The organism is Paenibacillus sp. UNC217MF, assembly GCF_000686865.1.
Taxonomy (GTDB): Bacteria; Bacillota; Bacilli; order Paenibacillales; family Paenibacillaceae; genus Paenibacillus_B; species Paenibacillus_B suaedae.
The window spans coordinates 492,207-549,877 of sequence record NZ_KK366029.1 but is presented as its reverse complement, the minus strand read 5'-3'; the positions used below and the strand labels follow the sequence as shown (position 1 = coordinate 549,877).

The 57,671-nt window shown below is 49.1% G+C and carries 47 protein-coding genes and 1 riboswitch (2 of these 48 cut by a window edge); of the genes, 12 read left to right on the top strand and 35 right to left on the bottom strand.

What is annotated here, in order from left to right:
• On the bottom strand, positions 1 to 695 hold the 5' portion of the coding sequence (locus BP95_RS0126740) for an ABC transporter substrate-binding protein (RefSeq protein ID WP_028533674.1). It extends 358 nt beyond the left edge of the window; only the first 695 of its 1,053 coding nucleotides appear in the window; its start codon is at positions 693 to 695; the stop codon falls past the left edge of the window.
• A gap of 216 nt (positions 696 to 911) precedes the next feature.
• Positions 912 to 2,306 carry an NCS2 family permease gene (locus tag BP95_RS0126735; RefSeq protein WP_021252211.1) on the bottom strand — a complete coding sequence of 465 codons (1,395 nt, stop codon included), beginning with the start codon at positions 2,304 to 2,306 and terminating at the stop codon, positions 912 to 914.
• Between the two features lie 248 nt (positions 2,307 to 2,554).
• Positions 2,555 to 2,655: riboswitch (purine riboswitch) on the bottom strand.
• 387 nt (positions 2,656 to 3,042) lie between these two features.
• Between BP95_RS0126735 and BP95_RS0126730 the strand changes: the two genes are divergently transcribed.
• A complete protein-coding gene (locus BP95_RS0126730) occupies positions 3,043 to 5,448 on the top strand; it encodes a S8 family serine peptidase (RefSeq protein WP_028533673.1) in 2,406 nt (801 codons plus the stop codon).
• A gap of 116 nt (positions 5,449 to 5,564) precedes the next feature.
• On the opposite strand, the gene guaA is transcribed toward BP95_RS0126730, so the two are convergent.
• Positions 5,565 to 7,106 (bottom strand): glutamine-hydrolyzing GMP synthase, encoded by a 1,542-nt coding sequence (gene guaA, locus BP95_RS0126725; protein WP_028533672.1) that lies wholly within the window; start codon positions 7,104 to 7,106, stop codon positions 5,565 to 5,567.
• A gap of 434 nt (positions 7,107 to 7,540) precedes the next feature.
• Here guaA and BP95_RS0126720 point away from each other — a divergent pair, with 434 nt between their 5' ends.
• On the top strand, positions 7,541 to 8,479 hold the full coding sequence (locus BP95_RS0126720) for a hypothetical protein (RefSeq protein ID WP_197035318.1): 939 nt from the start codon (positions 7,541 to 7,543) through the stop codon (positions 8,477 to 8,479).
• 304 nt (positions 8,480 to 8,783) lie between these two features.
• On the opposite strand, the gene BP95_RS0126715 is transcribed toward BP95_RS0126720, so the two are convergent.
• The 7 genes from BP95_RS0126715 to tdh all read right to left on the bottom strand — a co-directional run bounded on the left by BP95_RS0126715 (position 8,784) and on the right by tdh (position 17,422).
• Positions 8,784 to 9,749, bottom strand: coding sequence for an ABC transporter ATP-binding protein (locus BP95_RS0126715; protein WP_028533670.1), 966 nt, complete (start codon positions 9,747 to 9,749; stop codon positions 8,784 to 8,786).
• Positions 9,742 to 10,725, bottom strand: coding sequence for an ABC transporter ATP-binding protein (locus tag BP95_RS0126710; protein ID WP_028533669.1), 984 nt, complete (start codon positions 10,723 to 10,725; stop codon positions 9,742 to 9,744). The genes BP95_RS0126715 and BP95_RS0126710 overlap by 8 nt, the downstream gene beginning before the upstream one ends.
• Positions 10,726 to 10,739: 14 nt before the next feature.
• Positions 10,740 to 11,666 (bottom strand): oligopeptide ABC transporter permease, encoded by a 927-nt coding sequence (gene opp4C / locus BP95_RS0126705; RefSeq protein WP_028533668.1) that lies wholly within the window; start codon positions 11,664 to 11,666, stop codon positions 10,740 to 10,742.
• Between the two features lie 12 nt (positions 11,667 to 11,678).
• A complete protein-coding gene (locus tag BP95_RS0126700; protein WP_028533667.1) occupies positions 11,679 to 12,635 on the bottom strand; it encodes an ABC transporter permease in 957 nt (318 codons plus the stop codon).
• A 72-nt stretch (positions 12,636 to 12,707) separates the two neighbouring features.
• On the bottom strand, positions 12,708 to 14,447 hold the full coding sequence (locus tag BP95_RS0126695) for an ABC transporter substrate-binding protein (RefSeq protein ID WP_028533666.1): 1,740 nt from the start codon (positions 14,445 to 14,447) through the stop codon (positions 12,708 to 12,710).
• 677 nt (positions 14,448 to 15,124) lie between these two features.
• Complete coding sequence (locus BP95_RS0126690) at positions 15,125 to 16,303, bottom strand: glycine C-acetyltransferase (protein WP_028533665.1); 1,179 nt, start codon at positions 16,301 to 16,303, stop codon at positions 15,125 to 15,127.
• A gap of 60 nt (positions 16,304 to 16,363) precedes the next feature.
• Positions 16,364 to 17,422: an L-threonine 3-dehydrogenase gene (gene tdh, locus BP95_RS0126685; protein WP_028533664.1), complete on the bottom strand. Its 1,059-nt coding sequence runs from the start codon at positions 17,420 to 17,422 to the stop codon at positions 16,364 to 16,366.
• Positions 17,423 to 17,581: 159 nt separating this feature from the next.
• Here tdh and BP95_RS0126680 point away from each other — a divergent pair, with 159 nt between their 5' ends.
• Together BP95_RS0126680 and BP95_RS31480 are read left to right on the top strand one after the other, a co-directional pair.
• A complete protein-coding gene (locus tag BP95_RS0126680; RefSeq protein ID WP_021252225.1) occupies positions 17,582 to 18,148 on the top strand; it encodes a helix-turn-helix domain-containing protein in 567 nt (188 codons plus the stop codon).
• A 126-nt stretch (positions 18,149 to 18,274) separates the two neighbouring features.
• Complete coding sequence (locus BP95_RS31480; protein ID WP_021252226.1) at positions 18,275 to 19,357, top strand: ChbG/HpnK family deacetylase; 1,083 nt, start codon at positions 18,275 to 18,277, stop codon at positions 19,355 to 19,357.
• Positions 19,358 to 19,427: 70 nt separating this feature from the next.
• Here the strand turns inward: BP95_RS31480 and BP95_RS31475 are convergent, their stop codons facing one another.
• The 6 genes from BP95_RS31475 to BP95_RS0126645 all read right to left on the bottom strand — a co-directional run bounded on the left by BP95_RS31475 (position 19,428) and on the right by BP95_RS0126645 (position 28,496).
• Complete coding sequence (locus tag BP95_RS31475) at positions 19,428 to 22,121, bottom strand: transglutaminase-like domain-containing protein (protein WP_051614195.1); 2,694 nt, start codon at positions 22,119 to 22,121, stop codon at positions 19,428 to 19,430.
• Positions 22,084 to 23,595, bottom strand: a complete 1,512-nt coding sequence (locus BP95_RS0126665) for a DUF58 domain-containing protein (RefSeq protein ID WP_028533663.1) — start codon at positions 23,593 to 23,595, stop codon at positions 22,084 to 22,086. The genes BP95_RS31475 and BP95_RS0126665 overlap by 38 nt, the downstream gene beginning before the upstream one ends.
• Positions 23,592 to 24,785 carry an AAA family ATPase gene (locus BP95_RS31470; RefSeq protein WP_028533662.1) on the bottom strand — a complete coding sequence of 398 codons (1,194 nt, stop codon included), beginning with the start codon at positions 24,783 to 24,785 and terminating at the stop codon, positions 23,592 to 23,594. The genes BP95_RS0126665 and BP95_RS31470 overlap by 4 nt, the downstream gene beginning before the upstream one ends.
• Before the next feature lie 248 nt (positions 24,786 to 25,033).
• Positions 25,034 to 26,497, bottom strand: a complete 1,464-nt coding sequence (locus BP95_RS31465; protein WP_036667618.1) for a polysaccharide deacetylase family protein — start codon at positions 26,495 to 26,497, stop codon at positions 25,034 to 25,036.
• A gap of 308 nt (positions 26,498 to 26,805) precedes the next feature.
• The gene (locus tag BP95_RS0126650) at positions 26,806 to 28,161 is read right to left on the bottom strand and encodes an FtsW/RodA/SpoVE family cell cycle protein (RefSeq protein WP_028533661.1); all 1,356 of its coding nucleotides are present in this window, start codon (positions 28,159 to 28,161) and stop codon (positions 26,806 to 26,808) included.
• 2 nt (positions 28,162 to 28,163) lie between these two features.
• On the bottom strand, positions 28,164 to 28,496 hold the full coding sequence (locus BP95_RS0126645) for a PadR family transcriptional regulator (protein WP_021252232.1): 333 nt from the start codon (positions 28,494 to 28,496) through the stop codon (positions 28,164 to 28,166).
• A gap of 252 nt (positions 28,497 to 28,748) precedes the next feature.
• On the opposite strand from BP95_RS0126645, the gene BP95_RS0126640 reads away from it, so the two are divergent.
• The 3 genes from BP95_RS0126640 to BP95_RS0126630 all read left to right on the top strand — a co-directional run bounded on the left by BP95_RS0126640 (position 28,749) and on the right by BP95_RS0126630 (position 31,473).
• Positions 28,749 to 29,525 carry an ABC transporter permease gene (locus BP95_RS0126640; protein WP_028533660.1) on the top strand — a complete coding sequence of 259 codons (777 nt, stop codon included), beginning with the start codon at positions 28,749 to 28,751 and terminating at the stop codon, positions 29,523 to 29,525.
• A complete protein-coding gene (locus BP95_RS0126635) occupies positions 29,522 to 30,313 on the top strand; it encodes an ABC transporter permease (RefSeq protein WP_028533659.1) in 792 nt (263 codons plus the stop codon). Before BP95_RS0126640 ends, BP95_RS0126635 begins: the two co-directional genes overlap by 4 nt.
• Positions 30,314 to 30,495: 182 nt before the next feature.
• Positions 30,496 to 31,473, top strand: coding sequence for an ABC transporter ATP-binding protein (locus BP95_RS0126630; RefSeq protein WP_028533658.1), 978 nt, complete (start codon positions 30,496 to 30,498; stop codon positions 31,471 to 31,473).
• 203 nt (positions 31,474 to 31,676) lie between these two features.
• Here BP95_RS0126630 and bcp read toward each other — a convergent pair whose 3' ends face one another.
• From bcp to BP95_RS0126610, 4 genes are all read right to left on the bottom strand, one after another.
• Positions 31,677 to 32,156, bottom strand: coding sequence for a thioredoxin-dependent thiol peroxidase (bcp, locus tag BP95_RS0126625; RefSeq protein ID WP_028533657.1), 480 nt, complete (start codon positions 32,154 to 32,156; stop codon positions 31,677 to 31,679).
• 171 nt (positions 32,157 to 32,327) lie between these two features.
• Positions 32,328 to 33,113 carry an ABC transporter permease gene (locus tag BP95_RS0126620; RefSeq protein ID WP_021252237.1) on the bottom strand — a complete coding sequence of 262 codons (786 nt, stop codon included), beginning with the start codon at positions 33,111 to 33,113 and terminating at the stop codon, positions 32,328 to 32,330.
• Positions 33,114 to 33,118: 5 nt separating this feature from the next.
• The gene (locus BP95_RS0126615; RefSeq protein ID WP_028533656.1) at positions 33,119 to 33,913 is read right to left on the bottom strand and encodes an ABC transporter permease; all 795 of its coding nucleotides are present in this window, start codon (positions 33,911 to 33,913) and stop codon (positions 33,119 to 33,121) included.
• Complete coding sequence (locus BP95_RS0126610; protein WP_036667643.1) at positions 33,906 to 35,027, bottom strand: ABC transporter ATP-binding protein; 1,122 nt, start codon at positions 35,025 to 35,027, stop codon at positions 33,906 to 33,908. The genes BP95_RS0126615 and BP95_RS0126610 overlap by 8 nt, the downstream gene beginning before the upstream one ends.
• Positions 35,028 to 35,208: 181 nt before the next feature.
• On the opposite strand from BP95_RS0126610, the gene BP95_RS31460 reads away from it, so the two are divergent.
• Both BP95_RS31460 and BP95_RS0126600 read left to right on the top strand, forming a co-directional pair.
• Positions 35,209 to 36,243, top strand: a complete 1,035-nt coding sequence (locus tag BP95_RS31460) for an LCP family protein (RefSeq protein WP_072730527.1) — start codon at positions 35,209 to 35,211, stop codon at positions 36,241 to 36,243.
• 15 nt (positions 36,244 to 36,258) lie between these two features.
• Positions 36,259 to 37,575 carry a glutamate-1-semialdehyde 2,1-aminomutase gene (locus BP95_RS0126600; RefSeq protein ID WP_021252241.1) on the top strand — a complete coding sequence of 439 codons (1,317 nt, stop codon included), beginning with the start codon at positions 36,259 to 36,261 and terminating at the stop codon, positions 37,573 to 37,575.
• A gap of 108 nt (positions 37,576 to 37,683) precedes the next feature.
• Here the strand turns inward: BP95_RS0126600 and BP95_RS0126595 are convergent, their stop codons facing one another.
• From BP95_RS0126595 to BP95_RS0126555, 9 genes are all read right to left on the bottom strand, one after another.
• Positions 37,684 to 38,496, bottom strand: coding sequence for a J domain-containing protein (locus BP95_RS0126595; RefSeq protein ID WP_231515207.1), 813 nt, complete (start codon positions 38,494 to 38,496; stop codon positions 37,684 to 37,686).
• 45 nt (positions 38,497 to 38,541) lie between these two features.
• On the bottom strand, positions 38,542 to 39,240 hold the full coding sequence (locus tag BP95_RS0126590; RefSeq protein ID WP_021252243.1) for a helix-turn-helix transcriptional regulator: 699 nt from the start codon (positions 39,238 to 39,240) through the stop codon (positions 38,542 to 38,544).
• Positions 39,241 to 39,522: 282 nt separating this feature from the next.
• Positions 39,523 to 40,974, bottom strand: a complete 1,452-nt coding sequence (locus BP95_RS0126585) for a PTS transporter subunit EIIC (protein WP_021252244.1) — start codon at positions 40,972 to 40,974, stop codon at positions 39,523 to 39,525.
• A 208-nt stretch (positions 40,975 to 41,182) separates the two neighbouring features.
• Complete coding sequence (gene glcT / locus BP95_RS0126580; RefSeq protein WP_021252245.1) at positions 41,183 to 42,040, bottom strand: glucose PTS transporter transcription antiterminator GlcT; 858 nt, start codon at positions 42,038 to 42,040, stop codon at positions 41,183 to 41,185.
• Between the two features lie 250 nt (positions 42,041 to 42,290).
• Positions 42,291 to 44,024, bottom strand: coding sequence for a phosphoenolpyruvate--protein phosphotransferase (gene ptsP, locus BP95_RS0126575; protein WP_021252246.1), 1,734 nt, complete (start codon positions 44,022 to 44,024; stop codon positions 42,291 to 42,293).
• Positions 44,025 to 44,066: 42 nt separating this feature from the next.
• Complete coding sequence (locus tag BP95_RS0126570; protein WP_021252247.1) at positions 44,067 to 44,327, bottom strand: HPr family phosphocarrier protein; 261 nt, start codon at positions 44,325 to 44,327, stop codon at positions 44,067 to 44,069.
• 93 nt (positions 44,328 to 44,420) lie between these two features.
• A complete protein-coding gene (locus tag BP95_RS0126565; RefSeq protein ID WP_021252248.1) occupies positions 44,421 to 44,903 on the bottom strand; it encodes a PTS sugar transporter subunit IIA in 483 nt (160 codons plus the stop codon).
• Positions 44,904 to 45,416: 513 nt separating this feature from the next.
• Positions 45,417 to 46,208, bottom strand: a complete 792-nt coding sequence (locus BP95_RS0126560) for a DeoR/GlpR family DNA-binding transcription regulator (protein WP_021252249.1) — start codon at positions 46,206 to 46,208, stop codon at positions 45,417 to 45,419.
• A 141-nt stretch (positions 46,209 to 46,349) separates the two neighbouring features.
• Positions 46,350 to 47,408 (bottom strand): SIS domain-containing protein, encoded by a 1,059-nt coding sequence (locus tag BP95_RS0126555; protein ID WP_028533653.1) that lies wholly within the window; start codon positions 47,406 to 47,408, stop codon positions 46,350 to 46,352.
• A gap of 90 nt (positions 47,409 to 47,498) precedes the next feature.
• Between BP95_RS0126555 and BP95_RS0126550 the strand changes: the two genes are divergently transcribed.
• Both BP95_RS0126550 and pfkB read left to right on the top strand, forming a co-directional pair.
• Positions 47,499 to 48,368, top strand: a complete 870-nt coding sequence (locus BP95_RS0126550; protein ID WP_021252251.1) for a class II fructose-bisphosphate aldolase — start codon at positions 47,499 to 47,501, stop codon at positions 48,366 to 48,368.
• 20 nt (positions 48,369 to 48,388) lie between these two features.
• Positions 48,389 to 49,321, top strand: a complete 933-nt coding sequence (gene pfkB / locus BP95_RS0126545; RefSeq protein ID WP_028533652.1) for a 1-phosphofructokinase — start codon at positions 48,389 to 48,391, stop codon at positions 49,319 to 49,321.
• Positions 49,322 to 49,388: 67 nt separating this feature from the next.
• On the opposite strand, the gene BP95_RS0126540 is transcribed toward pfkB, so the two are convergent.
• From BP95_RS0126540 to ptsG, 6 genes are all read right to left on the bottom strand, one after another.
• Positions 49,389 to 50,447, bottom strand: coding sequence for a methyltransferase domain-containing protein (locus tag BP95_RS0126540; protein WP_028533651.1), 1,059 nt, complete (start codon positions 50,445 to 50,447; stop codon positions 49,389 to 49,391).
• Complete coding sequence (locus BP95_RS34145; protein ID WP_231515206.1) at positions 50,447 to 51,736, bottom strand: alpha/beta fold hydrolase; 1,290 nt, start codon at positions 51,734 to 51,736, stop codon at positions 50,447 to 50,449. The genes BP95_RS0126540 and BP95_RS34145 overlap by 1 nt, the downstream gene beginning before the upstream one ends.
• Before the next feature lie 237 nt (positions 51,737 to 51,973).
• A complete protein-coding gene (locus BP95_RS0126530; protein ID WP_231515205.1) occupies positions 51,974 to 53,212 on the bottom strand; it encodes an aminotransferase class I/II-fold pyridoxal phosphate-dependent enzyme in 1,239 nt (412 codons plus the stop codon).
• Positions 53,200 to 54,204 (bottom strand): biotin synthase BioB, encoded by a 1,005-nt coding sequence (gene bioB / locus BP95_RS0126525; RefSeq protein WP_021252256.1) that lies wholly within the window; start codon positions 54,202 to 54,204, stop codon positions 53,200 to 53,202. Before bioB ends, BP95_RS0126530 begins: the two co-directional genes overlap by 13 nt.
• Before the next feature lie 282 nt (positions 54,205 to 54,486).
• The gene (gene bioD / locus BP95_RS0126520; protein ID WP_051614194.1) at positions 54,487 to 55,266 is read right to left on the bottom strand and encodes a dethiobiotin synthase; all 780 of its coding nucleotides are present in this window, start codon (positions 55,264 to 55,266) and stop codon (positions 54,487 to 54,489) included.
• Positions 55,267 to 55,702: 436 nt separating this feature from the next.
• A complete protein-coding gene (ptsG, locus tag BP95_RS31450) occupies positions 55,703 to 57,337 on the bottom strand; it encodes a glucose-specific PTS transporter subunit IIBC (RefSeq protein WP_051614193.1) in 1,635 nt (544 codons plus the stop codon).
• 214 nt (positions 57,338 to 57,551) lie between these two features.
• On the opposite strand from ptsG, the gene BP95_RS32165 reads away from it, so the two are divergent.
• A protein-coding gene (locus BP95_RS32165) for a MerR family transcriptional regulator (protein WP_021252259.1) crosses the window boundary here: on the top strand, positions 57,552 to 57,671 show its start. The gene runs 663 nt beyond the window's last position; only the first 120 of its 783 coding nucleotides appear in the window; its start codon is at positions 57,552 to 57,554; its stop codon lies off the right edge, out of view.

The window sequence follows — 57,671 nt, the reverse complement described above, 5'->3', positions numbered from 1 at the left end:
GCAGCCACAACCTCACCTTGCGCGAACATATTAACCAAGTCAGCGGACTTGGAGTAATACTTCACGACGCCAGGATTGATTTCTTTCATCGCTTTGAAGGCCGCTTCCGTATCCATATCCTTGCTGCCCGCTACCTTCGCCGCAAAATCCATCATCATTGGCCCTGTTGTAATCGTAATGTTAGGCAGGGCAATTTTATTTTTCAATTCAGGCTTCCACAGGTCGCTCCATGATTCAATCGGCGTTTTTGCCTCATCGCTGTTCACCGCAAGTCCAAGCTGCGCTACCGTGTGCGCCGGGCCATAGTCTTCGCCGATCGGCGCCTTAGCGATATCATACAGCTGCTCGATGTTCGGAATGTTCTTGCGATCAATCTTCTCGAACAAGCCTTCTTCAGCACCCTGCAGTGCATAGTAGTCGGACAAGTAGATCAGGTCTACCTTCGAGCTGCCTTGACGGACTTTGTTCAAGCGATCCGTGTTGTTGCCGATCTCTGTCACGATCTTAACGTTATACTCTTTCTCGAACGGCTCGTACACGTTCTTCTTCATCGCATCCTCGGCAAAGCCCCAAGTCGAGATAACCAATTCTGTCGGTGCTTCCTTGCCGCCTTCAGCTGCCTTGTCCCCGCCGCAAGCTGCCAGCAGTGTGCCCATCGAAAGTACGAATGTAAGTGTTAACGCTAATTTTTTCATGAAGTCCCATCCCCCTGAAGCCATTCTAAGTTGTGTATCTCGTGTAGTAAGTGTTCAAAAGTTCGCTTTTCAGCACCGAGAAGGTTGCATGAACCCGAAGAAGGAGCAGCGGAATGTAGTCAGAACTACATGAGCAGCGGACTTCGAAGGGTGAACGCAAGATTCGATGCCGAGATACAATCAGTTCAACTTCGTGTTCAAAAGCGAATGCGAGCCCTAGTGGCCGCCCATTGCTACATAGCGGACAATAACCAGTACGAACAGCACCCACATAAGCCAGTGAATCTTATATTTCTCACCCTTGCCGAATACGTTCGCTACGAACGCCAGCAGGACATAACCAAGAATACCGAAGGAAATACCGTTCGCAATGCTGTACGTGAACGGCATGAATGCAATCGTCATAAATGCCGGAATCCCAATAACCAAGTCTTTGAAGTTGATTTCCGTAACGGCTTGCATCATCAATACACCAACGACGATAAGCGCTGCTGCTGTAGCTGGGCCTGGAATCAATGCAACTGCAGGAGCCAAGAACAGGGACAACAAGAAGCAAATCCCTGTGGTTACAGACGTAAGTCCTGTGCGTCCGCCTTCTGCTACACCCGCGGAGCTTTCTACGAATGCAGTCACGGTACTTGTACCAAGTGCCGCACCACCCGCTACCGCAACAGAGTCAACGAACATCGCTTTCCCTACACGCTTGTTGCCTTCTTCACGATTTTTCATGAAGCCAGCACGGTTGGCTGTACCAACCAATGTTCCGAATGTATCGAACAATTCAACGAATGTGAACGTTAGGATGATGGATACGATACCCACACCCATGATGCCAGCGAAATCGAACTCGAAGAAGCTCAATTTTGTCAAATCTGGAACCCAGTTTGCACCGTTCAACGAACTGAAATCGACGCGCCCCATCAAAATCGCAGCGACCGTCGTTCCCAAAATACCGAACAAAATCGCGCCGCGTACGTTCAAAATCATAAGAATCGAAATAAGTGCCAAGCCGATGATTGTAAGCAGTACATCAGGATTGGAGAAGCTGCCTAAGCCGAATACTGTTTCAAAACCTTGAAGCGGTGTGAATGTACCCTTAGGAATATCATTCACGGTCTCAACGGACACGGACAACATTCCGCTATTTTTCAAGCCGACAATCGTAATGAACAAGCCGATACCGACTGTAATCGCATGCTTCAGTGCATCAGGAACTGCTTCAAGCAGCATTTGACGTACATGTGTAATCGTAAGCAGGAAGAAGATAATCCCGGAAATAAATACTGCCGTCAGTGCCATTTGCCATGTGATCGGATGTTCCGAGCCAGCAGTCGATACGACGACTGTTGCAAAGTAAGCATTCAGCCCCATCCCTGGTGCCAAGGCAACCGGGAAATTAACGAAGATCCCCATCGCAATGGTGAAAATACCGCCTGCAATAGCTGTTGCAAGAAATACGGGATACCATTCCATGCCGGTCTTACCGAAGGCCGTTAGAATGTTCGGATTAACGGCCAAGATGTACGCCATCGCCATAAAGGTCGTAATACCCGCCATAATCTCCGTACTAATTGTCGAACCGTTCTCCTTGATTTTGAAGAAGCGCTCCATGTGTATAACATCCTCCCCATGACATCTCATGAATGTGTGTTTACTGCTGCTTCTGTTTCCCCCAGTAACCTGTCTAAGCACAAAAAAAGAACTCAGGTTGTTCTCCCGAGCTCTGGCGTGAAAAGAAGTGAGGCATTCCCTACTCGCACTGCCCGCTATATGAATGAATAGCAAGTTCCCATCCTGATATTGCACACAGATTATGGGCAGGCAGAGCGTATAAGACGAATCTTCTAGCTAGATTCATCCGGAAAGCCGTTCCTCTTCGTAGCCAGATCATTTACGGTGATCTCGTAGAAACTCTCAGGCCAATTCCCAAGATTATACGAAAAAGTTGCGTTATTAGGTTATCTACTCACATTGTATAGGTATTCGGCAGGGTTGTCAACGCCATTTCCGAACAATAAACAAAATATCTTATAACTCGTTCGTGTTTTGTGGCGAAAACAAATCAATTTCTCTATTACTGAAATCAACATTCTATGATGTCCCAGCATGCTAGAATTACAAAAAAAAATTTTCTGGAAAATCAAAGTAAAACTATTGAATTAATTCATTATTTTTTATAAAATGGGTTCATACATTTTTACCCAGTTCTGAAACTATTATGATTGCTTTTTACAAATGGTATTCGGGTAAACATGTAAATCTAGCATTTTGGAGGTGAGTTTATACGTTAAAAATGCCAGCTTTGTCAGACTAGACTATACTCTTTTATACCAAGGAGGAATAGCATTTGGCGAACAAAAACAACAAAAAAGTGCTTTCAATGATCATGTCGATTGCCATGGCAATCAGCCTGATGTCACCAGCGGTGTCAGCCTATGAAGGCCCCGCGAACAATTCAACCGAGAAGCTGCTCTATTTGCGAACAGGCACCGTCGATCTCCAGAATGAAAATGAACACTACGGACTGCAGCATGATGAAGAAAGCACGCAACGCCATTTGTACGTTGTTCAATTCAACGACGTCATCACAGATTCCTCCAAACAGCTCTTGCAACAGGCTGGAGCGGAACTCGGAGATTATCTCCCTGACTATGCTTATCTCGTACGCATGAGCCCGCAACAAGCCGGAAACCTCGCCACCAACGATCAGATTTACAGAGTCACCCTCTTTCAGCCAGAATGGAAGAACGGCAACCTCGCCACATCCGAAAACACTTCACCAAGCAACTATGTCATCTCAGTATTCAGGGGCAGTGAGGCAGAAGTTGCCCAATCACTTAAGCAGCAAGCCATCCCCGTTACCGATGTGCAAGAAGGCTACATCGAAGCTGTATTAAGCAACGAATCACTCCCGCTCGTTCTTAATCAACCAGATGTCACCTTCGTCGAATCTAAGCCTCAAGAAGAGATCCTCAACGACTTCGTCACGAATCAAGTTGGGGCTGCTACGTCGAATGGCGTATGGAGCAAGGGATTGACCGGAAAAGGTCAAGTGGTTACCGTAGCCGACAGCGGCTTGGATTCCGGTAATCTAAGCACACTCCATAAAGATTTCGAAGGTCAGCTGCATACGACTCCTGTTCCTAACCCCGAAGGAACATGGAAGGATACGATCGGTCATGGCACACATGTAGCCGGTACCGTGCTCGGCACAGGAGCAATGTCCAATGGGAAATATAAAGGCGTAGCCTATGGAGCCAAACTGTTCGCCCAAACAATTGGCTGTGGTGGTACTTCTATCTGCCCAGGCGACCTGCGCGACTTGTTCGGCTCTGCGAAGCAGCAAGGATCGTTCATCCATACCAACTCCTGGGGCGCCAGCAGCTACACCTACAATTCCAACTCTGCTCGCGCTGATGAATATACGTTCAACAATAAAGACTTCACCGTATTGTTCGCCGCAGGGAACGATGGCAGCGGGAACAACACCATCAATTCACCTGGCAATGCCAAAAACACCATTACGGTTGGTAATCTTCAAAAAACAAATTCGAATCAAATTGCCCCAACCTCCAGCAGAGGATATGCATCAGACGGAAGAGTTAAGCCTGACCTCGTCGTTACTGGTACCTCAATTATTTCTGCTCGTTCTTCAGCCTCAACTAGACCTGCAAATCCAAATCAGTACTACACCAACATGACCGGTACCTCCATGGCTACTCCAGCTGTCGCAGGATCGGCAGCCATCGTTCGACAATTTTATACCGAGAACAAGCACGTAACGCCTTCCTCGGCACTCATCAAAGCTACGCTCATTAATGGAGCTGAAGATGTAGGCTATGGATGGATGAGCAGAGAAACAGGATGGGGACGCGTTAACCTCGTGAATTCACTTACCCCTACTGACGGAAGAACCAATAGCTTCATCGACAACACCACAGGTATCAAAACAAACGATTCTATCTCCTACCGCGTCAAGGCCGAAGCCGGCAAACCTCTCAAGATATCTCTTGTCTGGAGCGATTACCAAGGTGCCGTTCAAGCTGGCAAGCAATTGGTCAATGACCTCGATCTTGAAGTAAAAACCCCAACTGGCGAACTCTACAAAGGCAACTGCTTCGTACAAAATACAGCTAGCACAAGCTGTTCCAATTATGACCACATCAACAACGTGGAAAATGCATATCTTTCAACTCCAACTACGGGCGAATATACGGTGACCATCAAAGGATACAATGTGCCACAAGGCCCTCAGCCATTTGCATTAGTTGTATCGGGCAATCATTCTTCTATTCTCGGTCAAGGCCCTGAACAACCAGAACCGGTTGTGCTGAAGGCACCTGAGCAGCTGGCTGTAACGGCAGTCACGTATAATTCAGTAAACCTGAGTTGGAGCGATCCGAACACAGGAATTCAAGGCCTTACGTACGAAATCTATCAACAACAGCAAAAAATCGGAACCAGCAGTCAAACCAATTATGCTGCAACCGGTCTGAGTCCAGGCAATACGTATACCTTTACGGTCAGGATCATTGACGGACAAGGCAATGTCTCCCCTCATAGTCAATCCGTAACGGCTAATCTCCCAAATCCGGAGGGGAATACAGATCCATGGCAGGCAGGTAAGGCATACAAGGCAGGCGATCTTGTCTCTTATAATGGTGTGATTTATAAGTGTGTGCAACCGCATACATCTTTGACTGGCTGGGAGCCTTCGAATGTACCAGCACTCTGGTCTCCTGTACAGAAATAGGTAGCCGCCTCATCACTAACGAAGGAAAGTGAACCCTATTTCAATACCGTAACGCAAAAAGGCTATACCGCGGTTAAACGCGGTATAGCCTTTAAATTGTTAAGATTCGAATGGAATTACTCCCACTCGATTGTTGCTGGTGGCTTCGAAGTTACGTCATACACGATACGGTTAACGTTCTCGACTTCGTTGACGATACGTACGGAGATCTTCTCAAGAATATCCCACGGGATACGTGCCCAGTCAGCCGTCATGCCGTCGATGGATGTTACCGCACGGATACCTACTGTGTAGGAATACGTACGAGCGTCACCCATAACGCCGACACTCTTCATGTCCGGCAATGCTGTGAAGTACTGCCAAATTTCATTGTCCAAGCCAGCTTTCGCGATTTCCTCGCGCAAGATCGCGTCGGATTCACGAACGATTGTCAGCTTGTCCTCTGTTACTTCACCCAGTACGCGGATTGCAAGACCCGGTCCTGGGAATGGCTGACGCCATACGATTTCACGCGGCAAGCCGAGCTCTTCGCCGACTTTGCGAACTTCGTCCTTGAACAACGTGTTCAAAGGTTCGATAAGCTTGAATTTCATGTCCTCAGGCAAGCCGCCAACGTTGTGGTGGGACTTGATCGTCTGAGCAGTTGCTGTTCCACTCTCTACGATGTCCGTATACAATGTGCCTTGTGCCAAGAAGTCGAAGTCGCCCAGCTTCGCAGACTCTTCATCGAAGCAGTAAATGAACTCGTTGCCGATGATTTTACGTTTTTTCTCCGGATCAGATACGCCTGCAAGCTTGCTCATGAAGCGCTCGCGTGCATCAATTTTGACCACATGCATATCGAACTTGCCGACGAATGTCTCCATTACGCCTTCAGCTTCGCCTTTGCGCAGCAAGTTGTGATCGATGAACATACATGTCAGTTGATCACCAATTGCCTTATGAATAAGTGCCGCTACAACGGAGGAATCTACACCGCCGCTAAGCGCGCACAATACTTTACGATCGCCGACTGTCTCGCGAATTTCTTGCACCTTGTCCTCGATGAATGTTTCCATCGACCAGTCGCCCTTGCATTCGCATACACGGAACAAGAAGTTGCGAATCATTTCATTTCCGTATACAGAATGACGTACTTCAGGGTGGAATTGTACCGCATGGAAACGTTTTTCCGGATGGCTCATTGCCGCAATTGGAGCATGCTCCGTACCTGCGTCAACGCGGAATCCTTCTGGAAGCTCAACAACCAAGTCCGTATGGCTCATCCATACCGTTTGGTTTGCTTCCAAGCCATGTGCCAATTCACTGCCTGGCTGGAATACAACATCAGCTTTCCCGTACTCGCGCTTGCCTGCACGCTCAACTTTACCCTTCAGCTGATGCGACATCATTTGCATACCGTAGCAAATCCCCATGATTGGAAGACCCAATTCATAAATACGCGGATCTACCATTGGTGAATTTTCTTCGTATACGCTCGCTGGACCGCCAGAGAATACGATCCCCTTTGGATTCAGTTCTTGAATGCGTTCGATTGAAGTATTGTATGGAACCAGTTCACTGTACACGCCCATATCGCGAATACGACGTGCGATGAGCTGGTTATATTGTCCGCCAAAATCGAGGACAACGATCATTTCATGATGTTGCTTTGTCATTGCCGTGCCTCCCTAATACATATTGTCCACTATTATAACGAAATTGAAAAACGTCAGTCAATGTGTTATGTGATCAAGTTTGGATAACTATATAAAATTACTGGTAAAGTGTTATTATTTTTCTTCAATTTGAAAAGTATTCAAGTTATTATAGGATCGAAACAGTAAAATCATGGAACATCAGCCCCTTCCCATAGCGGTAACAGCTGATCCCCCCTAAAAATCGAGGTGTGTATATGCGAAAATCTGTTCATGTTTATTGTGCACTATTGTTGTTTATTTCCCTCTTCATTCCATCTATAAGAACTGTCAGTGCCGAAAATGCTCCATTGCTGTCTCCCCTTCCCAATACAAGCCTTTACTCTCAGCTTTATCATCTGTCAGACGACACAACACTGCTCGTTGAACCCAATTACGAGAAGAATTATTCAACATTGAATGCGATCAATCTGCCACAAGCCAAAATACCGTGGAGCAAGAAATTCCCCGAAATTTATGACGTATATGTCTTGGCCAACCCTACCAAAATCGTAGTCATGACTCGCGATAACGACAACCTAAAGAAAATCGTTCTCGATCAACACGGGAATACATTATCCCAACAATTATACCGTAATATTAAGCTTAATCTGGAATTAAACAGCATTAGCATCAAGGTGAGATGGTCGCCGCCACAGCAGAACATCGAAGAGCAAATTGTCGTACTTGAGCAGAATTATTATAAAAAGAAGTCGATTGCATCCCTTTACTCATCTCCTTGGATCAAGCCTCTCCTCCGTAAAGATATACGAATCGAACCTGGAAGTTATGAGCATCTAACTATTATGGATATCACCTTCCGAGCTCCAAATCTGGTCGTCCAGTACGAAGGGTCTGGCATTATGCAATCCCAATTTTTCTATAAGATCATCAATATTCGTAATTCGCAGGAGTCGACAATTCTAATCGAGGGGAATATACAAACCGATTTCGGTGTACAAGATGGAAAACTCATTATAACAACGGAGCATAACAGTATCGGAAGCCCGTTCGGCCCAGATCATAATAAAGGTAATTTGGTGTATGCTGTGTACGATTTGAACACAAAAAAGCAAATTCATCAGCAAGTATCTACCTTCACAGACAATGATACCTTCGGTTGGAATGCTTCCTACCAAGCCGGGAAGATATGGATGCATGATTTATCAGATAGCAAGTGGATCATTACAGATACATTTGGGAAAGCGTTAATTGAGGAACAAACAACTGTATTCCCAGAGGGGGTTGTACGCTTTATTACATACGCCCCTGTCGACAAAAAAGCGTATTTCATCGTGTACAAACACAAAGAAACAGCCAAATTGCTTGCATTGGAAGTCACGGACAGAAACTGATATTGTTCATAAAAATGGAAAATGCCTCGAAGTCGCAATCCGACTGTCGGGGCATTCTATTGGATTTGCGTATCAAAACCAGCCGATTTTCAGCACCGAGAAGGTTGCAAGAACTCTTAGCTGATGCTTCCGTAGCGAGTTTTGCTTCGCAAAACTTGTAAGGAGCAGCGGAATGTAGGCCAACTACATGAGCAGCTGCAATGTTTCCGGCAGGAAACATACGTCGAAAGCATACGCTGTTCGAGAGTGAATGCAAGATTCGATGCCGAATTACCCATTACATTACTTCGTGATCAAAATCGGCTTATACGAGGTGGCAGGCCACTTGATGGTCGTTACCTACATCCCTGAATACCGGAACCTGCTCACGACAAATATCGGTCGCAAACGGACAGCGTGTGTGGAACTTACATCCAGATGGAGGATTGGCTGGATTCGGAATATCCCCCTGCAGGACGATTCGTTCACGCTTCAGCTTAGGTATCGGAATCGGCACAGCTGATAACAGTGCCTTCGTATACGGATGCAGCGGATTGCGGAACAATTCGTCTCGCGACGCCGTCTCCATCATGGTGCCCAAGTACATAACGCCGATCCGATCACACAGATGCTCCACGACGCTTAGGTCGTGGGAGATAAACAAATACGTCAAGCCGCGTGTCTTCTGCAGCTTGCGGAATAAGTTAATAATCTGCGCCTGAATCGATACATCGAGGGCAGATACTGGCTCGTCCGCAATAATGAGATCCGGGTCAAGGATAAGCGCTCTGGCAATTCCGATGCGCTGACGTTGGCCACCCGAGAACTCATGTGGAAAGCGATCATACTGATAGGCCGATAGCCCGCATGCTTCCATAACCTCAAGCACTCGATCCCGAACTTCTTCCTTCGTGGTCATCCCATGATTCAGCAGCGCCTCGCCAATGGCATCGCCGACGCGAACACGCGGATTCAAAGAACTATACGGATCTTGGAAGATGAGCTGCATCTTCGGTCTCAGCTTGCGCAGTTCCTTCTCCTGCATGCCATAGATATCAACCCCCTGAAACTTCACTTCGCCTTCTGTCTTTTCCAGCAAGCGTATAATGGTACGTCCTACCGTACTCTTCCCGCTGCCGGATTCGCCAACCAAGCCGAACGTCTCTCCCCGCTTGATGGTGAAGCTGATATCATCTACGGCTTTCACATGGCCGACGGTTCGATTGAATATGCCTGAGGTGATCGGGAAGTATTTTTTCAAATGTTTCACTTCGAGCAATGTCTCAGCCATGTTGAATTCCCTCCTCATACAGCCAGCAAGCAACCCGATGCCGTTCAGCTGTATCCTTCAGCTGCGGCTCCTTCGTCGTGCACACGGACATGCAGCGGTCACAGCGATCATGGAAATAGCAGGACTCAGTCAAAGACAATGGGTTAGGCACCTGCCCCGGAATCGAGTACAAGTCATCCTGACGCTGGCCGATGATAGGCTTCGAACGAAGCAGACCTTGTGTGTAAGGATGCTTCGGATTCTCGAACAGCTCGACAACTTCGCCTTCTTCCACGATCTTGCCGGAGTACATCACGATTACGTAATCAGCGATTTCTGCAACGACACCAAGGTCGTGGGTGATGAGCAGAATAGACATATTCGAATCTTCTTTGATTTGACGCAGCATATCCAGAATTTGCGCCTGAATCGTTACATCAAGTGCCGTCGTCGGTTCATCCGCAATGAGCAGCTTCGGATTACAGGACATCGCGATTGCAATCATAATCCGCTGCAGCATGCCCCCGCTCAACTGATGCGGGTAACTGTCCAAGATCTGTTCTGCACGAGAGATTCCAACCAGCTCTACCAGCTCACGAGCCCGAGCTCGCGCATCCTTCTTCGATAGCTTCATATGCACCATGAGAGGCTCCATAATCTGCTTGCCGATCGTAAGCACCGGGTTCAGAGAGGACATTGGCTCCTGGAATATCATCGCAATATCGTTACCACGGATTTGGCGCAGCTCTTCCTTCGGAATGTGGAGCAGATCCTTGCCACCGAACTGAATATTACCGTTCACCACTTTACCTGCTGGCTCTTCGACGAGCCCCATTATGGACATTGCGGTTACACTTTTGCCGCAGCCCGATTCGCCGACGATGCATACGGTTTCCCCTTCACGAATACGCAGGCTAATATCATTGACTGCCTTAACTGCCCCTGCTTCGGTATAAAAATAAGTACTGAGATGATCAATTTCGATTACATTTTTCATCAACTGTCATTCCCTTACTTCTTCTGTTTAGGATCGAGAACATCTCGCAAACCATCGCCAAATACGTTAATAGCGATTACTGTAGTAAAGATAGCAACCCCGGGCGGTATCCATAGCCACGGACGCTTCTCAAAGTCCATAATGCTGTTCGCCGCCTCAATCATATTCCCCCACGTAGGAGTTGGAGGCAGTACCCCCAGACCGAAGAAGCTGAGTGTGGATTCGCTCAATATCGCTCCGCCCGTACTTAAAGTAGCAGCTACGATAATAAGAGGTGCAATATTCGGAATCATATGGTTGAAGAGCTTGCGCTTGTCATCAAGCCCAAGCACAATTGTCGCCTGCATAAATTCTCGTTCGCGAATACTGAGCATCTGGCTTCTCACCAGTCGTGCTAATCCAGGCCAGCCTATAAAGCTGAGTATAATCATGATGAAATACATACGATATTCCGTTGGTACCTTCCACTCGGACATCAAAGCCCCCAGTATGAACAAGATCGGCATGCTCGGAATTGTCAGCAGCAAGTCAGCAATCCGCATAATTACTTGATCGACAACACCACGATAATATGCCGCAACCGCACCGAGAATTGAACCTATAAATACGGAGATAATCATTGATGCAAAGCCTACAGTTAATGATATGCGCCCGGCTTGCAGCAGCCGTGTCAACACATCTCGTCCGAGCCCGTCTGTACCGAGCCAATGCTTCATCGAAGGTGCTTTGTTCATCATAGCCAGATTGCTCTTGCCATCCACATATGGTGAGAATAGTGGTCCGATGAAACAAGCCAAGAACATAAATATGAAGAAGAACAAGCCGAATACGGCCAGTTTATTTTTTAATAGTTTGTGAAATGCTTGACGCCATAGAGACGTTCGTGCCGCTGCTGGCACCGTCCGCTGAACCTCTGTTACCCCGCCGGTAATGGAAGACATGATGGAACCCCCTTAATGCAATCTGACGCGCGGATCGGCGACTTTATACAATACATCGGAAATAAGTGTGCCAATTATCGTCAAGATAGCAATGAACATCGTAAAGCCCATGAGCAGCGGATAGTCCCTCGTACCGAAGGATTGCATGTACAACTGCCCGATCCCAGGCCAGTTAAAAATTTTCTCGATAATCATCGAACCACCGAACAATCCTGGAAGTTCAAATCCCACCAGGGTGATTGCTGGAAGCATCGCATTGCGAAGCGCATGCCGATACAGCACCACTCGCTCCTTCATCCCCTTTGCTCTAGCTGTCCGAACATAGTCCTGCCGAATAACGTCAATCATGTTGCTGCGGAAATATCGAGTTAATGAACCTACTCCGAGCAATACCATTACTGCTACCGGCATCACCATATGATCCACGACTTCCCATACATGAGCCATCCCTGTAGCATTGCTTCCTGTTGTAATCATTCCTCCGGGAGGCAATATCTTCAAATCAACTGCGAGCAGCTTAATCAGATACAATCCGATAAAGAACGATGGAATGGACATCGCAGCAAATAAAAAGACCATTACGGCCGTATCAAAGAAGGAATACTGCTTGTACGCCGATACAACCCCGATAATAACCGCCAATAGCCATGTGAAAAAGGTAGATACAATGGCTAGCAAAAACGAATTCCACACATAATCATTAAACAGCGTCACTACAGGCTTCTGCTGTGCAAGAGAATATCCAAAATTGCCATGGAACGCATTGGTCATCCAGTTCCAATACCGCTCCAGCACCGGTTGGTTAAGACCATATATGGCCCTGAGCTCCTCCTTCCGTTCAGGCGACAGCTTCGTATTTCCCGCCAAAAAATCACCTGGCATCATTGCAAACAGCACAAAAATAAATAAGGATGCGGCAGACAAAATGAGGATCATGTACAAAAGTCTTCGCAGTAAAAAGTTACTCATGATCGCACTCCTTTTGGAAGTCATTCGCCCCTGGCTGCGAATGAAGATGCAGGCCAGGGGCTCCAATAATCATTATTTCAATTCCCAGTCAAACACGCTTCCAGCTACGCCAGTCAGCGGAGTAACCTTCAAGCCATGGATGCGTCCGTTGTAGGCATATACGGATTTGCGATAGCTTGCGAAGATGTAAGGCATATCATCGTTCAACACTTGGAACAATTCTTTATAGATTTTCTTGCGCTCTTCAATATCCGAGGTTGCCAAGCCCTTCTCGTACAACTCCTTCACCTTCGGGTTGTCATAGCCCTTTACTTCACCGTTCACGAAGCGGCGAACGCCATCCGCAGGATCCACCAGAACTGGCGTTGAGAAGGAAGCAATGTCGTAATCGCCACTGTCTGATTTCGCACCAAGTGCGTTGAAATCTGCGAACAGCTCTGGCTCAAATTGAACCCCTATCGCTGCGTAATTTTCCTTCGCAATCGTTACGAACAAGTCATTCCCCTTACTCTTGGAACCGATAAAGTGGAGTTTCAGCTTTTGCCCGTCCTTCTCGCGAATGCCGTCGCTACCAGGTTTCCAGCCAGCTTCGTCAAGCAATGTTTTTGCTTTTTCCGGATCATAGTTGTATGGGTTAATTCCCTCTTCTGTATATGCCCAAGAAGTTGGTGAACTTGGGATGTTCGCCACTTGACCTGCGCCTTGGTTCGCATCTACGTAGATGGATTGGCGATCCAGTCCATAAGTCAATGCCTGACGAACGCGCTTGTCTTTGAACGTGGCGTGCTCGTGGTTAAATGCCAAGAAGCTATAGTTGCTGGATATAACCGGAACGAGATTCAAGAAGCCCAAGGATTTCAGCTTCTCAATATTTTCTTGTGTTGCCGTGAAGGAACCGTAATCCTGCTCACCTGTCTCGATGAACTGCCACGTATCGCCCTCCGTTGTTTTGTATATGAAATGCTCAGTCTTTGCCTTGCCCTTATAATAATTTTCGTTAGCGACAAAGCGAACCTCTTGCCCAGGAATAAACTTCTCAAGCTTGTATGGGCCTGTTCCAACCGGATTCGCATGCAAATTTTTGATAAAGTCCTGAGATTGACCAGGTTTGTAATCTTTGCCGTAGTAAGCTTTGGACAACACATCCCCGCCAAGAACCGTCAACGCTTGAGCATTTCCTTTTTCCAACGTGACGGAAATTGTATTGGCGTCGATGACCTTAATACCAGAAATGGAAGTTGCTTTGCCTTCTTTGAATGCCTTTGCCCCTTCAATACCAATGATGGACAGATCCTCCTCACCGGAGTAACCCTTGTCATTTACCAGTGTCCATGTGAACGCAACATCATCCGCCGTAATCGGTGAGCCGTCACTGAACTTCAAGCCTTGGCGCAAATGGAACGTAAATGTTTTTCCATCCTCCGTAATCTCCCATTTCTCGGCCAATCCTGGAATCGGCAGTCCCTTCTCGTCATTCGTAACGAGTGGAGTGTACAGAATGGAGGACACGTTGCCGTCATACCCGCTCTGCTGGAAGTAAGGTGTAAATGCACCGCTCGGATCTACCAATCCGACAATGATCGTATCGGTACGCTTCTTCGCTTGTTCTGGGAGCTTCGACATATCCGAAGCACTAACCGGTTCTGTCAACAAATCCGCAGGAGGCGTCGCGGTCTCTCCCGAACTGGAGTTGTTGGATGACACCTGACTTTGTCCTTGGTCTGCAGGTGCGGCACTGTCATTCGAGCAAGCTGCCAGAAGCAAGCTGCTAGCCATCGTTAGAGATAAAAGAAGAAGCAATGTTTTCTTCATGTTGACCCTCCTGAAATGAACAAGTATATTATCGACTATTCCTATAAGCTCAGTAGGAATTTCATAGGCCTAATTATAGTCCAGTGGTAAATTTATGTACATAGTAAAAATGGTTCAATTTATGATCAATAAGTCGGATTTTCCGTATATTTACCACATATTCCTGTAAAAACTTCCGTTTAATCTAAATATCTCTTTATTACACTGATTATCTAACTCGTTAATGAAGAAAAAGCTATCTGCTCAAAAGCATAGTTGTACGGCGATGATGTCAGAGCGGTGACGCTTGGTCATGTGATGGGGTATCGTTCTGTTACCATAGGGATTTTCTATATTTCTGTAAAAAAATTAATAAATATACATTTTAGAGGTATCGCTAACTCTCCGAGGGATTGTCCACCATATAAAGTCAAAAAACACTGTTATTCCACGGTTCATGAACATAAAAGACGACTTTGAAATAGAGACAAAACACCTATCATTCACGTGCATATGTATGTATTTCTATGTATTATACTGCATAGATCCGAAGATTGATAGTTATTTTTTTACATTAAGATTCCGGTCATTAGGCTGCGACTAGTCTCAACGGTTCAGCTATATATAGCGCTTACATTTAGAAAATATTCAAAGAAGCTTGCAGATATGCCTAAGCATATCTACAAGCCTCCTCAACCTTACAATATTCCAAATTCAGTGCCAACCTTCTTCAACACATCTCGTGCAAACTCCAAATCATCAGCTGTATGCTGTGCGGTTACAATTAATCGAACCCGGCCACGCTCTAGCGCTACAGTCGGATATACAATTCCTTGCGCACATATCCCTTCTTCCAGCAATCGCTGTGAGAAGGCCATCGTTCGTGCTGGATCACCGACAATAATCGGGATAATCGGCGTCTCGCTCCCTCCGGTATCGAATCCGTCTGCCTGCAAGGAAGCACGGAATGAATTCGCGTTGGCCCACAGCCGCTCCGTCAGCTCCGGTTCACGCTGCAGAACGTCAATGGCTGCCAAGCATGTTGCCGCGACAGAAGGCGGAAGCGCCGTGCTGAACAGGAACGAACGTGCCGTATGGGTTAAATAGTCCTTCAACACTTGGGAGGTGGCTACATATCCCCCAACAGCACCAACCGCCTTGGACAAAGTACCTACTTGAATATGCACCCGGCCATGCAGCCCGAAGTGATCAGTAGATCCCTTGCCGCATTTGCCAAGCACGCCACTTGCGTGCGCATCATCGACATAGACAAGGGCGTCATACCGTTCAGCCAGCTCTACAATACTCGGCAGCGGGGCAATATCCCCATCCATGCTGAATACGCCATCTGTTACCACAATCCGTTGACGATACGAGCCGGATTCCTTGAGTACGTCTTCAAGCTGATCCATATTTTTATGTGCATAAATGCGTTTGTTGGTTTTCGTTAGGCGGATGCCATCAATAATACTCGCATGGTTCAATTCATCACTGATAACCACATCATCCGGACCAAGAATAGAGGATAGCACGCCTTGATTCGTCGTAAAACCAGACTGGAATACAAGCGTAGCCTCCGTCCCCTTGAATGCCGCCAAACGCTGCTCCAGTTGGTCATGAATGTCGAGAGTCCCTGTTATCGTTCGTACCGAGCCTGCCCCTACTCCATAGTCTTCAATCGCCTCAATGGCAGCTTTCTTAAGGGCTGGATGCTTCGTCAATCCCAAATAGTTGTTCGAAGACATTTGCAGCACACGGCGACCATCCTGTAACGTCATCCAAGAATCGGAGCCCCCCTCCCATACAGTGAGCGGCCGATACCGTCCTTCTGCCTTCAGGCTCTTCAGTTGACCCTCGATTACTTCAAATCCTGCCATTAGTCCAACCTCCCGAATTAGATTACATGTTGAATCATCTGAATCCTTCACCTAAGGAACCTATATTGCTCGGTTAAGGTCATGCGAGAATACAATTTTCCCACATTTCCCAGACGCCATTAGCTCAAATGCTTCTTCATACTGATCCAGTCGGAAATGATGCGTAACGAGCGGCTCTAAATTCAAGCGGCCGCGATTGAGCAGACCCTTGATCTGATACCAAGTATCGAACATGCGCCGTCCTGTAATCCCTTCAATATGCAGACCTTTGAAAATAATATCTCTTGCCAAGTCAAATGGTACTTCCTCTGTAGGAATACCAAGCAGAGATACGCGAGCAGCTTGTGCAGCCGCTTTCAAAGCATCGCGGATCGCCCCAGGATGACCGGACATTTCCAGCACGACCTCTGCGCCCTCACCGCCAGTATGCTGCATTAAGGTGTCGACAAGCGGCTCCTCCGCACTATTAATGATGACATCAGCGCCCATCGCTTTGGCCATATCCAATCGGTACGAATTCACATCTACAGCAATTACAGTTCCGCTTCCGCAGGCCTTCGCTACCGCGATCGCCATCAGTCCGATCGGTCCGACGCCGATAACCGCTACACTCTTGCCTACGATATCGCCGGACAACGCAGCCTGCACCGCATTGCCGAGTGGATCCTGCAAGCATGCAATATGCGGCGGAAGCTTCGGATCGTTATGGATGACATTGCTGTCTCGAACGACTGCATATTCCGCGAAACAGCCTGGTATCGTTATGCCGAAGCTGCGTGTGTTCGCGCACACATGCGCATTGCCCGTACGACAAGCCTTGCACATCCCACAGACCACATGCCCTTCGCCTGACACATAATCCCCTGGCTTCACATTCGTCACTTCATTGCCAACGGCAGTAACTACGCCTGCGAATTCATGACCGAACACATTAGGTGTAACAACGGTCCGCGCAGCCCAATCATCCCATTTGTAAATATGAACATCCGTACCGCATATCGAGGATGCCTGCACCCGAATGAGTACGTCATGGGGGCCATAGGCAGGTATAGGTACCTCTTGTAATACTGCTCCAGGCTTGCGCTCTGCCTTCACTAATCCGATCATCGTTTGGGTCATAAACTGATTGCCCCTTCCTCGATTTTTTCTTACAATAGAAGCAGTAAATATTCCTAACATTTTCCTGTATAATATATTATACGTTTGTGCGTTATATTGTACATGGTGATTTGTATGATTTTGGAACGGATTGGATGAACAACCAGAGAGGAGTATCCCATGTCAGAACCGATACATAAGAAAATCGGCAAGAATCTACAAGAAATACGCAAATCACGGGGCCTTAGCCTTGATCAAGTATCCGAAATGAGTGGAGTCAGCAAGGGGATGCTGGGGCAAATTGAACGCGGAGAATCGAATCCAACCATTTCTGTTCTATGGAAAATTGTGAATGGACTCCGGATTTCATTTGCAACTTTAATGGAAGAATCAACCCCGAACGTCACCGTTGTGCACATGGACGAAACGACGCCCCTTGTGGAAGAAGAGGGGGATTACCGCGCATATCCAATTTTCCCGTTCGAGCAGGATAAAGGATTTGAAGTATATAGTGTCGTCATCGAGCCGGGCTGCAGCTATACCTCCGAGCCGCATTACGAGGGTGTCGATGAATTCATCATGGTCATGAATGGACAGCTTCAAGTCGGCATTGGCGGAAACACGTATATCCTCGAACCGAATACGGCGCTCCGTTTCACCGCGAACGAAAGTCATACATACATCAACAATACGGATGAAGTAATCCGCTATATCACACTGCTTCATTACCCTACCGTGGGCAAATAATCGAGACGGGCATAGGGCTCTCCTTTTTAATTGTCAGCTAATTTATGGATATGTGGACAATTGCACTTTCCTTTGCACCCGCCTCATCATCTATTAGTACTAAAACAATAGAAGGTGGGATTGTCATTGTCTCGATATGTAATCATTAATGCTGACGACCTCGGTCTATCGAACAGCGTGAATCGCGGTATCTTGGAAGCTCACCGGCTTGGAACAGTCAGCAGTGCGTCCTTAATGATCAACACCCCTGGCTTCCTCGATGCTGTGTCCATTGCTCGATCTACCCCCTCACTGGGAGTGGGACTGCACTGCAATTTAACCTATGGCTCGCCTGTTACCGATCCAGCTCTTATCCCTTCTCTCGTACGAGAGGACGGCTCCTTCCACGGCATGCTGGATGATTGGACTGAGCAAGATATCTCACTTGAACTCGACAATCAGTATCAGCGCATGGTACAGCATGGTCTTCATCCTACCCATATTGATTCGCACCACCATATCCATTTCTATAGTCAAGGCGTATACGCATGGGTCAAACGCCTGGCTCAACAGGAGCAGCTTCCTGTGCGTGTGCACCCTAGTAGGCCAGATCCCGAACTTCCATGGGTTGCGGACACGCTAATGATGCACACATTTAGCAAAGACACAGGTGTATCCCTGCTCTTGAAGCTGGTGAACAATGCCCCGCAAGGAATCACGGAGATTCTATGCCACCCTGGATATGTGGATGACGATGTTAGGCGCTTATCGACGTGGACGACAGCGAGAGAAGAGGAATTGCAGGTCTTCCTCGATCCCCAAATTTCTGCCCACCTTGCGAGCCTGCACAAGCGCGGTGCTCTTCACTTGGTCCATTATGGACAGCTGCCAACCATTCGCACACATGGCGATCTTCGATATTGGACTGATGCATCTATGTCTATCCCTGCTGCTAAGGAGAGCGCTGCTCCAGTTCACTACCCACGTAAACGCAGAACCGCTTCCTCCACTTCCATACGGAATCGCAAATACGGTAAAAAAAGAAAACGTAGAACCGCGCGTTCCGGTGCCAGACTTACTCGACGCAGCAGTAGACGTATCAATAAGCGCATCAATAGACGTCTCCGCAAACGTCCGCTTAGAGGAGGAGCCGTGCTTGCCAAGAAGCGTGTACGAAGCAAAACATCTTGGCAAAATCGTCGAATCTCCAAGAGAAAAAAATCTGCGTAATTCCTATCAGGCATAAGTCTCCATGATAATCGGCGGAAATAAAAAAATGAATCCTCCCTAATTGGAGGATTCATCGCTTATCTCGATTACAGTCGCGAAGCACTCGTGCACAGCCATCAACAAACTGCTGCTGTACAGCTGCATTCCCTTGCTGCCCCCCGAAGAAAAGCAAATTGCATGCAGTTATAAATTGATCTAGCGGTTCCTTATCACGCTCCAAGTCTTGATGTTCTGTATGGCGTGTCGGATTGCTTGCAGATGGAATACGAGTTCTGGCAGCTTGCCCAGCATACTCATTCCATGTCATTCCACATGGCTTAGCACCGTATTTGCGCTCGACAAGCGACCAAGCGATACGCCCCATTTCCTGTACGCGACTCATACGGAAGCTGTGCTGCTGCGCATGCACCAGTCGGCGAAGTTTGCGCTGCATCGCATTGCGCTGCCATGCCCATTTCATAGTGAGCAATAGAAACACGATAAAGATCACGCCACCAAATAGGAGAACCGGCATCTGTGTAACCGCCTTGCGGACAAGGGATAGCAACGCTGTACCAATCCCACTGCGGGAAGCCTCGCTTGTCCATTCCTCGGGAACACGCTGAAGCGCATGCCATTCCTGCTCAATATGGGCACGAGTGGCCTGTACTCTAGCGTCCCACCATTGTGCGATCTTGTTGCCGAACTGACGAACGGCGACCCAACCCTCTCCAGTCTTCTCGGCTGCTGCATCGTTCAACATCGCGACAACCTCTGGTGGCGTACGGTACCCGGCTTGTTCTGATGCAGCAGTAGATAATCCGCCCGTACCTTCGCTTATGGGAGTAGAAGCCGTAATGACGTCAGGATTCGAAGCAGCCACAGAGCCTCCTGGTACGCCTATAGGCGGAGTCGCTTCAAACGGCACCCATCCTATGGAGGCGAAATACACCTCAACCCAGGAATGAGCATCCGTCCCTCGAATTGTGTAATGTCCAGGCGAATCAGCTTCTCCCAGAGCGAACCCCTTCACCCAGCGGGCTGGAATGCCCTGAGTGCGAAGCAGCACGGCCATTGATGTCGAGAAATGATTGCAATACCCCTGCCTCGAGTCAAACAGAAAATAATCGACAAAATCCCTTCCGGCTGGCGGGACGGTTGTATCCGACTTGGTATACATGTATTCCTGCTGCAAAAACTGCTGCACCCTCCGAACCTTGTCATATTGACTGTCCGCCCCCGCTGTAATGCGTTTACCTAGCTCACGAACGCGATTCGGAAGCGCCTCTGGCAGCTGCAATCCCGCCGCACGTATATCATCCGGCCAAGTCTTCTCCGGTGCTGATTGAAGCAGTTCTGTCTGAAAACGAAACACCCTTGTCTCATACTGATAGGTTAAAGGAATCCCCGTCGTATCCGATATGCCGATGTCAGCTCCATACCGTTCAGATAGAGGATTATAACGGACGAAATACTGTGAAGGAACTTCATTCCCAGCCTCTTCCGCATTAGCATTAGGAACCCAAGAGGTTATCCGCTCAGGAACCCCTCCGAACAGCAAGGGATACTTCGGCTTGAACCCCTTCCATATAATCGTCTGTTGAAAAGGTTCCGACCACCCTTCATGCCCACCCGTTTGGTCTAATTTCAAAGAGCTTGACAGTTCAATTTTCTCTTCTCCCTTTTGCGGGCTCGTCCAGCCCCTCCCCGTATAGATGGATTTGCTCTCTCCCCGCCAATACGTAGGCTCAGGAGATATCGCGGTGAACCATTCCTCATTATTGTCACGCAATGGTCGTCCCAGCTCAGAGTCGTCTGTGCTATAGCCTGTTACCATCATCGATGTACGGACTTGGTCCTGCCCCTCTACAGCCGATCCGTTATTCCCATCTTTTCTTCCCCTGCCTCGTTCCGCCAAATCATTTGGTTGTAATGACTGCGTCAATGCTTCGAACGATGCCAGCGGCATTGGCTTCGGCCATGCATACACCTGCCTGATTCCTTCAGCAATCCCAACCACGGCTAAGGATAGCAGCAAGGCGCACAACAACCAGCTAAATGGCCAATGACCAATTCGTGAGCGTTCTGTATCAGATTCCAACTGTTCATCCAAATACAGCCACGCTGACAAGAGCAATCCCCAGCCAACCGATCGCGCGATCGATCCCGTTATATCAAGACCGAATCCCAATTCGAATCCGAATAAATAAACAATTGTTGACACCGTAAAAAAGAGCACCGTCCTGCGGCTTAACATAAGCGATTGAATCGATGACGCCAGCATCGCCCAACCGATGAGAAGAAGCAGTGTCCGCAATTCACCACTTGTGTTCAGCCAATGGCCATCCATCCAGCCATTGATATCTGTGCGCAGTGCGGTACCGATTCTTCCTATGCCTGCTAACAAAGAACGGACAAACCCTTCACCCATTAGCCAGGTGTCTGACGCATGGGGAAGTACTCGAACGGAGCCGAACATCCAAGCGGTCGTTCCAATCGCCACCATCCCATACAGAACCACAGACAGTGCAGTATGGTGAACAATTAAGCCAAGAAGCAAATATATCGCCACCGCAACGAGAAATGGGCGAACATCGCTCAAGTCAATATTGCCTCCCACCTCTTGCAGGGGATAGAACCACTCTGCGAACAAGGCGAAAAGCAGTACAGTAAATCCAGCAGCCTTCCAACGCATCAACCAGGTAAGCTTGCTGCTTGGAGCCGCAGATGTATGCAGCGGTTGCGATTTACCCTTGTGCTGTCGTCCAACTGTCGGTAGATACACGATACTCACCTCGGTTCTCACTATCGTTCATTCGGTCACTGCTTCTCACTCCGACTCGCTCACTTGCTGCCGCCGAGACACTCGCATTCGCTGTGTTCTGGCTGCCCACAATTCTAGTCGCTGATGGCTCGAATCGTTGCATCTCGTCAGCATTCAGCCATTGATCCACTTGGTGAAGCCCCGTAAAATGCTGTGCAGCCCCCCACTTCTGGGAGTGTCTGTCCCAACTTACAACGGCAAGCCTTCTAGGGACTGCTGCATTTGCATGCACCATCGAAGGAGTTCCCTCTTCATAGTTCCAACGGTGTTCTACACGCTTGCCCAGCTGCTCGGCAGCGAGTGCGATAATAGCATTCCGAGCACCATGCACACTAGCTCCATCACTAATCCAGAATAAGCGAACGGTATGTCCCGCTTCCATCTTCTGTCTTACAAGGGCTGCTGCCGCTGAAACCGTTGCTTCCATTTGTTGCAGCAGCTTCGTTTCCTTTTGCAAGTCACCCATATTTGCCTTCGCGCTCGATTTCTGATTCGCAGTCGTTTTGGTATTTGTACTTTTATTTGTGTTTTTATTTATGTTCGTATTTGTTTTTGAGTTCATGTTCGTCGTATGCTGAGTCAGCTCATTCCGCCACCCTGTATCATCCACTGCAATATCCCATTGTTCGAGTTGTCCCGCTTCAGGAACACGAACTGCAAGCAATCGGCGCTTCGCATACATTCTCCAGTCAATAGATCTCCATTGATCCCCGGCACGGTACGTTCGAAGCTCAGCACTTTGCATCCCACTCGTCACTGCTGTGCACGGCTCGCCCCCTTCTCCATATAAGGATGGGGAGAACAGCGCTGACTCTTGTTGCCGCTCAGCCGCTCCATAAATGCTTGTGTTCTCAGGGCTTCCCAAGCTTTCCGTTCCTTCCACTGCATATTGCTCGTTAGCCAGCCGATTCCCCGTACCGATATCAGGCGCCATAATACATACAGGCGCATTCTCTTCACTCGGACGGATGATTACATTGTGCTTGAACCAACCGAATACATCCCCATACTGAAGCTCAATGCGGGTAAGCTCATATACACCTCGCGGAGCCCCTGCAAAGGATGAGGTAAAAGTAAGAGATTGGCGGCGGCGAGGAAATAGAAGTCGTCGACACATCCACACCCCTCCTTCCCCTCCTGTACGAGTCCAGAACTCTGTCACTCGCAGCCACAATACGGGAAACGGACGCTTCATTGTCATGGTGACAAGAAATACCATGTTCCTGTTCTCATTGCGCTGCGGAATAATCGGTTGGTGTACAGTCTGCACCGAGCGTAGCCTGCTTCCTATCCAATAAGAACGGGCGCTGCTAACCAACATGACACCCAATATGGCTGCCAAGAAGCAGACTGCAGCACTTTCCCGTTGAAACCCGATCCACGCCAGCGCCAAGCAGCCGATAGCTGTGAGTAGATGTCTTAGCGCTTGCTTCATTGATAATCTCCTCCGAACCATATGCGCTTCCCTGCTTGGCGTGAGTTCGTCTGCTCTCCTTGAACAGATGGGAACTGCACATCCCTTGCATGTGTACGATAAGTGGAAGCTTGTCTAGTCCTTCCAGCCAGACTCGTAGAGGCTGACGAACCACCTCCGCTCGTCCCCTTCTTGCCTGCAGAACCTGATGGGAATCCGGGTACAGCTGTGTGACCCAGCACCTCCAACACAATTTCCTCAGCCACAATGCCTGCTCGTACGGCATGGTTGTGGAGCTGCAGCCGATGCGCCATTACATAGACTGCAACAGCCTTCACATCGTCCGGCACGGCATAAGTTCGTCCCTCTACCCAAGCATGTGCCTGTGCTGCGCGCATCAACGCAAGCGTTCCCCGGGGACTGACCCCGAGCGCTACCGATTCATGAGTACGAGTCGCCAGCGCCAGATCCGCCATATAGCGGCACAGTGCTTCATCTACATGCACCATATGCACGCGCCGCACGAGTAAGCGCCATTCCTCTGGAGTCCATAGCGGCTTAACACGCAACAATGGATGCTCTTCTCGCTGGCGGAGCAGCATATCTGCCTCATGTTCAGCATGCGGATATCCAATAGATAATCGCATCATGAAACGATCTGCTTCCGCCTCCGGCATCCGATACGTACCTTCGAAATACTGCGGATTCTGAGTACCGATCAGCATAAATGGATCCGGAAGTGGACGCGTCATGCCGTCCACGGTCACCATCCGCTCCTCCATCGCTTCAAGCAGAGCTGACTGCGTCCTAGCAGGGGCTCGATTCAACTCATCAGCGAGCACTACATTCGCCTGGAGTGCTCCTTCGCTGTAGCGCAGCTCACCGCTGCTTGGCTCCCAAACCATACTGCCCGTAATATCAGCAGGCATCATATCTGGCGTCATCTGAATGCGACGGAAGGTCCCCCCTGTCACTCGCGCCATGGCACGTGCCAGTACCGTCTTCCCAACCCCAGGCACATCCTCAAGTAGAATATGTCCCCCGCTTATCATCGCAAGCCCCGCCATCGTAATCACTTCTCTCTTGCCCACAATGACCTGCTCCATACGTTCCAGATAAGCAATCCAGCCCCGCTGCGCGAACTCGGCCAGCCACACATCTGTATCCCGCTGGGGACGCTGTCCACCACTAACACTCCATTCATTCGTCATGCGATTCCCTCCCTATCAACTCTGAACGGTGTATATCATTTTTAACTTTCTTTTCTTTGCAATTCATAGACAACAACATGACAAAAAAAGCCCGGAACGATTCCCGCGTGCCTCTGCACGTCCTGTAATCGTCCCGGGCCGTTCTATATACCAGTGTCGCCCAAGCTATTTGTTTTCAAACCTATCAATTTTGCATTCTCTTATCCATAGCAGGTACATTTTCATCATACATCTACTCTTTATTCCATCTACTCTTGCTTCTCTATTGGTTTAAGCGGGGACAGCATATAACTAGTCATCTTTACACCGAATGCATCCAACACTTGCCGTAATGGTACCCATGTTACATACTTCTCGGTCACAATACGAAGAGGCTGCACCTTCACCTCACCGTCCTCTCCTGATTGTCCAATCAACTCCATCTTGCCCGCACGTACATCAATGCCAATCGTACTATTATTCCACTCCATATCTACCCGTTCCAATTCTGTATTCCATTTCACGGTACCGTTCAATCGCTCCACCAGCATACGAAGCGGAACATAGGTAAGATCCTGATAACTCATGAACTGATCCGGCGCAAATTCAAGTTCGCCTTGCTCCGTCACAATCGTCAGCTGTCTGTCCAGCTTCACTGGTTCAGTAGGCTTCTGATTCGTCTTCGAATCCGTTGTGCCGCCTGCGGTAGTGTCTGGCTTTTGACCCGGCTTCTGTGCCTTATCATTGCTCACTGTCTGAATCGGCTTCACGTTGGCCTCTATCCATGCTTTACTTACGGAGGTTCTCGACCAGCGCTGCTTGGCAGCCAGCTTGAACTGCACAGGTTTCACATAAGAAGAGAGCACATCAAAGGTATACCCCTTCGTTTTGTAGTAGCGAATAATTTCCGGCAGTGCCTTCACCGTCTCGCCATGTCCCACCCCATCGTGCATGAGCACGACGGTTGAAGGAAGCAGAGCACCGTCTTTGACGCCTTGAACAATCTCCTTCGCAGGAACACCGCGCCGCTTCGAATCGTTGCTGTCTACATGCCAGTCATAAACGAGATAGCCTGCCTGATCCATCAAATCAAAATACTGCTTGTCAAAGTTCAAAAATGTACCGCCTGGAGCACGAACAAGTTCTGGCTCATAGCCTACGATCTTCTTAACAGCCTCGCCTGTACGCTTGATTTGACTCCAGAATTTACGAAAATCACTGTACAGCTCTGAATAATCATGATTATAACTATGATTGCCTAATGCATGGCCTTCATTTACAATTCGCTCCACTAGCTTGGGGTTCCGTTCTGCTTGCTGACCTAATACGAAGAACGTGCCCTTCACTTTCTCCTGCTGCAAAATATCGAGTACTTCTTTCGTATGTACACTTGGTCCGTCGTCGAATGTCAGATACACGACCTTATCCGGCTTATTGGCAGGGACTTCAGACTTGCTCTTGCTGCTTACTAGAACCGGTGCAGCCGCAGGCTCAACACCAACCTGTTGCCCTGCAATCTGTGAAGAAACAGCCGCTGACAACACAGAAGTCTGATCTCCGACCCCCACCAGTGTATGTGAACTAGATTCATGCCTATCCACCTCATGCCCTGACGAAGCATAAGCGATATGCTCCGTTGGCGTCTGTCCATCTACGAACGTCAACGTTCCAATCAGAACAAGCAAGGCGCACAGCGCCGTAATCATTACCGATTTCAACTTGTCATTCATCATTATCATCGTCTCCTTCTTCCCTCTCGTAGTGCAGTCAATCGTGGACTTGTCCTTGTTTCTATTTCCCTATTGCTAGATTATATGGCGGAAATAAAAAAAGATGACACCGAATGGGTGCCACCTTCATTTCATTGCGGCTACTCCTTGATCATACGATTTCACTAGTCGAATAACAACATTTTCCTATTCAAAAAAAGGTGGCATCGATTGGATGTCACCTTTTTCTCAGTACTGCTACTATGAGCATATGTAAGTCTTCAACTCATACTCTCTTAAACGCAATAATCCACTTACTCTCACAACTCAGATCATCGATTTAGAACAGGTACCATGTCTTTCTTCCAATATGCACTAGAATACAATCCTAGCAGCATCATCCATAGTACAATCTCACTCCCGTCTGATCCGAGCAGAGGAAGTCCTGCACCGCCGTTCATGGGAACGAACCCGATAATCCCCCCGATATATAACAAGCTCTGGATCCCCATCATCCCGCTCACCCACATACCAATTCCTCTAGCAAACGGATCACGGAATAGCAGCGCTGAATTATACATCGTAACGATAATAACGCCAAGGCAGATTATCAATACCAAGCCTCCTGCCCACCCAAACATATGCACGATCGTCACAGTTAAATTTTCACTATCTAGGTAAGGAAGAAGTCTGCGGATATTTTCAACTCCGTTCCCGAACCATCCTGCTTCGTGAAACAACTGCTGTGCCACTTTTTGAGTGTAACCCCCGTCTCCGTCTCTCCAAATGCTATGAAACCATCCTCCAAATCTGCGATTGGCCATAAAGCGCAGACTCTCTATGAACCAATAGCAGATTCCGCCTGTTAGGAGTGTCACACCGGCCGCAATCGCCATGTTCTTCCTCTTCACTCCTACCAGCTTAAGCACGATTATTCCTCCGACAAGATAAGTGGACACTTGAAGCAGATTCCCATTTACAAGAAATACAATGATCGGCAGTATAAAAAGAACCATTTTCGGGAGAATAGAGCGATACGGGCTATCCGGTTTTCTGTTCCACATCGAATACAAAGATAAGAGATATAGATACGGACTCATATAAATGATATCGATAGGAATGCCATCAAGGATAGGAATTCCCTTAAGTCCAAATTGAGGGTACCCATTTATGATGTACACGGGAAAAAACACAGTATACACATTTAAACACAACGTAATGCCATATATCCATGCTGCTTCTTGTTGCAATTTCAGATAACCTACCCAAAATGCAAACAAAAAAGCCACCACCCCCGGTACTAGACGCCATGCATAGCCCTCGGCAGATAAGCGATAAATATCTTGAGGATTCCCAGCTTGCACAGCGAACAATCCAAGTACACAAATGGCAATCCACACCAATACGGAAATCCATAGCTTCCAAGGCGCCTTAGGACGATGCACCTGATTGAACTGCGCCGCCACAACCGAAGGCTCTCCCATATTGCGAACCGCCTGCTGCGCAGCCGATGATTCATCCATGCCTTGATCCATCCCATACTCGATCTCGTTCAATAGATGATCCTGCAGTTCTGCCCGAATTTCGTTGTGCATTTGCTTGGCCTTCACGTGAGCTAGAACCTCACCCACAAATTTTTCAAGGATCGAGTCATGCTGCGTGACTCTTGATTCCTGATCACTTTGCATCCTTATACCTCCCCCAGCACCTGATCGAGCGAACGACGGAATAAGCGCCATTCTTGCGTCTTCTCTTGCAGAAGCTTGCGCCCCTGATCCGTAATTCGGTAGTATTTGCGGGCTCTGCCGTTTGCCTCATTCCAATAAGCTTCCACCTCGCCTTTACTTTCGAGTGCATGAAGAATTGGATACAGCGTCCCTTCCTTCAGAGCGAACAATCCCGAAGACGCGGCTTCCAATCGCTTGGACAACTCGTAGCCATACATTTCTTCCTTCTCCAGCATGGACAAGATAAGCATAGCCGTACTGCCTTTTAATAGTTCCTTGCTAACCTTAGGCTGCATGATATCGATTATCCCTCCCACATCTATGTAATACCTAGATATACTATATATCGTAAATCTAGGTATTGGCAAGTATAGTAACAAGGACAGGAATATGAGTATTAACTTTCAGCCGTTCCGTGCTGCATCCAAAATAATACTTGCCATCTCAACAACGTATCTGGTACTATATTCCTCGCTCTCTTTTTATTCATTTCACCTAGCATCACTAGTATGGCACGCCGCAATACGAGAAGATGACGGAGGTGGAGAATGCTCTTTTTTACTTTGGCTCGCAAAAAGTATCTCAGTAATTTGCAATACCGCAGTGCCCATATGGTGCACAACATCGCCAGCTTCATGTTCGGATTTATCTACATTTCGATCTGGACAGGGATTGGCGAAGGAAGGCCGCTTGGCGAGTATGGCTTTAATGGCATTGTAAGCTACGTCGCTTTCAATCAAGCCAGCTTGTGGGTTGCTGCCTTTCTAACGAATGGACTTGGCATCCAGCAGTCCGTCCGAACCGGACAGATCGCCCTTGATCTCGTTCGTCCCGTTCACTTGTTCTATCAGCTGATGAGCAAGGAATGGGGGCAAATTGCCTACCAGTTCGTGTACAAGTTTTTACCGATCTACATTTTATATTTCTTCGTAATGCCGCTTCACGTCCCCTCTACGATTATCACTTACGTGTGGACCGCTGTAGCTTTGACGCTGGCCGCGTACATTTCAATATGCCTGAACTATCTGATCGGATCCGCTGCGCTCTGGACGACAGAATCAGTCTGGCTGTACTGGGTCAATTATGCGTTCAGCATGCTGCTGTCGGGCTTTCTCATTCCAATCGAATGGCTGCCATCTTGGCTTGCCGACATTAGCCGTGCCTCATTCTACCCATTCTTGCATTATGTCCCAACTCGAATCTATCTCGGCATGGAATCCCCATCCGCGCTGTTAGGTTCGCTGATGTGGTGCATCGTATTCACTGCCGCATGTCTCGCCGTTACCGGGATTATGCGACGCAAGGTGGAGGTGCAGGGCGGATGAAGTGGATTCGTATGTATGTGCTGCTCGTGCGCGCAAGTATTCGCAGCCGCATGCAGTACAAGTTTAATTTCTGGTTCTCTACGCTAATGGCGGCCGTTATCAGTGTCGTCGAATTTCTTATGCTTGCAGTCATTTTGCTGAAGTTCGGCCATATCCAAGGCTGGAGCTTGGCGGAGGCTGGATATTTGTATGCCATCTTATCCTTGTCCAAGGCAATATACCGAATGATTGCTTCGGACGTTCACCACTTAGAGAACTATCTGGTTAACGGAGCTCTTGATAGTCTGCTCCTGCGTCCTGTCCCTGTACTGCTGGCACTGATGTCACAGAATTTCTCCATTAGGCTCGGAGAGTTCATCCAAGGAACGGCGATATTGACCATCTGCATGAATGTTATGATGCGCAGCGGACAGATTGGATGGACTGCCATACCGCTCACGATACTTGTCATCTTATCGGGTGCTGTCCTGCTGTTTGCCATTGGATTGTTAACCGCATCGGCCGGCTTCTGGGTAACCCGTATCGAGGAATTGCAAAACATTACGGAGGATGCTGCTCGAACGGCAGCGCAATACCCAATGACCATTTATCCGAAATGGATGCAAGGAGTGCTGCTTAGCATCATTCCCGTCGGGTTCGCGAACTATATTCCTTCGCTCTACATCTTGCGTCATCAAGCCGGCATATGGCTAATTGGTCTGTCCACCGCGATTACGGCCGTCGTGTTCCTGATTGCCCTGCGCGTGTGGAAGATTGGGATTTCCCGTTATCAGAGCACAGGGAGCTAAGCTGATGTCCATATTGAGCTCAATGCAGAGCCCGATATGGAACTCGATATGTAGTTCGGTATGAAGTTCGATCAGCAGCTTGATATGAAACTAGGTATAGAGCCGACTGCAATAACGGCAACAATTAACCTGAAAAAGCAACAGACAATACACGTAACGAACGGAATTAAAGGGGGATACTCGTGATTACCGTAACCGATTTACATAAACGTTTCGTTCGGCCCGCCCCGAAGGAAGGTGCCTTCAAGGGCATACGCTCCCTGATCTCTCGCGACAAGATTGTGAAGGAAGCTGTTCAGGGCATCAGCTTCACGATCAATAGTGGTGAATTTGTCGGATATATCGGGCCGAATGGCGCAGGCAAGTCTACGACAATTAAGATGCTGTCCGGTATTCTGCATCCGACATCTGGCGACGTGCGGATATTTGGACTAAGTCCTTATAAGGCGCGTCGGCAGGTAACCCGCCGGCTTGGTGTCCTCTTCGGACAGCGCACTCAACTATGGTGGGATCTCCCAACGCGAGATTCCTATGATATTCTGTCCGCTATGTATGGGCTCGATCCTGCAGAGAAGCAGAAGCGCATCAAGCAGCTGACCGAACTGCTGGAGATGGACGAATTCATGAATACGCCCGTCCGTCAGCTCTCGCTCGGGCAGCGAATGCGCGCCGATATTGCGGCCGCGCTGCTGCATGATCCGGACATTCTGTTCCTCGATGAGCCAACGATTGGCCTTGACGTCATCGCCAAGCGGAATATTCGCCAGTTCCTGAAGACGATTAATCAGGAGCTTGGCAAGACGATCCTACTGACAACGCATGACATGGACGATATCGAGCAGCTATGCAATCGCGTTATCGTCATTAATCATGGCAAGCTCGGCTTCGACGGCACAATCGACGACCTGCGCAAGCGCATCGGCTTGCCGACCGTCATCTCGGTTACCTATCGAAGCAGCTGCCAAATACCTGACCAATCTAAAAATGTCCCCAGCCCGCTTCGCTTCCGTGAGTTGAACGGCCAGACCTTAACCGTGGAATGCAATCGCGATGAATTGAGCGCCATGGAAGCACTCCGCATCTTGGGGCAATTCGGTGAAGTGGAAGACGTTCATATGGAAGAACCGGATTTCGAGGATGTTATCCACCGTGTGTACTAGGCATAGGCCACGATTCGAAAAAGGGCTTCCCTAGCAGTCAATGTTGACATTGGGTGCACCATATTACTTTGAACTTGCATGAAAAAAGACGCTTCCGTTCCACTAATCCAGTGGTTTTGGAGGCGTCTTTTTCTCCCTTGCGGGACTTATTCATTTGTGGCTCCCCTGATGGGGACAGCCCTTTCTATATAGATGAAGCGATGTTATGCGAGCTCGCGCACTGCCTCCAGCACTTCATTCGTATGTCCCTTCACCTTGACGCTCCGCCATTCCTTGATGAGCTTGCCTTCTTCATCTATGAGGAAGGTCGAGCGAACAATGCCGTAATATTCGCGGCCGTACATCTTCTTCAGCTGCCATACTCCGAACAGATCCGCTACTTCGTGCTCCGTGTCAGACAGCAGCGTAAAGGGCAGGCTGTGCTTCTCAATAAATTTGGTATGCGACTTGATCGGATCTGGGCTAATGCCAAGCACGACAACGCCATGTTTCTCAAAGTCTCCATGATAATCACGGAAATCACATGACTCCTGTGTGCAGCCTGGCGTCATATCCTTCGGATAAAAATAAATCACGACTTTCTTGCCCCGGTAGTCGCTCAACTTCACGTCCTGTCCGGTAGATGCCGGCAGCGTAAAGTCAGGGAGCACTTGTCCAAGTTCAACTTGAGTGGATTGTGTCATTGTTTGAGGCTCCTTCCCGGCAGCCAAGACTGCCGTTCTATTGCATTAAGCTTATCATCCCCCACTCTTTTTTTCAAAAACGACGAGGCTTAGATTCTAATTCTCTCTCCTTTGTATAAAAAAATCGCCTTCCAAACCCATTGCTGACTTGGAAGGCGACAACTTTTTCGATTATGATCCTGCCCCGCGGTATCGCTTAACACCGATGTTCCACAGCGTTAACCCAAGGGCGAAGAAGATAACTCCCACAACCGGTGTCAGGAGCGCCATCTGCTGCAATCCTTTGCCCTCCATGAAGTAAGAGGCAGGTATGATGCCCACAAATGCGAACGGCAGAATCCATGTGAGCAGCACTTGAATGAACCGATTGTAGATCGTTAGCGGATAACGACCGTAGCTCTGAATATTCCACACGAGCGGCAGAATGCCTGTCGGCGCATCCGAATAGAATGAAATCGATGTTAGTGCAGAATAAATGCCGAAGTACAGCATCACCGATCCGATCAGCATCACGAACAGCATGAGCAGCTCCATGATGCCGAAGTCGAGACCAAGCCTGTTCCAGCAAATGCCCATCATGATTGCACCGACGATAGATCCGATAATGGAGGGGGGATCTACATTTTCAAGGAGAATCTGAAATAGATTATGCGCTGGACGCGTCAATATCCGGTCCATTTCCCCTTTTACGATATATCGCTCACTGAACCCCCACAGATTGAAGAAGCAGCTGAATATGCCATATGGAATCATGAAATAGCCATAGACGAACACCATCTCATCACGCGTCCAGCCAGCCAATGTTGGCGTATGCATGAAGACGATGAAGATGAAGATTAAATTCGTGACCTGAAAAAGTAGATCCGATGCGATCTCTATCCAGAAGTCTGCACGATAGGTAAGTCGTGTTTTAATATAGTTTTTCAAATACTCACTAACAAGTCCGAAGTAATACATCGTGATCAACCTCCCTGCACGAACAAGCGTCTGCGCGCGGAACGCCACAGCAGCACAATTGGAATAACAAGCACTACCGCCCACAGCAATTGGATGCAGAGCGCCGCCCACACTTGATCGCCCGCCACTCTGCCTGTAAATACAGAGCTCGGCAAATACGTGATCGCTTGGAATGGCAGCCATTCATTCAACACGAGCAGCCAGCCTGGGAAGAAGCTGATCGGTACAATAACACCGGAGAACAAATCGACGACTACCCGCTTCATACGAATCATGCCCTCATTATTTTCGATGAAAAAGGCCGTCAATCCCGTCAGCATATTCAACTGCGAATTGATCAGGAAGCTCATGAACAGCATGACGCCGAATACCGCCCACTGCTTCGGATCTTGCGGAAGCTTCACCGGGAAAAGAACACATGCGATAACCATACCCGGCCCCATGAAGAGCAGCAACCGGAACAAGCCTTCGCCGAACGCCTGCATCAGCTTGACGAATAGGTAGTTGTAAGGCCGAATAAATTGGATCGCTACGCTGCCGTCTCGAATTTCCGTGGCAATATCACGATCCATGTTGTTGAAGTAAAAGGCGCGCGCCATCCAAGATACCGCGATGTAGGTCGTCATCTGGTCAGCCGTAAAGCCTGCAAGTGTTCCTTGTCCGCCGTAGATCGCTTGCCAGGTGAAATAATACACGCCAATGTTGAGCGTATAGATGAGAATGCCGGAATAGTAATTAACACGGTAAGCCAGCATCAACAGGAAGCGAATGCGGATAAATTCAAGATATGCGCTAGCCATGAGTCACCGCTTCCTTCTCTTCCTTCTCCTTGTCGTTCTCTTCCTTGTGCTCAAGGTCTTCTATCTTCGACTCTTGCGCCTGCATAGCCAAGAGAGGGCTCAGTCCTTCCGGCTTCTCCGCCGTGCCCGCCTTGTAAATCTCACGAACGATATCGTCGGTATTCGTCTCAATAATGCTCAAATCCGATATCGACGCTCCGCCTACCACTCGCCCAATGACATCCGATACATTCGTGGCAAATGGCACAAGAACTCCCGCTTCATAAGGAGATTCAACTGTCCATTCCACATCAAGGCCGGACGTAAGCGCCTCAACATCACCTGCTCGCATAGGCTTCGCAAATTGGAAACGGACCTCTCGTCCCTTGCCCCACGTCGACTTGAGCGTGTCTAATCCGCCGTCATAAATAATGCGTCCATCATCGAGCATAATGACACGCGTACATAGAGCTTCGATATCCTGCAAATCGTGAGTAGTCAGCAAAATCGTTGTTCCATGCTCTGCATTCAGCTGCTTCAGGAACTCGCGAATTTCCGTCTTCACGACAATGTCGAGTCCAATCGTTGGTTCATCCAGAAATAGCACAGAAGGACGGTGCAGCAGGGATGCCACCAATTCACAGCGCATGCGCTGTCCGAGACTCAGCTTCCGTACCGGGCGGTTCAACAGCTCCTGCAAGGCAAGACGCTCAACCAGTTCATCCAGCCGCTGCTTGAAATCATGTTCAGAAACGCGATACACTTTGCGCAGCAGCCGGAAGGATTCAATTACGCCGATATCCCACCACAGCTGGCTGCGCTGCCCGAAGACGACGCCGATGCCCTGCACGAACTTCTCTCTTTCCTTATGCGGGATAAATCCATTCACACGAATATCACCGGAGGTTGGCACAAGAATGCCCGTCAGCATCTTGATTGTCGTCGACTTGCCTGCACCATTCTCCCCAATATATCCGCATATTTCCCCTTGTGGGATCGTGAAGGAGATATCCTTCACTGCCATTACTTCGTTATATTCCCGCTTGAATAAATCAAGGAGCGCTCCCTTCAGTCCATCGCGATTTTTCTGTACCTGGAACGTTTTGCGCAAATCCCGCACGTCAATAGCGTTCATATATACTTCTGTCACCCTTTCCCTGGTCACCGACCCGTTATGCGGGTACAAGTCATTCAATTGATTCGATTCTGTAAAAATTCTATAATTGATTAGACAAGATGCGGAGCATTTGCCCATAACCTTTACTATAGCACGTAGGTCGACTTGAAAGAATGCTGAATGCACCGGATTCGACATCATGACTCTCGCCGCTTTGCCGCCGGATGCGGAAAGGACGATCCATATGTTGAAAAAGTATTGGAAGCATGCCCTTATTTCTGTTTGTGTATTCCTTCTGGCTGGTGCCGGTTATTATATGTGGTCCATGTACAGCAGCTTGGACAGTCTGCAGAAGCCGCCCGAAGCCTCTCGCTTCACCCCCGTCGTACATCGCGTGCCGGAGAAGGTCGACATAGAGCCTCCCAAATGGCAGGGAGAAGAGAGAGTCAACATATTACTGCTGGGCGGAGACTCTCGCGGACTGGAAGCTAACGAAGTCCCACGGTCAGACTCTATTCTGCTCGCCTCCTTCGATCCGAAGACGAAGCGCGCCAACTTGTTCTCCCTCTTGCGGGATACATACGTTGACATCCCTGGCTTTGGCAAGGATCGCCTCAATGCGGCGCTCGCCTATGGCGGACCGGAGCTGGCTATGAAGACAGCAAGCGACTTGACAGGACTGGACATTCAATATTATGTGTATACAGACTTCGTCGGATTTATCAAGTTGATTGACGCGCTGGGCGGCGTGGAATTTGAAGTGGAGAAGGATATGAAATATACGAGCAAGGCAGATAAGCATCAATACGATATTGATTTAAAAAAAGGAAAGCAGCTGCTAAATGGCGAAACGGCGCTTATGTACGCCCGCTTCCGCTATGATGCGATGTCCGATTATGCTCGCACCCAGCGGCAGCGCGATCTGCTCGGGGCATTAGCCAACAAGCTCAAATCAACCTGGAACCTGCTGCAGCTCCCCTCTCTTATCAGGGAAGTGTCGCCCTATGTCGAGACAAACTTATCAGCCGATGACATCGTGAAGCTGGCCGCGCTTGGCTACGACAGCTCGATTGGGCAGAGTCATCAGCTCCCGCCGATGGACAATGTCACTGATGCACGAGTGAACAACGCTGCCGTGCTCCGGGTTATTGACGACGATAAGCTGAAGCAATACATTCAAAAAGCTTTGGAAGTGAATGTCACGCAATCCGTATCTGAAACTAATTCACAATAAAGGGGATTCATCTACATGACTACGAATCGCAACCGTTCTGCACAACTGTACGAAGAAGCGCTTCAACATATCGTCGGTGGGGTCAACAGCCCTTCCCGCTCATTCAAAGCGGTCGGCGGCGGTGCCCCCGTCTTCATGGAACGCGCACAAGGCGCTTACTTCTGGGACGTAGACGGCAACCGCTATGTTGACTACTTGGCTGCTTATGGCCCTATCATTACAGGTCATGCCCACCCCCATGTTACGAAGGCAATCGTTCGGGCTGCGCAGAACGGTACCTTGTACGGAACGCCGACCGAGCTGGAAATCAAGCTGGCTCGCATGTTGAAGGAAGCTGTTCCGTCTATGGATAAAGTACGCTTCGTCAACTCGGGTACCGAAGCTGTTATGACGACAATTCGCGTAGCCCGCGCTTATACGAAGCGCACGAAGGTTATCAAATTCGCCGGATGCTACCATGGTCATTCGGATCTCGTGCTCGTTGCAGCTGGTTCTGGCCCTTCTACGCTTGGTATTCCGGACAGCGCAGGGATTCCATCCAGCATTGCTAACGAAGTAATCACCGTTCCATTCAACGATCTGGACAGCTTGAAGGAAGCACTGGAGCATTGGGGAGACGATGTGGCAGCCGTGATGGTTGAGCCAATCGTCGGCAACTTCGGCATGGTTATGCCTGCGGAAGGCTTCCTTGAAGGCTTGTGCAAGCTCGCTCGCGAATACGGGGCACTCGTTATCTATGATGAGGTCATCAGCGCATTCCGATTCCATTATGGTTCGGCGCAAACTTACCGCGCCTTCCCTGACTTTGCAGCAATTGAACCAGACTTGACAGCGATGGGCAAAATCATTGGCGGCGGCCTGCCGATCGGCGCCTATGGCGGACGCAAGCATATCATGGAACAAGTTGCTCCGCTCGGCCCTGCATACCAAGCAGGCACAATGGCAGGCAACCCTGCTTCAATCTCAGCCGGCATTGCGTGCTTGGAGGTTCTGCAAGCAGAGGGCGTATACGAGCAAATGGAGGAGCTGGCAATCCGCTTGACGAACGGCATTCAAGAAGGCGCTGACCGTTATGGCGTACCGCTTACGATCAACCGCATTCGCGGCTCCTTCTCGACGCACTTCTGCGATCATCCGGTCACGAATTATGCAGAAGCACAAGAGACGGATACCGAAGCGTTCGGCGCATTCTTCCGTCATATGCTCGATCAAGGCATCTGTCTTGCGCCTTCGAAGTACGAAGCATGGTTCCTGACTACCGAGCATACCGCGGAAGACATCGAGCGTACGATTGAAGCTGCGCATGAAGCGTTCCGCCGCATGAGAGGCTAGTTGTACGAAGAGACGAGTAGCTGAACCTGTTTTCTAAAAAAGAAACGTTATGTACAGTACAGCGCCCCTCCCCATGTGATAAACATAGGACGGGGCGCTTATTATTTATCATCTTGCTGTGGGACTTTCACGGCGAATCCGGCTCGCTTGATACGCATCGTACGCTTCCTTTACCCATGTAAACAAATACGCGCTTCCGCCGTGATCAGGGTGCAGCACCCGCAGCAGCTTGCGGGACTGCTTCCTCACTTGCTTCGCATCCGCTTCTTCAGGGACACCAATTATCGTATGAAAGGTCAAATCCTTACCGGCAGAGGGTGCGTTCACCGATGAACGCGAGCTGTCTCCATAAGTGCGGTTGTATGTATTCCTCTCGCGAGATGCCTCTTCCTCCCATGCGGCCAGCTCCCGCTGCCATGTTGAAAGCACATGCTCCAGCTCATTTTCATCTGTAGGTAGCATGCCTTGCCAGAAGTCGTACTCCATTTGCCTCATTCGCTGTTCGAGCTGATCCATAACATCATTCCGAGCAATTAGTACAGCCTTCACACGCTCCGCTTTGCGAAAGAGCTGAATAATTTGCCGGGTCGCCCATTCTGGTATCTCGGTGGCAAAGGCATGCAGCACCTTAGACATTTCCTGATCACGAACATGAAAGTCCTGAAGGAACTCCATTAGCCATTCCTGTTGGATTACACTCAGGCTGGAGCCGATTTGAACGGCAAACTGAAGCTTAATGCCGCCGTTCTTCAGCTTAGAAGACCAAGACTCTGTCAACTGCTCTAATGCATTCACGATGGAAATCAAATAAGGATCAGTAACTTCAATAGCTTCATTACTTTCATTATTTTCATTACATTCGATCCCGACTGATGTCTCAGCCCCGACATCCTTTTGATCAACCTTCCGCTTCATCATCATTCTCCTTTCCCCAGCAAGCTGCAACCACGCTAAATCGATTCATGCTCAGATGCCTGTATCCTTACATTCCGGTTCAGACCATTCACACAGTTCCCCTGGATCCGGCTCAGCGATACGGAACATACATCTCGTGCCACCTTCCACAATACTTTCTGTCCGGTCAACATCCGCTTGAAGCACCGCGGCAAACATCGACTGCTCGCATCTGCAAGGGGAACCGAATTGAACCGCAACTTGGGAGATCGGGCAGTTGGCCTCTTCCAGCCAATAGCTGCCATCCTCACATCTTCCCCATCTAACCATGTAGCCTTCCTTGTCCTGTAATGCTGCTAATGCACAGATTCTCTCCTCTAAGCTTGCTTGATTCAATAACGGAGCATATCGCCTCTCCAACTTCTGCCTGCGATAATGGAATAGCTGCTCCACCGTATCTTCACCGGATCGCTCCTGCAATTGCTCAAGAATATCGATGATCAGCGCATCATATGCACTGACGAACAACATACTTGCCTTGTCAGCCAGACTATACTCATAGGTAGGTCTTCCTAGCTGCTGACGAATCAGATGAGCATGTACATACCCGCCCTTTTGCAGCGCATATAAATGCCTGCGAACGGCTATAGCCGTCAGTTGAAGATGTCCCGCGATAGCTGGCACCCCGACTGTTCCTTGCTGCTTCAAAAACAATAAAATATTCCGACGGGCTGGATGATTAATCATATTGGCTTGCTGCGTAATCGTCATCGTCCAGCCTCCTTAACTCGCAGGCGCTGCTGGTCTATCATTTTCCTTTGTCCCAATTCCACCATCTCCTTATCCTTCGGTCTGGAACAGCGGTTTGAGTTCCTATGGATGCACGTATAGTATAGAAAATATTTTGCCTTGGATCAACTTTGTTTCCGTAAACAATTATACCTTCTCCTTTAATGCCCTCTTTTTTCGACATACGAAAAAAGCCAGCGGAACAAATCCGCTGGCTTTCTGCCTTGCCATCTTGCCTATGTGACAGTGCCTATTGAACACTGCTTACAGCTTTTTAATTTCTTCCTTCAAGAGCTCGGACTGCGTTCCGAATACAACTTGAACGTTACCCTTGCCAAGCTTCATGACGCCAGCTGCACCGAGGGACTTCAGACCAGCTTCATCCACTACGGAATCATCCTTCAGCGTCAAACGAAGGCGCGTGATGCAGGCCTCATTGACAATGATGTTGTCTTTGCCGCCAATCATCCCCAGCACTTTCACAGCCTTCTCTTGCAGTGTTGCATTGCCGCCGCCAGCTTCAGTCTTGGTGCCTTCGCCTTCAACGTCATCTTCACGTCCAGGCGTCTTCAGGTTCAATACCTTGATGAGGACGCGGAACAAGACGTAGTAAACAACGAAGTATACAAGACCTACAGGGATAAGCATCAGCGGCTTAGTCGCAAGCGGGAAGTTCAACACGTAGTCGATAAATCCTGCCGAGAAGCCGAATCCGAGACGTACGCCAAGCGTTGCCATTACGAAGCCGGAAATACCAGCCAAGATTGCGTGAACGACGAACAACACAGGCGCTACGAACATGAACGCGAATTCAATCGGTTCTGTAATACCTGTCAAGAAGGAAGCAATCGCTGTTCCGATGAAGAGCGATGCAACTGCCTTGCGCTTCTCTGGCTTCGCTGTATGAATAATAGCGAGCGCCGCACCCGGAAGCGCGAACATCATGATTGGGAAGTACCCTGTCATGAATCCGCCAGCTGTCATGTCGCCATGGAAGAAGCGAGCGATATCGCCGCGCCATACTTCGCCAGCTGCGTCCGTGAATGTTCCAAGCTGGAACCAAGGAATTGCATTCAATACATGGTGCAAACCGAACGGAATGAGAAGTCGGTTCGCTGTCAGGTACACCCCGGAACCAACCGCACCAAGCGATACGATCCAGTTGCCGAAGGAATCAAGTGCTGTCTGGACTGGACCCCAGACGATACCGAATGGAATCGCAATCAAGATCATCGTAGCAGAAGTGACAATCGGCACGAAGCGTTTGCCGCCGAAGAAGCCGAGCCAATCTGGAACCTTGATATTGTGATATTTGTTGTACATGAAGGCTGCAATGGAACCAGCCAAGATACCGCCGATAACCCCCATGTCCAGCTTCATATCAGCTGGAATGAATGTAAAGGCTGCCGGAATCTTTGTCAGCACTTTCAGCAAAATCATATGTGCGATAACTGCTGCCAGTACAGCAACCGCGTCTGCGGCAAAGCCTATCGCAACCCCGATTGCGAACAATAGTGCTAGGTTATCAAAAATTGCAGATCCGCCTGCATCAAGGAATGGGGCGATGTATTGGTTCAAGAACCCGCCGACCGTATCCCCCAAGTGAAAATCTTTCACATAGTCAATTTGACCGAAGCGAAGCAGAATCGCCGCCGCCGGCAGAGTTGCAACCGGAAGCATCAATGCACGACCAATTTTTTGCAAAAAGGCTAGCATATGTCGTTCCTCCTTGTGGTGAATAAGTAAAGTATGGATAAAAGGTCAAAAATTTATGCTCTGACCTGTCATCTCCTCCGCCAAAATGTAAGCGCATTAGAGAATATAAAAAAGGCATGAGCTTGCGACGGGACGACATCCAAAAAAATTAGATGTTATCCCCCAGCAAGCTCATGCCTAGTCGAACTAGTAACACGCTTGTCCAGCGTTATTCTGAGTCTTTATGAAATAAACGATATAAATGCATTGCGATGTACGCCGTTTCATCTTCAGGTATTTCGATCTCCAGCTTCTTCGACATTACGTCCGCACATTTCTGTGCGACACTAAATTCGTAAGGCGCCATTTCCTTCAAGTTGTCTCGGAATGGATTCTTCGTGGCATCACCCTGGCGAATTCGTTCCATCGCAAAGCGCAAATGCGTAATTAATCGTAAATAATCAATGCTATCCTTCGGAATGACCCTGCCCCGCTCTCGTTCGATGAGAGCGACCAAATCCTTCAGAAGATGATTATATTGAACAAAGTTCCCGACAGGGACATGGGCAACCGCAGACTGAATATGGATCGTCAAGAAACCAATCTCATCCTCCGGTACCTCTACCTCAAACGTCTTATTAATCAGCTCAGCTGCTTGAGACGCGAGTTCGAATTCCTTCGGGTTCAATGTGCGAATCTCCCATAGAAACGGATTCTCAATCGCTATATTGTTGCGAAGACGATAAAGCGCATATTCGATATGGCTCGGCAAAGCGAGATGAATATGCTCGTTCAAATCCGGCGTCAACTGCTCCGATACGATCGAAATAATCTTCTCCGAAATGACAATGACTTCAGGATCAATTTGACCAAGCAGCATCTGATACTGCGATAAATGCTGTTTGTCCTCGATCACAAAGGTCTTCTCGATTCGTGTATCACTCGTCTCCAAAGAACCTCCGGGCTTTGCCCCAAAGCCGAGCCCTTTCCCCATAAGGATGGTTTCTTTGTTAGCCAACACATCGTTTGCCAATACGACATTGTTGCTTAATGCCCGTACGATTTCAAAGCGACGTTGTTCTGACAAAGTAAGGCTCCTTTCCCCTGAGCGTACACATGGAAGATTACGTTTTGGAAACGTTTTCGATTCGTGCGTCAACTACATCATTCATTCTAGGTGAATCTACAATCAATGTCAACGAATAAATCTAATTTTGTCGAATATGTAGAATTATTGCAGAATATTATTTATTTGTAATTTTATTGACACATATGTAAACGATGAGGTAGCCGGGAAAGGAGCTTATCCTCACCCGACTGCAACATATTCGTTACTATTAGATAGACATTTCTTGAACTGCCGATACACGGTCAACGACCATAACTTGAATCTCTTCAGCCGTCTCCAGCATCAACGCTTCTTCCGCTAGCTTGCGCATCTCTTCACGGTTCAAGCGGCTCAGCAGTACACGTACTGGAAGTACAGAGCTTGCACTCATGCTGAATTCATCAAGACCAAGACCGAGCAGGATCGGAACAGCCTTCAGGTTGCCAGCCATTTCACCGCACATGCCAGCCCACTTGCCTTCTTTGTGCGCAGCATCGATAACCATCTTGATCAAGCGCAGTACCGCTGGGTTGAATGGCTGAGTCAAGTGGGATACTTGCTCGTTCATCCGGTCAGCAGCCATCGTGTATTGTACCAAATCGTTCGTACCGATAGAGAAGAAGTCAACTTCCTTCGCCAATTGATCTGCAATAATCGCAGCAGCAGGAACCTCGATCATCATGCCGACTTCCATCTCTTTATTGTACGCAATGCCTTCTGCATCCAGCTCTGCTTGCGTCTCTGCCAGAATCGCATTTGCTTCGCGAAGCTCGCTCAGCGTAGAGATCATTGGGTACATCAGCTTGATGTTGCCTTTGGCGCTTGCACGAAGGATCGCACGAAGCTGTGTCTTGAACAGATCTTTACGATCCAAGCATAAGCGAATCGCACGGTATCCAAGGAATGGGTTCATTTCCTTCGGAAGCGGCAAGTAAGGCAGCTCCTTGTCCCCGCCGATATCCAATGTACGGATCACGACTGGCTTCTCCGTTCCAAGTGTTTCACATACGGCAACATAAGAGTTGTATTGTTCCTCTTCAGATGGGAAGTTGTCACGACCCATGTACAGGAATTCTGTACGGTACAAGCCTACACCCTCAGCACCGTTGTTGCGTGCGCCAAGCGCATCTTGTGGGTTGCCGATGTTTGACACGAGTTCAACCTCATGGCCATCAGCTGTGATCGAAGGTTTGTCTTTGTACAGCTTCATCTCTTCCTGACGCTTCTCAAACTTCACCTTCTTCTCTTGGTAAGTTGCAATCGTATCCGAATCTGGATTGATCAGGATAATGCCGCTTGAACCATCGAGAATGATCATGTCGCCGTTCTTCACTGTAGACGTAGCGTCCTGCAAGCCGACAACCGCAGGAATCTCCATCGAGCGTGCCATAATGGCCGAGTGGGAAGTACGACCGCCAATGTTCGTCGCAAAGCCTGCTACCTTGCTGCGATCCAGCTGGGCTGTATCGGAAGGAGTCAAGTCATGTGCGAAGAGCACTACTGCCTCTTCGAAGTCATTCAGAGAAGCAGATTTCTTGCCGGACAATAGACCGAGTACACGCTTGCTCACATCGCGGAAGTCCGCTGCACGCTCACGCATATATTCACTGTCCATGCTGCTGAAGATGTCGACCAGCTGCTGAGTCACTTCCGAAAGAGCGAACTCTGCATTTACCTTCTCACTGCGAACCTTCTCAATCGCTTGCCCAACAAACTCTTCATCTTGCAATACAAGGATATGTGTAGCGAAGATTTCAGCTTGATGCTCGCCTAATTTTTTCGCTGTGTCTTCTTTGATCTGCTCCAGTTCGTTCATAGCCTGCTGTACAGCTGTCTGCAAGCGAGTTGCTTCTGCCTGTACATCATCAACCTGCTTGCGCTCAACCTCAGATGTATCGTGCTCCAGGATGAATGCTTGGCCGATGGCATAACCGGATGCAGCTGGAATACCTTGAAGTAGCATCGGTTCCTCCACTCCTTTTTCCGCGTTAATGATTACGTTCTATTAGTCCAATACGGATTCGATTACTGCGCCTACTGCTTCAACTGCTTCAGCAGCCTTATCGCCTTCAGCAGATACTGTTACTGTGTCGCCAGCTTTCATACCGAGTGTCAATACGCCAGTGATGCTTTTTGCGCTTACTTTGCGGCCGTTGAATTCGATTGTAATTTGCTCTCCTGCAAATTCAGCAGCTTTCTTCATGATTGCGCCCGCTGGACGAGCGTGGATACCTTGTGGATTTTTAATTGTAAATTGTTTTTCCATTGTTATGCCCTCTTTTCGGTAATAGTAGAATGTGTTGCTTCTCTCGCTCAGAACTTAGTTAAGGACTTAGTTTAAAACTTAGTTCAAAACCATCTATTTCAATACAACTTCCATCAATTCATCGGAATCTGCTTTTACATTGCCTGTGTTCGCTTTCAGCTCAGCAACGATGTCGCCGTTTGCTACGATAATTGGTGTTATAACAGGAAGGCCAGCTTCTTTAATTTGTGCAATATCGAACTCGATAAGCGTTTGGCCTTTTTTCACTTTGTCGCCGGATTTCACATGTGGCTTGAACGGTTTTCCTTGCAAGGATACGGTGTTCACACCGATGTGAACGAGTAGTTCCAAGCCGGATTCATGCGCAAGCACCAAGGAATGATGAGAATCGATCAAATGCACGACATGACCGTCGAATGGAGCGATAAATACACCTTCTGTTGGCTCTATAGCAATTCCGTCACCAATAATTTTTTGTGCAAATGCTGGATCTGGAACTTGCTCCAAAGGTACTGCTTGACCTGTGATCGGTGCTGTAATAGAAATTTTCTTTTTCTTTTTACCAAAACCAAACATATTGAGTTCCTCCTTGTATTTAACCATGTGAACTTTCGTCCGTCATTGTGGTTGTTGTGATAACCGACAAAAAAATCCAATTTCTCTTATGAGAAAATAAAAAGGCATGCGCTAAAGCATGCAGTTCACCCCGTGAACGGCCGCTTAGCTCATGCCTAGTCGCACTAGTAACACGCTAATTTCATGTGTAAAGATTCACACCCATTGTATCATGGTGGTTGCGCGGGATGCAAGCGAGCGGACTGTTGGTGAAATCTAGTCGATTCGTCCATCCTCAAGTGGCTGCTGAGTTATGCGGTATCCATAAGATGTGCGTTCTGGATACAAATCATACCGTCTGCGATTCGCCATGGTTTCAATACAAATATACCCACTATATCCACATTTGCACCACATGATTGGGTGTTTAATTGATGATTACATCTTATTGCATATCATACGCAGCACTGGAGAAAACGTTTCAAACCGCATATGACACAAGTTTTTCATTCTTACTCCACCCTTAACAGCTGATTACTGTTCGTCCCCCGCATAATAGCAAGATACCCCCATCTGTTGCAAGGTGCTGACCATATCGTCCGGCAATAGGCTGTCCGTTATGCATCCCGTAAGCCCATCTACAGTAGTCACTGTAAATAACGATGCTTTGCCCACCTTCGTATGATCGAATACCGCGAAAGTCTGCTGCGCTTGGCGCATTAGCATGCGGGCCGTCTGGGCTTCCAGCTCGGAATACGTGGTGATCCCTTTCGTTGTCGAGAACCCGTCTATTCCCATGAACAGCTTCTCAATATTCAAATGTTCAATCGTCCGTTCTGCTAATGGCCCGCACAGCTCGAAGCTGTTGCTGCGCATTACGCCTCCGATGACAACAACTTGAATTCCCTCACAATCAGACAGCTCCATCGCAATATTGACTGCATTGGTTACAACGGTAATCCCTTGGCGCTGCTTCAATAGCCGAGCTAGCAGGAATGTCGTCGTTCCCCCAGTCAAGCAGATGCTGTCGCCTTCTTCAATGAAATCCAAGGCTCGTCTTGCGATCGCTTCCTTCTCCAGCCACAGCAATTGACGCTTCTCGTCGAAGGAGACTTCTCTTACCGTGCCTGGCCCTTCAAGCAGCGCACCACCAATTGTGCGGATCAGTTCCCCCTTGCGCTCCATGAGATCCAAATCACGGCGGGCCGTAGCTTCCGAACATTCGAACCGATCTATGATTTCTGATATCGTGATGCGTCCATTCTGCTTCATGACTTGCAGGATTTGCTGGCGTCGCAATTCACCCTTGGATAACGATTCACTCATAACTTACACTCCATCCGTTCCATAATCATACCTGTGTCGGGGCTTGCTTCTCTTTATGAAGAAACGCGATCCTAAAGCAAAGGTGCGAGCTGCTATCTGTTCCTGCAACCTTGATGCTTAGCCTGAACGGCTCGTTCTGCTTTAAATGGATACGAACTGCGTCAAGTTCCGTGGATCATCCGGATTCAAGCCCCGCTTGAGCGCTGTGTAATATCCGTTATATTGAACAAAAGGCAGGTACAGCACTGCACGCGCTTCATCGCTTGCGTCCACATGGCCAAGCTCAATGACCTTGTCTGCAAATGCAGTGTCCGCACCCGCTTGCGCTGTTACAATGACAACTTTCGCCCCGTACGCCTTCATTTCTTGCGCTACCTTGAGTTCGTAGGCACGAGCACTCTCCGATAAGAGCAGCACAATCTGCGTTCCTGGCTCAACAATCGACTTCGGTCCGTGACGGAATTCCAATGTGCCGTATGCTTCTGTCCACGTGTAGGTCATTTCCTTCAGCTTCAGGCAAGCTTCCAATGCCAATCCATACAATGCGCCCATACCCAAGTAAATCGTCTTATCAAATTGATTGCTCTTCACCCACGCAGATGTCGTGTCATCCGCCATTGTAACGAAGGCACTGCTGGATTGCAACACTCCCTCAAGCTCGGACAATTCCTTCGTCCGTCCTACACCCAGTGCAATTGCCGCCTGCATCATGAACGTCATGCTGCTGAGCGATTTCGTCATAACTGTGCTCTTCTCAGCGCCTAGCGGAGATACAAGACATGGCGTCATTTGCGCCATCTTGCTGTTCGGATGACAAGTAATGCCGCATGTTGTCCAATGCGTCAAGTCCTTGACGGAATCCAGCGCCAGAATCACTTCATGGGATTCGCCGGAGCGAGATACACCCACAAGCAGCACCTTCTTCGATGGCGTCACCGTCTGCTCGCGGAACAAGAACAGATCAGAGGACGGATGTGCAGCTGCACTTCTTCCTGTCCACTTGCGGTATGTTGCCGCCATTGTCATTGCTTGGTACCAAGAAGACCCGGAACCAATGAATACAACCTCTTCAAATTGATCGTTTCCTATATATTGATCTACCCAATCCTTCTGATTGTGCAGCTGATCCCAAGCCGCTTGCAGCGCCGCCGCTTGATCGCTGATTTCCCGGTACGTATGTGTATCAAGATGGTTTGACATATCACAAATTCCTCCCTTATAATCAACTTAATGAAATTATAAATCATTATTTTGATTGTTTCAATCATTTATATGCAGGAGGTTACGGAAATGGGACATCTTATCAGCTCTACATCCATGCTCCAAGCTGCACGTGAACAAGGATTCGGAATTACTGCATTTAATGTACATACACTGGAAATGCTGCAAGCGGTCGTGGAAGCTGCGGAAGAGACGAATACACCGCTTATCTTGCAGACAACAGTCGGAACCGTAAAGCATCTAGGACCAGAATATATTGTAGCTGCCGCTCAAACAGCAGCGAAGCAAGCTTCTATACCCATCGCATTGCATCTGGATCACTGCACAGACTATGAACTGCTCGTTCAATGTATCCGCGCAGGCTATACATCTGTTATGATTGATGCTTCCATGCATCCTTATGAAGAGAACGTTCGCCGTACGCAAGAGGTCGTGAAGGTAGCAATTGCTGCTGGCGTCAATATCGAGGCGGAACTGGGCAAGGTCGGCGGCGTGGAGGATGACATTGTCGTCGAGGAAGAGGATGCGCGTCTGGCTGTTCCTGAAGAATGCGTGGCATTCGTAGAAGCGACAGGTGTTCCAACGTTGGCTCCTGCTATCGGAACTGCGCACGGCATTTATAAAGGCGAACCGAAAATCGCCTTCGATCGCCTAGAGCAAATTTATAAGCAAGTTAGCGTACCACTCGTACTGCACGGCGGCTCCGGTATTCCTGAGGAGCAAGTGAAGCGCTGCGTGAAGCTGGGCATGGGTAAGATGAACGTCGCAACAGAGCTGCGCATCGCCTTCTCGAACGCGATCAAAGATGTGTTCACAGCGAACCCAGACGAGAATGACCCACGCAAATATATGGTGCCTGCGAAGCAAGCGGTGAAGGAACTGGCAATCCGCAAGATGGAAATGGCGGGCTGCATCGGGAAGGCGAGCGCCGTTCGCTAATCGCGGCTGGAGGATTGAAGATGATTACAACTGTTACCCTTAATGCGGCTATTGATAAGACCTATTACATTCCCGGATTCGGCAGTAATGCGCTGTATCGGGCTGATGAGACACTTGCTACGGCAGGAGGCAAAGGGATCAATGTCGCTCGCGTCATCCATGCATTAGGAGAAGAAGTAACGGCGACTGGATTTGTGGCCGGCTATAATGGCATGGCTATCGTGGATATGCTTCGTCAGGAAGGTATTCAGGCAGATTTCCTCTCCGTGTCCGGAGAATCCCGCCTCTGTCTGAACATTATTGATCCGGTAGGAGGCTCGCAGACGGAGCTGCTGGAAGCTGGCCCTGTGATTACACCGGAAGCGATTGAGGCCATGAAGGCTAAGATGGAAGAGCTTGCTTCTCGTTCTTCTCATGTGGTCTTCTCTGGCAGTATGCCGAAGGGATGCGACACAGATCTATATGCCAACTTGATTCAGATCGCGCGAAGCCAAGGCGCGATTCCGATCTTGGATACGAGTGGCGATGCACTGATCGCAGGCATCCAGAGCAAGCCTTACTTGATTAAACCAAACGAGCATGAAGTTACGAAGCTCACGGGTGGTTCTGCCGACAATGAGGACGAGATCGTACGAGCCGTTCAGCAGCTCATGCAGGATGGTATTTCCAATGTGATCGTCTCCCTTGGCGAGCGAGGTGCTCTGGCAGGCTGTGATGGGAGATTGTATGGCGTATCCATCCCGCGCGTAGAGGCCGTTAATGCTGTAGGAAGCGGAGACTCTATGGTTGCGGGACTCGTCGTCGCAGATCATCGCGGCTGCTCTCCTGAAGAGAGGCTGAAGCTTGGCGCCGCTTGCGGTACAGCGAATGCGCTTATGCCTTCAGCCGGTATGGTGAAACTGTCTGACGTGGAATCCCTTCTACGTGACATACAGGTTACCTGCTTTTCTTAATTTGTCCTGTCACAGAACGTTCGAACGGTCGTGGGCACTGTCAACCGAGACAGTCGCAGCACGGCCGTTATTTGTATCGCCTACAACGGCGGTCACTTCCTTCAATCCCCGAAATACTAGGTATGCAGCCCCTCTGGGTAAGGCAATATGCTACTTCATAAGTAAGCGGAACTCGCCCATCGTCCTGCTGGAATGTTGCTTGATAGGCTTGCAGCATCGCATGAATGAGCTCCCTGCTGGTTGTACCCTTACGTTGTCCATCACCCATTGTTCTAGCATTGTTGTGTGCGAGAACTGCATTTCCAGCACCGACACGTCTCACCTGCGCGAGTGCAGTTCGAACATCAGGAAATGTATAGCGATAGCTGCTTGTCTCCCAACGAATTGCAGGGCCATCTCCTCCATGTTCGAGCAGCCATGTCATCCAATCTTCCTTATTCGGATAGCTCTGGCCGTGAGGTTGGGTAGGAAAACCAAGCAGCGCTTCCGCTTGGCGGAAAGCGTCATGCAGCTCTCTCACCGTTCCTGGCAAGAAGGTAGCAAACGCCAATAGCCCGCCAGGAGCCAGCAATTGCAGCAAGCGATGAGTTGTATCAGCCGGGAAATTGAACCACTGGAAAGCTGCGCTAGACGCAATAATGTTGTAGATTGGCCTCTCCGTCTCCTCCCGCCCGCAAGCACTCTCCAGCCAGGCTTCCGCATCGGCAGTGATAAGATGTATGTTGGCAGGTGAGACTCCCGCATGTGTCAGCTTCGTACTAGCCCGCTCCAGCATGCGCGAAGACAAGTCCACCAGCGTGAGCTCCGCTCCCGGAAAGGCACGCGCTAATCGTTCCGACAGCATCCCCGTCCCGCATCCGATATCAAGAATGCGCACTGCACAGCTTACTTCATCGATCGATGCAGTCATTTTATCAAGGTCTATGTCGTAAATTAGTGACTCCGTATTAGGAGGATTCCCTTGTGGTGTTCCTTCAGATAAGGGCGGTCTTATAGTCTGACACATACGCTCGACCAGCTCATCCGCCATTACCCGCTGCACTTCGGCATAACGGTCATACTCTTTAGCGTGCCGATCAAAGCGCTGCCGCACGATTCGTTTGTCCACATTCGCCCCCGCAAACATCACGCTCCCCCTCCCTGTTCCATCTGAAAATCATCGAATAGCGACCCCTTCGATGATGCGCTGCACCACATGCGTATATGGTGCAGCCATTGCGCCGTCTGCGTAGCGAACGGCGCATGCCCGGCGTGCGGGAGCACCACGAACCGCGCGTGGCCGCACGTCGCTTGTGCCCGCTGCTGCGCAGCAAGCGGGCATACGCTGTCGTTCGCGCCATGAAGCCAGTACAGGCGCGGACCATCCGGTGCGTCGGTAAGACGCGCCCACGCCCGCTCAAGGTCGGCCTGCTGCAAGTAGGCCAGACCTGCATCAAGCCCCGCGGGCGTGATGTCCTGGCCGAGAGCTGCCGTGTGCTCCAGCAGCCAGCGGCAGCTCTCGGCGCTCGCGCGCTCCGCCGCAGCCGGAATACACTCCGCGAACGCGCGGAGTGTATCCGCCGGCGCAGCTTGCGCCAAGCGGCGGCGCATGCGCCGGACGACCCGGTCTGGCCAGCCGGCCTGACCTGTGTCGTCAATGAAGCGCAGCGTGGTTCCCGTCAGAATGACGCTGCGCACAACGGGCAGGCGAACAGCTGCGACATAGTCGCCCATGCAACCTGTTCGCCCAATCCCCCGCTCATGCTCTTGCTTTTGTTCTTGCACTTGCTCTTGCTCTTGCTTTCGCTCCTGCTCATGCACTTGGTTTTGCACTTGTTCTTCCATTGGCTCTAGCATCTGCTCTTGCTCTCGATGACTCTCCAGTTCTTTCTCCTGCTTTTGTTCATGTACCTGCACTTGCACTTGCTCTTGCTCTTGCTCTTGCTCTTGCTCTTGCTCTTGCTCTTGCTCTTGCTCTTGCTCTTGCCTTTGCTTTCGCTCCTGCTCTTGCCCTTGATCTTGCTCCCACGCTTTATTCAGCCCGATGTCCGATGCCTCGCGCCATTCAGCCAGCAGCTCTAGCAGCAGCATACCGCCCATCGACCAACCAATCGCATGCCATTCCCCTTCCGGCTCATCTTCAAACGGCCGTCGAACCGCAGCCAGCAGCTCTGCAACTGTACTCGCATCAGCATACGACACATAACGATGCTCGAACTCAGGCAGCATCGCTGCAAGATGCCTCCACACCGAAGAGGACATTCCCCAGCCATGTACCCATAACAGCTTCGGTTTAGATGGGAGCTTCAATGATGCCGCAACTTGCATGCAGCCTTTTTCAAATCTTGTCGATTGAATCTCCATCCTCCCCATATCCCCTTCAGCATGGACGGTATGATAGCATACATATTTCATGCCATCGCTTTCTTCATCCATATATCAACCTCTATCTTCATGCTCTATCCCGCATCAATTTTTAATTTCTAGTTTTGCATCACTCTCATATTTATCATTCTTCTCATCCTTATCTCTGTTTTGCCCGTGTAACTGTCAGTCCTACTGTTTTTGTTTTTGTTCTTTGCCTTTATATTTATCTCATTCTCTATCTCTCAAACTTTATCTTTATCCTCTATATTTGTAAGTTTATATCCTTTACTGTCGCCGATCAGCGTGTTACGCTTCCTGCCATTGATTCGCAGCGTCCACAACCCTATCTGCTGCCCGCAGCAGCTCCTCATCCTGATGCAGCGGAGACGGTGCGAACCGGATGCGCGCTGTACCCTCCGGCACAGTTGGGGGGCGAATCGCAAGACCCGCTACGCCAGCTTCAGTCAGAGCCGCGCTTACCGCAACTGCTCTCTGATCAGAGCCGAGCATGACGGGAACGATATGACTGTCCCCTTCTCCCGTGTCGAGGCCGCCAGCCTGCAATCGCGTACGAAAGAGCGCCGCCTTATGCATCAACTTCGAACGAGCCTGGCCTGCAGCGCGCACTTCCCTAAGCCGTGAGCGCACAAGCGCTGCCACAAACGGCGGCAAACCCGTATTATAGATAAAAGTTCGAACATGGTTCACAAGATACCTAATCACAATATCCTCCGCAGCGACATAGGCACCGACTGCCCCGAAAGCCTTGCCGAACGTGCCCATAATGATATCCACATGCCCATGAATGCCAAGCTCATGACAGAGTCCTTCCCCCTCGGCACCGTACACACCGCCACTATGCGCCTCATCCACCATCAGGATTGCACCGTACCGCTCCTTCAACATAACTAGCTCTTCCAGCGATGCCCTTGTTCCATCCATGCTGAACACCGCATCGGTCACAATCAGCTTGCGTGACGCCCTCCCCGCCCCTGATGCACCAACCGTCCACTTCTTCAATTGGTCTTCCAGTCGATTGAGATCGCGATGCGGGTAGCGAACATGCGCTGCACGACTTAGCACAATCCCATCCACAATGCTCGCATGATTAAGTCGATCACTAAATACTACGTCGTGACGACCAACAAGCGCAGGGATGATTCCCGCATTAGCCATATATCCACTTGAGAAAATGAGACATGCCTCCGTCTGCTTGAAATCCGACATCTCCCGCTCTAATGCCTCATGTTGAGGATCATGCCCTGTAATGAGGCGCGAAGCCCCAGACCCGATCCGCAACCCCGGCTCCCCCAGTTCTACAGCTTCCTCATTCAACGATCGCCACATTGTCTCAGATATCCAAGGGTACAGCCCCAAGTAATAGTTGGAGGCAAGATTAAGCACCCTCTTCCCATCACGACTCACCCAGCCATCTGGCAGCCAAGTTGTCTGCGTCAATTGGCGCAGCCTTCCTAACTGCTCACGTTCCGCCAATTGCTCGCGCATCCATGCCCAGCGGTCAGTCCCAGAACTTATAGCGCGCATCGTTCAATCTCAAATCCGAGATCTTCGATCATCCGGTGATCTTCTGTTGCTTCCTGCCCTTCTGTCGTCAAGTAGTCGCCGACAAAAATGGAATTAGCCGCATAGAGCGCTAACGGCTGCAAGGAACGCAGATTCACTTCACGACCTCCGGATGCCCGAATCTCCTTCGATGGGCAGACGAAGCGGAACATCGCCAATGCCTTCAAGCAGCGGCGCGGATCCAATTCATTCAGATGAGCCAGTGGCGTACCAGGTATTGAATTTAAGAAATTGATTGGAATCGAATCTGCATCCAGCTCGCGCAAGGAAAAGGCCACATCCACCAACTGCTCGTCAGTCTCCCCCATCCCCATAATGACACCTGAACACGGAGACATACCTGCTGCCTTGGCTGTACTCACCGTATGTACTCGATCCTCATACGTGTGCGTTGAAGTGATATGCGAATAATGATCGGCACTCGTATTCAAATTGTGGTTGTAACGATCAACGCCAGCCTGCTTCAGCCGATCCGCCTGTTCTTGCGAGAGTATCCCTAGGCACGCGCATATTTTCATTGGCATCGTCGTCTTGATTTCTTCTACAGCTGCAACGACCTGATCCAACTCCCGCTTCGTAGGCCCCCGCCCACTGGCGACAATGCAATACGTCCCCACCTTCATTTCCATCGCTTTGCGCGCACCGTCCACAAGTGTAGCCTTCTCCAGCATTGTATACTTCTCGATTGGGGCATCGGATTGAGTCGACTGTGAGCAATACCCGCAATCTTCCGGGCAATAACCGCTCTTTGCATTAATAATCAAGTTCAGTTTCACCTTATTGCCGTAATAATGCCGCCGCACCTGGTACGCCCCATCCATAATGGCAAGCAGCTCACTATCCTTAGCCTGCAGAATGGATAGCGCCTCCTCACGCGATAATACCTTCCCCTCAATGATCTCTGCTGCAAGACCGCGCCAATCCATACCCGCCTTTACCAACTGTTCCTTCATCCTCATCTCTCCCTTAAAGGTTGTGACATCCTCATTTCATCTTCGCTCCATCTGTAGAACGTTGCATCTATCTATGTCTATCCATTTATGTATCTGCATTTATGTATCTGCATTTATGTGTCTGCATTTTTGTGCCTGCACCTCTGCGTCTATATCTATGTGCTTATATCTTTGTCTATATCTATGCGTCTACATCTCTATATCGTTGCGTCTACATCACTGTGCTACATCTTTGTGTCTATCCATCTCTATGTCTATCCTTCGTTATGTCCCCAGTACCGTTTATATCCGCTTCCGCAGCCAATCCATCATTTTCTCCATTCGGACAAAGGATTCAAGCCACTGCTCTCGCCAAGCCACCCAAGCTTCCATTTCCACTGCTTGAGCATCGGCAGGCTGCATTAGCCAGGGAACAATCCCGCATACGGGCACACCAGCCATGGCCTCAATCATCCGAGCATTTTCCGCAATCTCTCGCTCATCTGCCAATGACCGCGGTCCGCTGAATACGACTGCTATATCCGTGATGCCTCGCTCCCTCGCATACTGCACTGCTATCACCGTATGGCTTACTGTCCCTAAACCGGGCGAGGCTACGAGCAGAACCGGTGTACCCAGTTCGCGAGCAGCGTCAGCCATCGTGTACTCTGCGCTGAACGGTACTGCGATCCCTCCCGCTCCTTCAACCAGCAAAAAGGAACCATCCTCCTGCCGTCTCCGTCCTTCCTCCAGCAAGCGCCCGAATGCAAATGGAACCCCCGCCCGTTCAAACGCCATCCATGGCGCCAACGGATCTGGCAGCGTCCATGTCACGATCTCTTCTTCCGGTGTCTCTAACAGTCCGCTTCCCATTCGCAGACGATAGCTGTCTGCCTCAGGATCACCTAAGGTTACCCCGCTCTGTACCGGCTTCCATATTCGAATTCGACGCTGGCATATCTCGCGGCAGTACACCCCTATTCCTGCGGTCACAATCGTTTTCCCTATCCCAGTTCCTGTGGAGGATATAAATAACCCTCTTAAGAAATGGTGTTTCTCGTCTGTATGTATATATGGAACCATATGCAGCACCTCCTCAACGTTAACCGTAAAAATAAATATATAGTTAACATTTCAGAAATATATTTTACCTAATGATTTCTCAAAGGACAAGAGTTTGTTAACCAAATATTATGTTAATGGGTTAACGATTATGTTGTAGTAACGGAAAATTTCTAATCAATACCTACACATACACATCACACTTTACTGTGATCATGAGCCTACCAAGCAGGAGAAGTTTTTGGGAGATGTTGTTGTGAATCCAGATAACAAGCCTTACAATCAAAAATCCCCCCACAACTCAAGTTGTGAGGGGACAGTCATCATCAATCACTGACATTCAGTTCGAAGCTGCTTGTATTTCTCAGTTGCCTCATTCGGTTGCCAGCAATCAGGTATATAAAACAGGTTGTACGTCTTACTTCTACGCCTTATTTCTATAGCTTTCTTCTAAGCGCTATCGAGTATCACCCGTATCGCGATCCGATGTCTGACGACTGTCTCGATCCTTTGGCTCTGTATCTGCATCACGATGAACTTCTGCATCTCCATCGTCAGGCCTCAGCTCCATCGATTCCTGCGTGATGAGCTCATTAATCTGATGCTTAATAGTTTCAGAGCGCGTACCGAATATCGCCTGTACGCTGTTGCCGACCTCAAGAACCCCAGAGGCTCCGAGCTCCTTCAGACGATCCTTATTCACATCACCGGAATCCTTCACCTGTACACGAAGACGCGTAATACATGCATCGAGGGAAGCAATGTTCTCCTTGCCGCCAAGCGCATTCAAAATGCCGCGTGGCAGTTCATTGGAGGCGGCTGACCCCGTAGCTGCGGCAGCTGCTGGAGCTGTGTCTTCACGTCCCGGTGTTCGTAAATTGAACTTGCGAATTGCGAAGCGGAAGCCAAAGTAATAGATGACGGCGAGCACAAGCCCAACCGGAATAACGAGCCAGTAAGGCGTTCGATTCTGCAAGACGCCGAACAACAAATAGTCAATAACGCCGCCCGAAAACGTCATGCCGATCTTGACGCCAAGCAAATGCATGGTTAAGAACGACAGCCCCGCAAACACCACATGCACAGCAAATAGTAAAGGAGCAACGAACAGGAATGAGAACTCGAGCGGCTCCGTAATTCCTGTCAAAAAAGAAGTTAGTGCAGCCGAACCCATCAAGCCTGCTACTACGGCTTTGTTCTCCTTGCGCGCTTCATGATAGATTGCCAGTGCAGCCGCCGGGAGTCCGAACATCATGAATGGAAATTTACCAGTCATGAAGGTTCCGGCTGTTAGAGGCACCCCGTCCTTCAACTGGGCAAAAAATATTTTCTGGTCGCCGCGAATGAGCTGCCCTGCCTTGTCCATATATTCCCCAAATTCGAACCAAAATGGAGAATAGAAAATATGATGCAGCCCAAACGGGATCAGTGCCCGCTCACAAATACCAAATATGAACGCGGCCAGCGCTCGATTCGAATCAAGCAAAGAATGCGAGAAGGCATTCAAGCCATGTTGAACAGATGGCCAGACGAACACCATGATGATACCGATAATGAGCGAGGTTACAGCCGTAATAATTGGTACGAACCGTTTGCCAGCGAAGAAGCCCAAATAAGATGGCAGCTCAATCGTGAAAAATCGCTGGTAGAGAACAGCTGCGACAATCCCGATTATAATCCCGCCGAACACTCCCGTTTGCAGAGTCGGAATACCTTGAATCGTAGCATATGCCGAATTGCCAGCCGCAACATCAGGTGTAACGTTCATCATGACCTTCATCGTTACGTTCATAACGAAGTAACCAACGATGGCCGCCAAGCCCGCTACCCCGTCTCCACCAGCAAGACCGATGGCAACGCCAACCGCGAACAAGAGAGATAAGTTATCGAATACGATGCCTCCCGCTTGCTCCATGACGTTCGTGATGACACTGACTGCACTATTTCCAAGCCAAGGTAGTCTCGCAATCATATCCGGATTGCGCAGCGCATTGCCGATGCCAAGCAAAATACCTGCCGCAGGCAGGATGGCGACAGGCAGCATAAGCGCCTTGCCTACTTTCTGCAACACGCCGAACGCTGATTTGAACATGTGATTCAACCCCTCATCGCATCAAGGTATGTAAGTACGCTAAGTACGCCTTACCTTTCCCTAGTGCAGGAAAAAGTATGCAATCCGATGAAATATGCTAGATCAGACAGTGTAGGGATGTCGTAGATTAAGCAGCCAAGATGCATGAAAGCAAAAATAAGGCTTGCGCGTGACGCTACGTCATATGGGAAAGTAATTGCAGGAGGTGGAAGATTTGGAGGAACTACAATACACAGTTGGACAATTAGCGGAGCTGTGCGGTACTACCGTAAGAACCATTCAGTATTACGATAACATCGGTTTACTGGCGTCTCAGCGCTACGGAGGCAGCAAT

Bases quoted from the DNA above. Each gene is read 5' to 3' on its own strand.
- BP95_RS0126600 (WP_021252241.1), top strand. From the start codon at position 36,259: ATGACTACGAATCGCAACCGTTCTGCACAACTGTACGAAGAAGCGCTT.
- BP95_RS0126735 (WP_021252211.1), bottom strand. From the start codon at position 2,306: ATGGAGCGCTTCTTCAAAATCAAGGAGAACGGTTCGACAATTAGTACG.
- guaA (WP_028533672.1), bottom strand. From the start codon at position 7,106: ATGACAAAGCAACATCATGAAATGATCGTTGTCCTCGATTTTGGCGGA.
- BP95_RS0126645 (WP_021252232.1), bottom strand. From the start codon at position 28,496: ATGCAGCCTAAGGTTAGCAAGGAACTATTAAAAGGCAGTACGGCTATG.
- BP95_RS0126690 (WP_028533665.1), bottom strand. From the start codon at position 16,303: ATGGCAGGATTTGAAGTAATCGAGGGTCAACTGAAGAGCCTGAAGGCA.
- BP95_RS0126695 (WP_028533666.1), bottom strand. From the start codon at position 14,447: ATGAAGAAAACATTGCTTCTTCTTTTATCTCTAACGATGGCTAGCAGC.
- bioB (WP_021252256.1), bottom strand. From the start codon at position 54,204: ATGAAGGAACAGTTGGTAAAGGCGGGTATGGATTGGCGCGGTCTTGCA.
- opp4C (WP_028533668.1), bottom strand. From the start codon at position 11,666: ATGTCTTCCATTACCGGCGGGGTAACAGAGGTTCAGCGGACGGTGCCA.
- BP95_RS0126550 (WP_021252251.1), top strand. From the start codon at position 47,499: ATGGGACATCTTATCAGCTCTACATCCATGCTCCAAGCTGCACGTGAA.
- BP95_RS0126710 (WP_028533669.1), bottom strand. From the start codon at position 10,725: ATGAAAAATGTAATCGAAATTGATCATCTCAGTACTTATTTTTATACC.
- BP95_RS0126570 (WP_021252247.1), bottom strand. From the start codon at position 44,327: ATGGAAAAACAATTTACAATTAAAAATCCACAAGGTATCCACGCTCGT.
- pfkB (WP_028533652.1), top strand. From the start codon at position 48,389: ATGATTACAACTGTTACCCTTAATGCGGCTATTGATAAGACCTATTAC.
- BP95_RS0126665 (WP_028533663.1), bottom strand. From the start codon at position 23,595: ATGAAGCAAGCGCTAAGACATCTACTCACAGCTATCGGCTGCTTGGCG.
- BP95_RS34145 (WP_231515206.1), bottom strand. From the start codon at position 51,736: ATGGATGAAGAAAGCGATGGCATGAAATATGTATGCTATCATACCGTC.
- BP95_RS0126680 (WP_021252225.1), top strand. From the start codon at position 17,582: ATGTCAGAACCGATACATAAGAAAATCGGCAAGAATCTACAAGAAATA.
- BP95_RS0126610 (WP_036667643.1), bottom strand. From the start codon at position 35,027: ATGAACGCTATTGACGTGCGGGATTTGCGCAAAACGTTCCAGGTACAG.
- BP95_RS0126590 (WP_021252243.1), bottom strand. From the start codon at position 39,240: ATGACGATTACGCAGCAAGCCAATATGATTAATCATCCAGCCCGTCGG.
- BP95_RS0126565 (WP_021252248.1), bottom strand. From the start codon at position 44,903: ATGTTTGGTTTTGGTAAAAAGAAAAAGAAAATTTCTATTACAGCACCG.
- BP95_RS31470 (WP_028533662.1), bottom strand. From the start codon at position 24,785: ATGACGAATGAATGGAGTGTTAGTGGTGGACAGCGTCCCCAGCGGGAT.
- BP95_RS0126640 (WP_028533660.1), top strand. From the start codon at position 28,749: ATGCTCTTTTTTACTTTGGCTCGCAAAAAGTATCTCAGTAATTTGCAA.
- ptsP (WP_021252246.1), bottom strand. From the start codon at position 44,024: ATGCTACTTCAAGGTATTCCAGCTGCATCCGGTTATGCCATCGGCCAA.
- BP95_RS0126555 (WP_028533653.1), bottom strand. From the start codon at position 47,408: ATGTCAAACCATCTTGATACACATACGTACCGGGAAATCAGCGATCAA.
- BP95_RS0126585 (WP_021252244.1), bottom strand. From the start codon at position 40,974: ATGCTAGCCTTTTTGCAAAAAATTGGTCGTGCATTGATGCTTCCGGTT.
- BP95_RS31460 (WP_072730527.1), top strand. From the start codon at position 35,209: ATGACTCTCGCCGCTTTGCCGCCGGATGCGGAAAGGACGATCCATATG.
- tdh (WP_028533664.1), bottom strand. From the start codon at position 17,422: ATGACCCAAACGATGATCGGATTAGTGAAGGCAGAGCGCAAGCCTGGA.
- BP95_RS0126620 (WP_021252237.1), bottom strand. From the start codon at position 33,113: ATGTATTACTTCGGACTTGTTAGTGAGTATTTGAAAAACTATATTAAA.
- BP95_RS0126530 (WP_231515205.1), bottom strand. From the start codon at position 53,212: ATGCGCGCTATAAGTTCTGGGACTGACCGCTGGGCATGGATGCGCGAG.
- ptsG (WP_051614193.1), bottom strand. From the start codon at position 57,337: ATGTTCAAATCAGCGTTCGGCGTGTTGCAGAAAGTAGGCAAGGCGCTT.
- BP95_RS0126700 (WP_028533667.1), bottom strand. From the start codon at position 12,635: ATGAGTAACTTTTTACTGCGAAGACTTTTGTACATGATCCTCATTTTG.
- BP95_RS0126715 (WP_028533670.1), bottom strand. From the start codon at position 9,749: ATGGCTGAGACATTGCTCGAAGTGAAACATTTGAAAAAATACTTCCCG.
- bioD (WP_051614194.1), bottom strand. From the start codon at position 55,266: ATGGTTCCATATATACATACAGACGAGAAACACCATTTCTTAAGAGGG.
- BP95_RS0126595 (WP_231515207.1), bottom strand. From the start codon at position 38,496: ATGATGATGAAGCGGAAGGTTGATCAAAAGGATGTCGGGGCTGAGACA.
- BP95_RS0126615 (WP_028533656.1), bottom strand. From the start codon at position 33,913: ATGGCTAGCGCATATCTTGAATTTATCCGCATTCGCTTCCTGTTGATG.
- bcp (WP_028533657.1), bottom strand. From the start codon at position 32,156: ATGACACAATCCACTCAAGTTGAACTTGGACAAGTGCTCCCTGACTTT.
- BP95_RS0126650 (WP_028533661.1), bottom strand. From the start codon at position 28,161: ATGCAAAGTGATCAGGAATCAAGAGTCACGCAGCATGACTCGATCCTT.
- BP95_RS0126635 (WP_028533659.1), top strand. From the start codon at position 29,522: ATGAAGTGGATTCGTATGTATGTGCTGCTCGTGCGCGCAAGTATTCGC.
- BP95_RS0126560 (WP_021252249.1), bottom strand. From the start codon at position 46,208: ATGAGTGAATCGTTATCCAAGGGTGAATTGCGACGCCAGCAAATCCTG.
- BP95_RS31465 (WP_036667618.1), bottom strand. From the start codon at position 26,497: ATGATGAATGACAAGTTGAAATCGGTAATGATTACGGCGCTGTGCGCC.
- BP95_RS0126540 (WP_028533651.1), bottom strand. From the start codon at position 50,447: ATGTTTGCGGGGGCGAATGTGGACAAACGAATCGTGCGGCAGCGCTTT.